Below are 57,671 nucleotides of genomic sequence, written 5' to 3' on the forward strand. Positions count from 1 at the left end.
AGATCCTGCCGACACAACACTCAACTGCCAAGCCTCACAACGAACTTCATTCTGAAACGATCAGTAAGTCGGTCTCACGCGTACAGACCGGCGCGGCGCGGAAAACTCATCGGTGTCGGCGAGCAGCGCCAGGTCGGGCTGCTCGCGCTGCTGGTAAGCGCGGAAGAGGTCCACCGCGTTCGATGAGTTCGTCCCGCAAGGCGACGGGCCGCAGGTCGTGTGGGATGACCCGCTGGGCGATCTTCGCCTGCGGTGAGCGGCGCCGCGCAGGTGCGGAGCGGGGAGCCGGAACTGGTCGGCGGCGACTTGGTGGTCGGAGAGCTGCAGCGCGCCCCCGCCTGTGGCCGTGTCTGTGGGTGCCGGGCGGTCGGTGGGCTGCGGTCCGGGCGGCTGGGAGGTGGCCGCGGTCTTCGCTCCAGGGGTGGCGGCCGCGCACCGCGAGCAGCACTCCATGGTCTGCCACCAGCGTCCTTCCCGGTCGGTGGTCACGGCCAGGACGACCGGTCCGCCGCACCGCCAGGGCTGAGCACGCGCATGCCGCTCGTCGGGACGGAGGTGTGTGCGGCAGCTCTCCATCCGACACGCGCAGTATGCCTCAGCACAAGATTCGGTGACGGCGCTCGTAGGTGGCCCTTGAGGTGGGCGACCGCAGCCGCACGGCCGGGGCCGCGGACGGCAGACGCTGTTCGGCAAGGGGTTGTCCCGTAACTACTGGCCAGGGTTGGATGATCTTGGTTTGGCTGCTGTGCTCACGGCGTGCGAGCGGTCCTGGATGGTTCGCCGTCGCGACAGCTTGGCTTGATAACCTGTGTCGATGGACGAAGCGTTGGACGAGGGGCCGTTCTTCCACGGCACAAAGGCCGAGCTGCAGGTCGGTGATCACCTCACCGCAGGTTTCCGTTCTAACTACCGGCCCGAAATCGTGATGAACCACGTCTACTTCACTGCGTTGCGCGACGGCGCGGGACTCGCCGCTGAACTCGCCGCCGGCGACGGGACCCCCCGAGTGTATGTCGTCGATCCGACCGGGGAGTTCGAGAACGATCCCAACGTCACCGACAAGAAGTTCCCTGGCAATCCCACCCGCTCCATCGCAGCAGGGAACCGCTCCGGATCATTGGCGAGGTCACGGACTGGACCCGACAGACACCTGAAGCTCTCCAGGTGTGGCGAGACCGGCTGGCCGCAATCCGTCTGGACGACCGCGCCGAAATCATCAACTGAAGGTTGCCCGGTAACCGCTGGTCACGGTGACATGATCATGGTGGGGCTGGTGTGGTCACGGCTTCGGAGCCGTCCTGGATAGCTCCGTTCACCGGGCCGAGCCCGCGCTGCTTCGGCAAGCTGGTGACCGTACGCGCAGCGAGGGCGCGGACACAGACACGGCGGGGACGGCCGTGGGGCCGCGCGCTGACGGCCGCGCTCGACAACCTCGACGGCGGCGCCCTCCGCCGCCAGGCCGCCCGCGCCGTAGAGGCTCACGGACGAGGGCCGGTAGGCCGAAGACTATGCCCGGGGCATGCGCATCCAGCTAATCGTGGACGCGGCCGCCGCCCTGCTGGCGCTCCTGACGGCGGCCGCACTGTCGGGGTTCAAGCCGCGCGGGGGTAACCCGCTACGGGCGCCGCTGCCAGGAGCACCAGCAGGTCCCACAGCCACGCTGCGCCCAACGGGTGCCGGCCCGCGCGGGGCAGTACGGGCGCTGACAGGGCCGCATCAGCTTGGCAGCGGACCGCGGTCACCGGCGGGTCAGGCACTCGAGCCGCGCTCCCTCGGCCTGCCGGGTTTCACTCTGTCTGTCTTCTGGCGGCGGGAGCAGGCTGGCTCAGTGCTGGTGGCCGTCGTCGTGCCCGGGCTCCTTGCTGGGGTGGGTGTCTTCCGGAGCCCCGGCGGGCTGGGAGGGAGGACTGGTGGGGTTGCTGCCGTGGTGGTCCTCGGGGCCTTCGTCGCCTCTCTTCTCGGTCACGGCGTCGCTGTGGCTGTGTCCGCCCCCGGACTCGGCCATGGTGGGGGCGATGTGGCGCAGGCCGAGGAAGGTGAGGGCCGCCACGACGAGGATGGCCAGGCCCGTGAGGCTGAGGATGCGCCGCCAGGGTCGCTTGGCCTCCTTCAGGAAGAAGGCGACGAAGGACAGGACGATGCCCAGGGGTATCAGTACGGCACAGCGTTCTGGGAGGTCTGCGAAGTGCTGCATACCGCCGCTGAGCATGCCCAGGCCGAACGAGAGCATCGTCGAGGTACCGAGCACGCGCAGGATGCGTGACAGGGGCTGCCTCTCGGTCGCCAGGATGATGTCGTTGAGGACGGTCGCGAGCAGGAAGACCAGTACGCCGGACGCGGCGATCAACGAATAGCGGGTGGGGGCCATGGGGTGGTGGACCACCGCGCCGCTGATGAGGCCGGCACCGACGTAGTAGCCGACGTAGCCGAGATAGCGCCAGGGCAGCAAGGCGCCTTCCCGTTTGCTCCTGGAGCGGCGCTGGCTACGAGTCGGCTGCGCCGGGCTCGAGGGCGGGGGCGTCGTGGCGTAAGTGGGCGAGGAGGACAAAGCGGACCCTTCAGGAAAAGTGCAGTGAGGCCTGGGGCTCTCAACGAGACAGGCGGGCGGGACGGGGCCGGCGATCGGACTCGCCGGGCCGTGCAGCGCCCTCTTCGCGGCATGGCAGCCAAGGCGGCATCGCAGGGCATGCTCGAGCCACCGCTGGTGCACTGGCGGAGACGGCGAAGGGTATGCCCGACAGGTACGTCGACCGTTTGGCTGGCGTGAGGTCTAGATTCGCAGGACCACTGAATCGGGCACGGGGGCAGCGGCCAAGAGGGCCGTGACAGGCCGAGCCGCGCGCGATGTATACGCGTACGGAGGGCGGTGAAGGGCCACGGTCTCGCACGGGCCGGGCAGCGCAGCGCCCTGTTGAGGCTGGCCGGATACACACTGGTGAGCCGCGTGCTCGGGCTCCGGAACGTCCTGGTGGCCGGTGTTCCTCTGGCCGGAGTGCGGGGCGGGCGTCCCGTGGCTGTGCCCGGCGGTATGCGGGTCCTGAGCGTTCAGGGCTACCGCAGTGGTCGGCGCCCCGAGATGGGCGTGGCCTGCGGCGCTCTCCGCACTGACACCGTGGGTGTACATCAGGGTCAGGAAAAGCGCGGCCAGCACCCACGTTCGCCACGGGCCCGCTGCACGAAAGCGGAACCGTGGCGCGCTACGGGTCGCCCGGGCCACAACCATGCCCGGGAGCATAGCGGCACGTTGGCCGTCGATCTCCTGTGAGCCGTGTCTCCCCAGGACGCGTGGGACCGGGCTTCCCACCCTGCCGTCCGGGGCTTCGACTTACGGCGGGGACGGACGAGTGGGCGAGCGTCAGCCGAGCGCGCCGAGGAGTTGGTTGCACGCTTGCTCGCAGCAGCGGCAGACTTCGGCGCAGACGTGGCAGTGCTCGCGCATGTCCGCGTGCCGTTCACATTCATCGCCGCACGCCTTGCAGACCATGGCGCACGCCCGAAGGATCGCGCCGGTGATGTTGGCGTCGCAGCCGGTGTGCCGCGAGAGGACCGAGTCTGTGGCGGCGCAGATGTCGGTGCCGTCCATGTCGGTGCGGACGCACTTGGCCAGATCGACCACCACGCCCTCGGACGGGCAGTCGTCCGCACATGCCGAACACGCCGGCACGCGGGCGATGCGCTCCTCCATGCAGCGGTGAGCTTGGCCTGGTCGATGTCGCCGAGGTCGGCCGGGTAGGTGGCGAGCATGTCCTTCACGGTGCTGGACATCGTGCCGCCCTCTCCGCGCGGGGGGGAACCGGGACGGCCGCCTTTCCAGCCCGGGCACATCCCCAGCTCATGCCCCTGACCACGAACGCGCCCAGCCGCCCCGTGAAAATCGGCCGGGCGCGGTGCCGAGCGGGCTGTGGTCAGGGGCAGGCGCGGACGACGGCGTGGCCCTTGCCGCGGCCGATCATCCACTTGTCCACCGAAGTCGTGATCACGAAGGCCACGGCGAAGCCCCCAGCAGGGCCGACCGGAACAGTCCGCCGGACGGGTGCTCGTCCATCGCGCCCGGCGTGAGAGCGATGATCGCGTTGTCGGCGAACCCATCACCGCGATCGACACGGTGTCCGCGGCGAGTGCGGCCTTGATCCGTCGGTCGTCGCGAAGCTCTCGACGCTCGACCGCGCTCTTGAAGTCCAGGCCGGCCGCGGACCGCGAACAGCGTGAATGAGTAGCCGAAGATGAACGCCAGGGTGATCGCCAGGATCATGGTGGGCACGTTGCCCCACAGCAGGGCCGTGCCGATGACCATGCCCAGTTTCTCGCCGATGGCGCACCCGGTCAGGCAGTGCAGGGTCGCCTTGACCGCGGTCGACCACGATGCCCCTGCCTGCCCGTGCTCATGGGCGGCGAGTGCTGGCCTGAGCGTGGCCGGCCTAGTGAGCGTCGTGGTCGTGCGCGGCGGATGTGTGGTGAGTGCTGCGGTCCATGACCTTCATCCTCATTCCCGTCCAGTGTCCCGCTGCCGAGCTCCACACCCACAGAACCGCGTACCCCGGGGGGTATTTTTCTAGGGGTGTTGTGTCTTCGGGGACGGCTGGTGGAGGACAGTCCAGGTGCGGCCGGCGTCGGTGGACCGGTAGACGGTGTCGGTGCTGTCGGCAGCCAGCAGGTCCCGGGCGGTCACGGCCGTGAGCACGGTCGGCTCACCGCCCCTGGGGAGGCGGCCATGCTCGCTCCACACCCCACCGTCACGGCTGCGAAGCACGCGACCGTCGGCGGCGAGGGCGACGAGCGCGCCGGACCGGGGTTCCTCGACGGCGACCAGAGCGGGCGCGCCGACTACGGGCCGGAAGGTGCGGGCGCCGTCGGTACTGCGCTCAAGGCCCTCTCCGGTTGCGGCCCACACGATCTGCGGGCTGTCGGCGTGGGCGGCGAGGTCGAGCAGCGGCAGCTCGGCCCGCTGGTCCCAGGAGCGACCGTCGTCGGTACTGGCCCACACCTTGGCGCTCTGACTGTCGAAACCGTACAGGACCGGGCCGGCCGACTGGAGGGAGTGGAAATCGGCCTGCCCTTCGGCCGACAGCGTCGTCCAGGTCCGGCCGGCGTCCGTGCTGCGGACCAGGCCGAGGTGCGGGGAGCGGGCCCGGGGGTCGGTCGGGGAGGGGTGGCCGCTGGCCAGGAATGTGGACGGACCGGTGACGGTGAAGCCCATCGTGTCCTGGTAGCGGTCGGCCACGCGGTGAGCTGTGCCGTCGTTGAGACGGAAGACGCCGTGGTGGCCGGCGGCGTAGACCGTGTCGTCGGCCGGGTCGACGCCCAGCCCGTGCAGATGGCCGGTCCCCGGGTCCGGTGCTACGGACCGGTCACCGGTGTCGGGGGCGGAGCAGGCGGCGAGCAGTAGGCCGGCCACCGCCAGGAGGGATGCGGCGCTAGAACGGCGGCGGGGTATGCGGGCAGGGATGATCACGCTAGGTCCAAGCTGTTGTATGGGAGAGGGACGGCAGCTGGGTGCGCCAGGGGCGGGGCGGGCACTCTCGAGCGCCCGCCCCTCGCGGCTCAAAAAGGGGGTCAGTTCTTGCCGAGCAGCTTGTTCATCTGCTCGATCTCCGCACTCTGCGACGTGATGATCCGCCCGGCCATCTCCTTGGCCGGCGCGTAGACGCCGTCGGTCTGCTCGGCCTCCGCCATCTCGACCGCGCCTTCGTGATGCTTGATCATCATCTCCATGAAGGCGGTGTCGAACGCCTTCCCAGAGGACTCCTTGAGCTGCCGCATCTCCTCGGCGGTCATCATCCCGCCCCCGCCGTGCATCGAGTGGTCCGTGGCGCCCTCGGCGGGCACCTCCTCGCCCCAGGACGTCAGCCAGCCGGACAGCGTCTTGATCTCCGGGTCCTGGGCCTTCTTGATATCTCCGGCGAGCTTCTTCACCTCAACCGACTCAGCCCGGGACAGCGCGAGGTCAGCCATCTCGATCGCCTGGCGGTGATGGGGAATCATCCCCTTGGCGAAGGTGACGTCGGCGGCATTGTGCTGCCCCTGAGAGGCCGACGCGGAGGCCGAGGGGGACTTCATGCTGTGGCCGTCGTGCCCGGCCGAGCTGTCGCCGCCTCCGCCGCACGCGGCCAGGACAAGCGCGGCCGCACCGGCGGCAGCGACAGCGGCGGTACGACCGATGAGGGAACGCTTGCTGTTCATGGTGGTGCAACTCCTTCACGCTGCCCCGACCCGGGACGCGCAAGTGGTGGAAATGAGGGCGTGCACAGGCACGGCACCGCTCACCGGAGAACGAGGGCAGGGGTGCCGTGCGGGGCGCTCTATATCCGCAGGAGTTGCAGCTCGGACAGGTCGGGCGGGGCTCGCCCGCTCGCGGCCGAAGCCGGTGCCGTCTTCATCAGGCCGTCACTGGCGGGGACGTCCATGAGGGCCGCGGCCAGCGCCGGGGGTGCGTAAGGGGAGCCGATACCAGCGGCCGCACACGTGCCGTCCGCGTGATCCAAGTGATCGGATCCGCCCGCAGTGTGAGAGCAGGGTTCGCTCACGTGGTGCTCGGGGGCGTGGGCCACCACCATGGTGTGCCCGGCGTCGGTGTGCGCCGCAGGCGCCCCGCTGGGAGGCAGGGCGTGCATGCCCAGCACGCCGGTGAGCACAGCCAGTACCAGCAGCACGAGCAGGCGCCCGGCGGGGCGCCTGTCCGTGACGATCTGCGTACCGGCCATGCCGCCATCGTACGGGCCGCGCACGCGGCCGCCGGCCGTACACCACCTACCTGGGGCAGCTTGGCGGTGCGTTCGGGGTGGGCGGCGGTGAGGTAGCGCATGGCAGCGCCGTCGCTGAGTCCGAACAGTCGCATGAGGTGAAGCGGGTCGGCCCGCTCTCGGGCCTCGACCAGGATCCGGGCCCTGACGAACCTGCTGCATGGTGAGTCCGGCGCGGGTGAAGGTGTCGTTGAACTTGCTGGCGGTGACGACTGGCTGGGGGGGGTGTCGAGCGCGGACTGCTGCGAGATGATCAAGTGCGGGTTGGCCGCGACCGGCCAGCGCCGGTGCCGTTCGGCCAGCCAGTCGATGCCTCAAGCCGACTCCGGACCACGCCGATGGGGCGATCATCGCCACCGCCGCACCCGACCGGTGGATCGGCGAGCCGGTTCGCATCCACGGCCCGACGTCCTGACTCCGGGACCGGGTTACCCGTCTGGGGTGCGTACTGGCAGTGCGCAGCCGCCCAGGTGTTCCGCCGTGCCCGGGCGGGTCCGATCGGCTTCGACGAGCGGGCACGCGGGGACGTCACCGGATCGGACAGAAGAGCTTGAACACGGCCAAGGGACGTTGGTGGAGAAGTACGGCGAGCTGCTCGCCGAGGTGATCGTGCCGAAGCTGACGGCGGGCGCGGTGACGCAAAAGCACCCGGTAGCGGTGTCCGTGTCCGGGCATGCCCCCCGCCCGCCTGCCGCCCTCCCGGGCGGCAGGCCGTCACCGGTCTCCGCGTCCTTCAGGACGCCGATCCAGCCGACTCGGAAGACCTGCGGCCACGGGCACACCGCAGAAGGTGCCTCGCCAGCAACACCACCCAGGCCACCAGCGTCAACGCCGCGGCAACCCTCACCCAGGGCGCGGTACCGCTACTGGCTGCCGTCCACCCACAGAACACGATGCTCAAGCACGCCCAACCCGGGCCATCGAAGAACGCACTCCTCGGGGTTCGTGGCACCCCCACCCTCCTTCAACGCTCACTGGTCTCCGATCGGCCACTCCAGCCGAGACGAAGCTGTCCGCTACAGCATGAGGATCGAGGCAAGGACGGGACATAAACCACCGCTCGTGAGCTTGGCCCCCTCAAAAGCCGTCCCATACTCTCAGACGCTTGAACCTGCGCTGCCGCAGCCGCTCTGATACCGCTGTCAGACCAAGGATGAGCCCCATGAACAGCCCGAAGAGCGCGGCGGGGACGCCCAGGTACCCAACAGCTTTCATCGGGTGCTGACCCGCCCACTTCTGGAACCGAGTCGGACGCCGCTGCCCGCGGAGAGCCGCTGTGCGCGGCCTGCGACGCGAGGGCCACCGCCGTCGGCGCCTCGTCCGCTTTCTCGCCTCCGGAGCGGACAACGACACCTCCCGCGCCAAGGTGGGAGCTGACCTGATCCCGGGCTTTCAGACGGAAGTCATGGGCGCGTACGGGTACGTGCGCGTCGACAATCCCGCTCCAGCAGCGGAGTTTCCGCTGCACACCGGCATGCCGCCCAAGGGTGTGCGCTGACACAGCCGCCTTGGCATGCGTCAAGGAGACGGGCACCCCGCGTTGGCTGACTGGGAGCCGGCCGCGCGGGGCACGGGGGGGGGGAAGGCGCGGCAACAACTCCACAGGACCAGCCGGCAGATGACGCCGCTCAAGAGCAACTGATGCTGGCCCTGCAGCGCGGGATGGATCAGTTGCGGCGGACCCTGGACCTCAGGAGTACGAGGCGGTTGACGAGGTCCGCCCGTGCGTCCACGCTGCATGCGGCTGCCGCCGCCTGCTGGACCCGGTCGACAAGATCACGGTCCGTATGGCGACAGAAGCAGCCAACCGGGGAGTCCATTGGTCACGATGACCACGATGTCGGCGCCGTGGATCTGGCGGGCGGTGCCGTTGAGGACCTGGAGGCCCGGGGTGCTTATCGGCGGAGCCGGCGAGGCCCTGGCGGCGGTGTTTGCACTGGGCAGCGGCTCGACGCTCCAGGGCAGCTTCCGACACAGCGTGCCCAGCTCGGTAGTCGCCTGAGGGAGACGGGTCTGCGCAGCTCGGAGATCATCCGGAAGTCGGTTCCGGCCATGGCGTGAATAAGCGCACGTTCGATTCGGTTTGGCGGGCCTCACCGCAGGATGTCCGCGTCGCTGCGGTCGGGATGGCAGCGGAGATCCCAGGGCCCACTTCTCCGTAGAAGGATGGCGCTGCCGGGCAGGGAAGCCGGTATTCGGTCGAGGGTCTGCCTCGACCGACGCGCACGCCGGAGTGCCAAGAAAGCATCCGGTTCGGCTGAGCCCGGTGGATCAGGCGGGTGGCGAGAAGTCGCGCTGGCCGCCGAGGCCATAGCGGGGTGTGCACTGCGTCGCTCAACGGCCAGTCAGAGAATGGCCGGATGTGGCTGATGGGGCAGTTTGCAGCTCTGAGCAGCCAAGATGCCCTCCGTTCGGCGAGTGTTTGCCTTCGTTTGCTCCTCAACGTCACGAAACGTGACGCGCGCCATATTGCATGCATCTGGCATATGTTCCGATGGGGCGGCGGTGAGCCCCCGTCACCTACCCAGTGACGCGGGGCGACTGCCGCACTGTCGGGCTGCCGGACCAGACACCCAGCACGGTCCCGTCGGCCTGCGCGCTTTGCCCTCGGCCAAGGGCAAAGCGTCATGTCCCGTTCAGCGACCCTGAAAGGACAGGTCCTCCTGTCATGGCCGGAGCCAAGAACGGCGTCTTCGCCGAGAAGATATCCCCCTACTTACGTAAGAAGATCGAGGAAGCCGGTAAGCCACTCCCCTTCCTCGACCTGCAATACGTCGTCGATCCGTCTGAGGGGCTGGAGCAGACCTTCGAGGTGTCACGTCACTACCAGTCGGAAATGCGTACCGAGTTCGAGGGACGTGAACTGCGCGGCGTCGAGAAGCTGTACCGGCGCACGCTGCTGGTCGAGCCAACCACGATCTGTGCCGCCCACTGCCGCTGGTGCATCCGCGGGCAGTACGACACCGCGACGCTCTCCCGTGAGGACCTGGAACTCATCGCCCGCTACTGCGGCACGGATCCGGCGAACAAGGATGTGCGTGAGGTGCTGGTCACCGGCGGCGACCCGCTCATCCTGGTCGACCGGATCGAGTGGCTGCTGGACGCGCTGGAAGAACACGCCCCGCAAATCCAGATCGTGCGCATCGCTACACGGGTACCGCTCCAGGATCCACGCCGGGTCGACGCCCGTATGCAGCGTGCGCTGCGGCGCCGCTCGACGTTCCGGGTCGAGGTCGCCACACACATCAACCACAAGGGCGAGCTGTTTCCCGAGGTGAGGGAGGCATACGCGGCACTTCAGGAGGCCGGGGCACGAATCTACGACCAGACGGTGCTCCTGCGCGGGCTCAACGACAACCTCGACACCCTCGTCGAGCTCTTCGATGAACTGCGCTACATGGACATCGAGGCGCACTACCTGTTCCACTGCGTCCCGATCCGCGGCATGGACCACCATCGCACGTCCGTTCAGGAGGGCTTGGAGCTGCACCGCCGGCTGGGGGCCTCAGGCCTGACGTCCGGCCGTGCGCGCCCGCACTTCACGCTGATGACAGATGTCGGAAAAGTGCCGCTGTACGAGGGCGCGATGATCGAACGGGACGAGCACAACCGGATCCTGATCCAGACCGGCTACCGGTACGAGGAGAGGATGTCCTGGGTTCCCGGCTGGCAGCTTCCCGACAACGCCCGCGTCGACGACAACGGGTTCTTACAGGTCTGGTACCTGGACGCCATGGGCGGAAAGGCCGACCTCTGATGCCTCGTCTCTGGCTCGGCAACGCCTGCACCGAGCACATGGTCGACCGCATGGACCTGCTCGCCCAGGAAGACTTCGACGGCATCCTGTTCGCGATGAAGCGCCTGGTGTGGCTGATGCGGGACGGCGACGTCCTCGTCCTGCCCCGACCCGTGCCCGGTGCCTTTCTCGATCACGTCGCGCAGCACACGGGCATGTCCCCGGACCGCATTCATGTGATCGCGCCGGGTGCTGACCTCCTCACCCAGGACCTGCTGCACTCGGAGGAGATCCTCGGCCGTCTGAGGGGGCTGGTGACTCCGGACTGGGAATTCTGCCCCTACATCCACGACCGTGGCGCCGAGGTGTTCGCGCGTGAGCTCGGCCTCGCCACCGGATCACGATTCATGGCGGAAGGCGGCGCGGAACTGCTCAACAGCAAGGTCGTCTTCCGCGCCCTGGCAGCAGGGGCCGGGTTTTCGATTCCAGACGGTATACCGTGCCGCACCAGCGAGGATCTGACCCACACCCTGCATCAGCTCCTGGCCGCACATCGGGCTGTCATCCTCAAACGCGACCGCGCGGTCGGCGGCCACGGCAACATCGTGGTCACCACCGACCCTGACCTGGAAGGCGTAGGAGCCCTGCACACAATCGTCCTGGACGACCCAACCGATCACGAACAGGTACTCAAAGAAGCCGGCCTGACCGCCACCCACGCCCCCCACGGAGAGGTCGTCCTCGAGGCGTTCCACCCCGGCTGCACGTCCGTGTACGTCGAGGTCGACTGCCCAGAGCGTGGCGAGCCCGTCCTCCTCAACGGAGGACAGCTCCGTACCGCCCAGCACCCCCCGATCCTCGCCGGACTCGCGCTGCCCCCCAGGAACGTGCCCAGCCCGGCCTGGGAGCGCTTTACCGATGAAGCTCTGCGTATGGCCCGCTTCATGCAGAGCCTCGGCTATCGCGGCTTGGCCAGCATCGACGCAGTGATCGACCAGGCCGGCAATACCTGGTTCAACGAGGTCAACGCGCGCCTGGGCGGCAGCACCCACCTGCACCACATCGCCAAGAGCCTCGTCGGCCCGCGCTGGACGGACAGCCACGTCCTGATCAGCAGGTTCAACGTCCGGGCTCCCGCGCTCGACCGACTTCTGCACACCATCCAGGAACACGGGCTCGCCTGGGATCCCCCACACCAGCGCGGCATCGTCATCGCCTCCGACGACACCGCCGCCACCGGCAACCTCGAGTACGTGATCCTCGCCCACAATCACGAGGAAGCCGACGTCCTCGAAGAACAGCTGACCACTCTCCTCAACCAGCACGACAAGTAAGGGACCACCACCCGTGGCGTACCGCGGCCTGTTCACCAAGCACGTCTCGATCTGGGCCGCAGTCGTGACGGCCAGCCGCCTGCCAGTGGCGATGGCGCCACTCGCGTTCCTCTTCTACGGGCGCGGTACAGACGCCGGATACAGCGGCGGCGCCGCCATGGCCGCCGCGTACGCCATCGCGGAAGCCATAGGCGCCCCACTTCTCAGTACTCGCCTGCGCACCCGCCCATACCGTCGCGAGATCGCCGCCGGGCTCGGCGTGTCCGCCGCAGCCTTCGCTCTCCTCGCCCTCCTTCCAGCCCCCGGCACCGTGCTCGTGGTGACCCTGGCCGCAATCGCCGGCGCCGCCGCGGCCGCCGCACCCGGTGCACTCCGCACCATGGCCGAGGACCTCGCCCCGACGAAGCACCTCCACACCGCCCTCAGCCTCGAATCCACGCTCAACATGGCCGTCTGGGCCGCCTCACCCGCCCTGGTCTCCGTGCTCGCGCTCGCAGCCGCCCCCCAAACCCCCTTCATCCTCGCCACACTCGCCACGCTCGCCGCCACCGCCTTGCTGTGGCTGCTGCCCGACAAAACCGGCGCCACCGACGACCAACAACGCGCCCCTCTCAAACAAGCCCTGACCGCCTGGCCCGTCTACCTCACCAGCATCGCCGCCATGTACCTGCTGGCCAGCATCGAACTCACGCTGCCCGCACTGCTCGAACACCGAAATCTGCCCGTCGCCTACAGCGGCCCAATCCTCACCGGCTTCGCCCTCGCGAGCATCCTCGGCGGCCTCATCTACGGCGCCCGCACCTGGCCCGGCACCGTGGAACGCCAGAGCACCCTCCTGCTCATCCTCATGATCGCCGGAGTCACCGCCACCGCACTCGCCCCCACCTCGGCCATGATCGCCAGCCTCCTCGCACTCACCGGCCTCCTGCAGGCAGCCGTACTGATCACCCGCAACCTCACCCTCCGCGAACAACTCCCCGCCGACCTTCACCCCGTCGGCTACTCCGCCCTGTACGCCGGCAGCGGCATCGGCTACGGCCTCAGCGCCGCCGTCACCGGGCTCCTCCTCACCGCCACCACACCCGACACCGCCGTCCTCATCGCCACCGGCACCACGCTCCTGCTGACCGCGGCAACGTGGCTCAGGCACAGGCCTCCGGCGGGCAAGGAACGCATCCCGAGATAACCGCCCGTTATGCAACGCCAAGTGCCGCGAATGGCATCAGGTGCGACGACCGACCCCTCGTTGGTGGCGCGACTGAACAGGCAGGCATCGCCTGGTCGCAGCCCGGAGACATTCCGACGATCCGCCCTGCCCGAACGGCCTACGTGGGCCACGCAGCCTGCGAAGTCCCCGGGGACCCCGAAGACGCTTGAAGCTAGTGCCTCCAGATCAGGAGGTGGCCCCGGCTTCAGCACGTCAGGCCGGCAGTTCCTCGTCCTGCCACTCCTCGACGGTCCTCCGCCAAGGATGCGAGGGGGGTGCGATCGGCGACTTCTCCCCTGAGGACTGTGACGACCGCTTTGCCCGCCGGCTGCCCCGTGACGGCGAACCGCTCATCAGCGAGGAGATCCGACAGGTCATCAACGGCCGCTCCCACGGCCCGCCGATCTACCTCGATCTGCCGGTGATGCGCTGCCTGGAGGTCGCCGCACCAGCCGCACGCCACAGCTGGCCGACTTCCACTGCGGCTCCCCCGGCGCTGATCGCCCGCCCCCTGTCCGACCTCACCACCGACGAACGGCACGTCCTGCGCTCCGTGGCCCTTCTTGACGCCTTCGACCTGCAACTGGCCACCGCGACCGCCCGACTGCCGCACGAAGCACCGGCCCTGCGGCTGATCGAACGGCCCTTCGTCCGCGAGAACGCCTACGGGCTATGGCCATACCACTTGCACGGGCTGACCCTGCTCCATCGTCCGCGGCACCGACGACCAGGCCGACGACCGCTGGTCGGCGCGCGACCGGGAGCAGACAGCCCAGCGTGCGCCGGCCGCCCTCGGAGCGCAGTTCAGTGCGCACACCGGCCAACCCCGGCTCGGCACCACCGAAGCCGACGCCCGTCCACGCCTCCACCGCTGCGAGTACCGCTGCTGGCCAGGGCCGAGTGCGGGCCGCCGGCGTCGTTGGGGATGCCGCCCCTCGTCGGCGGCGTGGTGCGCTGCGGGCTCGGGCTCAGGAGGCGTCGACAAGTTCCGTCTCGGAAGCGAGCACCTCCAAGGATTCATCCAGCACTGCCAGCCATGTTGCATTCGTCTCGTCCCGCAGCCCGGCCTGCACCGCCTCCATCGCCCGAGCCACGCTCAGAACGTGGACAGCTCCACCCTGGCACTCGACGTGCCCGCGAACTTGAAGTCGAAGTTGGTGCGCTCACCCTTCCCGCAAGCAGTCCTGGAGAAGCTGTTGCTGGAGTTGGACGGCTTCGCCGTCACCTTCGCGCACTTTCCGTCCCGGCGTGTGTCCTCCACCCAGCCGTAGACGGAGAGGGTTCCACCAGAACACGCCAGCGTCCACTTCGCCTTACCGCCGGGGACCACTGGCTCCGCCCCCGAAGGACAGGTGGCCGCGGAGGCCGGTGACCCTGCCACGAGGAGGAGACCTCCAGCCATGACACCACCAAGCAGAGCGGAGAAAGCCTTCTTCTTTAGGTCACGCATAGGGATATCCCTTACGAAGAGTGTCACGAACGGCAGAGAGCAGGACGACTTTTTGGCACACACCCTGTCGCCTAAGCTCAGGCAGCAGTTTGCAGAGCCTCCGGCCCAGGTTGTACCTACAATGTTTCAGGTTGCGCATTCGCTGAGAAGACGATCACCAGCCAACCGGCACCACTGAGGAGCAGCGGTCGCAGGACGCTGCCGCGCGAGCGTGGCGGTCGCCAGACATCGCGTAGTGGCGGGCGGCGAGGCCGCGCTCGAGGTCCTCGCCGATCGCCTCGCACAGCGACGCTGGGACATCGGCGGCGTCGGTCATCGGGACGACGGCGGCGACGCGGCACCGGGGCGGCACCCGAACAGCGGCGGCCCGACGACCGTTGCCGCCGGACTCACCGGGAAACCGACTCACCAGTCCGCGCGCTCCAGCACGGAAACCGAACAACAAGCCAGAAGGCGCCGACGACGCGACGCCGGCGAAAGGCGGGACAGCGGCGGGCGCGTTCGCCACCAGCGGACCAGCCCGACACTGCGGTTATCGGTTTTACTGATCGTTTCAGAATGAGCTGAGTCGACGGGTGGGCGCCATGCGAAGCTCCTGGCAGTCACGGGCGGTCTCGGCCGGGAACCCGTCTGCCAGGAGTCTCGTTGTTGCGCAGGCAGGGCCCAGCTCGCGGTCAGCACCACGAGCCCGGAAAGGGCTAGTGGGCCGTGCGCCGCAGGGCACTCGCCACCCCTGAATCCCGGCCCCTCAGCGTGACATCCAGCGTCTCCTGGGGCCGTGCGCATCGCCTCGGCGTACTTCGGCTCGAGCATACGCTCCCAGACTTGGTCCGGTGCGACGTCCTCGATCCGGCTCACCACCCACCAGATGTTGCCGAACGGGTCCCACATCCGGCCGCCGCGATCCCCCCACGCGCTGTCTGCGACCTCGGTGACCACCTGCGCCCCGTGCGAACAGCAGCGGCTATGGCAGCGTCCGCACCCGGGACGTAGACCCGCAGCAGCGAGGGCATCACCGGCCAGTCGGCCCGTCGGGTCGAAGGCCAGCACTACCGTGTCGCCCATACGGTCTCACCGTGACCGATGGTGCCGTCCTCGACCGGCGCCCGTGCGAGTTCCTCGCCGTCGAACGCGGCGGCGAGGAAGTCGAGCAGCGCACCGGTGTCGTCGGTGACCACCCACAGCGCAACGCTGGTGTAACCCTCGGGCGCGGTGTGCCTCTGTTCCACAAGGCCGGCCACAGGTAGTGAGTTCCGTCCGGCACCGGATTCGCTTGCACCCAGGCTGGGTCCAACCGCTGGTTCAGGCGGAGGTCGCACGCCCGCTCCTCCAGCTTGAGCAGCGAAGCCGAATCGATGACCTTCACCTCGCGAGGCAGCGGCTGATCGAAGTGCCACGCTGCCTACCGCTCCGTTCGCCGCTGGGCTCGGCGGCGCGCACGCGACCGGGAACTCCAGTCGTACACCGACAAGCCTGGCGGCCACAGCACAGAAGCCCGGACCAAGACCGGGGTCCCCTCGGGTTCCGGATGGCCGGCACCCACCAGCTCACTCCAGGAGGGCTTTCATGCCGCTGGTGAACATGGGGCGGCGGCCGTGTCGGGCAATCTCCGGGGCGCTCAAGATGCCGCGCGAGTCTGCGTCGGACATCTGCTCGGCCATGAACACCGCAACGAACAGCGGCGCCGTCAGCAGCCCGGACCAACCCGCCGACCAGACCCCGCCCACCGGCACCCCGCCGGCCGCATGAGCCCGTTGCAAAACGTTCGACCGCGGGGCGTGGGCGGCGGCCGGGCAGCCGCACCGGCGGGGCGCGGGCAGTGGCCGGCGCAGGCGAACGGGCGGGGCCGACAGCGGAACCCGACGGACGCGCGGCACGGTGGACGGAACGCCAACGACGGCATGGCGGCAGCCGGGCGCAGCCCGACACCGCGGCAGCCGGACGGCACAAGCCCAGCGACGGGGAGCCGGAGACCAGACGGCGGGACAGCGGCGCACAACCGGACGGCCCGGTGGCCGCTCACGCGACGACCCGCCGGCCGGTCGGCAAGACGCCCGAGCGTACGGGCGACGGCCGGCCGGCGCACCGCCCACCGGCGGGACGGTGCCACGACGGCCGAACAACGGCCTTCGCGCAGGACGAGCCGGCGCAGGTTGTCCTGGCTGACGATCGCGAGGTTGCGGCCGAACGTCTCGCGCAGGCCCGCCGCGACGGACGACTTCCCCGAGGCGCTGTTGCCGCGGACCACGACCAGACGTGTGTCTTCAGTTCCCACCACGCCCGGCACGATATCGGCGGCCACTGACATGACCTGCTCCCGCTGGGCCGTGGGGCCGGGGCACGGCTGATCCCGGCCGGGAGAGGTCCTGACCTGACCGGAGCCGACGTGACCCGGCGGCGGACGGAAGGGCAGGCGGGCAAGAAGCGGGGCACGGCGTCAGGGGGTTGGCCATCCGTGCGGGTGAAATCAGGGTGCCGGGAGAGCCAGGGGCCGGGGGCGGGCGTTAGAGCGGCGAGGTCAGCTTGTTACGAGCTGAACACCGTCGCGAAGGAACTGGAGTGAACGATGCGAACTGACTCAAGCCGCAAGGTGCATCTGGCGGTGTTCAACGTGCCGATGCTCGGCCACGTCATTCCGACCCTGGCCGTCGTGGAGGAGTTGGTGGCCCGTGGATACCGGGTGTCCTACGCAGTGACGGCGGAGTTCTCCGACCACGTACGCGCGGTGGGTGCCGAGCCGGTGCTGTACGCAGTGCCGGCGGCGGGCGAGGCCCCGGAGGACATGGGGCAGGGGGTGGCGCGGGCGATCGAGGTCAATATGACCTCGCTGCCGCAGCTCGAGGCGGCGTTCGCGGACGACCGCCCCGACGCGGTGCTCTACGACGTCTACGCGTGGGCGGGCCCGCTGTTGGCGGCCCGGTGGGGGGTGCCGGTGGTGCAGCTGGCGCCGACGCATGTGCCCTACGACGGGTTGGTGGAGGAGTTCTTCGGTCTGGAGGACATCGCCCAGATCCCGCGGCTTGCCGAGCTGGCGCAGGCGCTGGAGGTGTTCGGCCTGCCCGGCGGGGTGCACGCCCTGACGCTGGCTCCACCACGGACCATCGCGTTCTTCCCCCGCTCCTTCCAGCGCCGCCCCGAGACGGTGCGGGCCGGGCAGGCGCACTGGGTGGGCCCGGCCATCTCCCCGCGCGCCTTCCAGGGCACCTGGACGGCGCCGAAGAACGGCCGGCCGGTGGTGTACGTGTCGCTGGGCTCGCAGTTCCACCGCCGCCCCGACTTCTACCGCGCCTGCGTCCAGGCCCTGGCCGGTACCGGCTTCCACGTCGTGATGAGCGTCGGGGCCGACGTCGCGAAGCAAGGCCTGGGCGAGCTCCCTGACGGGTTCGAGGTCCACGCCAGCGTCCCGCAGCTGGACGTCTTGAAGGCGGCCTCGGTGTTCGTCACGCATGGCGGCATGGGCAGCGCCATGGAAGCCTTGAGCCTGGGCGTGCCGTTGGTGGTGGTGCCGCAGATGGCCGAACAGCGCGTCAACGCCACCCTCGTGGAGAACCTGGGTCTCGGCGTGCACCTGCCTCGTGAACAGGCAACCGCGCAGACTCTGCGCGCAGCCGTGCAGAACGTTATCCGGAGCACGGAGATCCCCGACGCGCTGGCCCGCATGGGCCACGACATCGACGCCGCGGGAGGGGCCCGTGCGGCCGCCGACGTGGTGGAGAAACTGCTGACGGACCGCTGACCGCGGCACCCCGGCCGGTCGTGCTGACCTTGCGGAGCACCGACCGCTGCGGCACTGCTGCCACTACCGCTGTCCGACGACCGCCGGAACCGGATCTGACGCGTACCGGCGGAGCACGACCTGGCGCCGGTCGGGAGAAGGGATGAAGCACGCTCCCATCTCCGCCACGACACGGTGCCCTGCGGCGTCGGCCGTCTCCACGACGATGTCCCCCTGCGCGGCCGACGCTGCACCCTGCTTCCAGGTCCGGCCGGCTTCAAGCACGCCCACCTTCAGCCGCTGCAGGTAGTACGCATAGCCCTCCGGCGAGGGATGGAAGGCGTCCGGGCAGTACAGGCGCGCGGGATCGCGGCGGAAGACGTCCGTGGTCAGCGACACCACCACAGCCCCCGCGTCGAGAGCGGCTGCGGCCTGGCGGCGCGCCAGGCGGTGCGAGCGCCACGTCGCCACCGCTGCCACGCCGGGACGCACCGCCGGGGCGGCGCCGATATCGGCACAGGAGCCGACCACCACCTGCCAGCCTGCCTCCCGCAACTCGCGCACGTACCCGCCCAGCTGCCGCGCCGACCCGTGCAGCGAGGTGGGCATCATGACGTCGTTACCCCCGATGAGGATGAGAGCCACCCCCTGGTCGGTCCGCCCGGTCACGGCCCGCACTTGCCGTGCCATACCGGCAGTCGTCACTCCGGCCCTGGCCTGGACCCGTACGTTGACCGTGCAGGACAGCTCCGTCGCCAGTGCGTGGGCCAGGCCGGCGCCGAAGGTGTCCTTGGTGTCGAGAACTCCCACGGTCAACGCGGAGGAGTCACCCAGCAGCAGCAGAGGCAGCTCCGGTCCGGTGCTGGGGCCGTAACGGCCGCGAGGAGAGGGAACGTTACGGCCGTCCCACAACGGCGAACGGAACACCGATCGCACATAGGACTTCAGCACCGCACCGCGCACGCGCTTGCGCAGGGACCTTTGAGAGCGACCACCATTGAACGGCACCGTACGACCTCTTCTCAATGTCCGACGACGTGGAACAACGGGGGCAAGCGCCGGCACCTCGAACCGCCGCCTGGCCTCCCCTGGTGCCGGTTCGAAGGACGAGTCCGGCACCCGACCAAACGACCAAGATCGCCACAGGACACGCCTACGGAGCAGAGGCGGGCGGGAGGCACGCCTCGAGTGGCAGGCAGGAGCTCTTCCGACGGGCAGAGGCACGGTGTCCACGTTCTCGTCCAGATCCGCGCGCTGCTCCTGGGGGCCGCCCACGTGGACCGCTTCGCCCGCCGCGGGCGCGGCCTCGACCCGTGGTTCCACAGCCACCGCGCCACCCTCAGCCTGTGCCCCTGTAAGCGGCCGACGCCTTTGCCTCTCCCCGCGCGGCCCCGACCGGGGATTGCCGGCTACTCGGGGGCGTCCCAGCACCGGCGCCGGTATCGGTGGCGGCACCGCGCCCCGCACTCGTATCTGTCACCGGCGCCGTGCCTTGGCACCCGCATCCGCCATCACAGCACCAGACAGGACATCTTCGTCATGCAGCACGCCGTGCCGACTTCCGCTGTCCGCACTCCATCGGCCCCGGCCGCAAAGGGTCCTCGCCGCTGTGCGCCGCAACGAGCGACTCCCCTACGCCGTCACCCGCTCGCCCGGCTTGGAGCCGCGTCACGAGGAGGACCGGCGTCGCTCGTCAGCGGGTCGTGCCAGTGCGGCAGGTATCCGCTTCCGCAGCGGAAGCGGCGCAGCGCAGTACACCGTGCCCTGTCAACTGGCACGGAGGTACAGAACTTCTGACGTCCGAGCCCAGGAGGGCTTGCGCACAGCAGAAGCAGTGCCTCGCCGGGAGGTGCCCGGCGGCAGGGCCCGGCTGGTCCTCGGGTTCCAGTGGTTGCTGCCGCGCCCCCTCCCTAGGGAACCGGCAGCGGCCGGGGATCCGCACGGGCTTCGGGCGGCCCCTCGGCGAGCCGGACCAGGTCCACCTTCGGCCGCAGCATCGCGTTGACGGCTCCGGCTCTGTCAGGCGTTCACACGCCGGGCTTCATCGCCGTACCCCGGGCGAGGGATTCCGATGGCCTGGGCGGGGGACGGCAAGCGGTGCGGCGGTGTCCCAGAACCGCAGGAGGACTCGGGCGACTGCCTGGGGCTGATGCAGCTGTGCCAGATGCCCGGTCCCGGGAATGACCGCGTGAGGGATGCCGAGCCGCCGGGCTGCATCGGTGAAGCCAGACGCCGGGAACAGGTTGTCCTCGGAACCGCTGACCATCAGTGCGGGCACGGGGACGTTGCCGGGATGTTCGGCTTGCAGGGCCGATGCCAGGGCGCGGGTCAGCCCCAAGTAGTGCGCCGGCCGAGTTGTGGCCAGCCGGGCCTGCGTGATCTGGCGGAACGCCGGATCGACCCTGTCGTGCGGCCAGTACCGCTCCGCCCAGCCGCTCGCCATCGCGACGGTCCGGGCGCACCCGATGCGCTGTCCAACGGCGGCTGCCGCTCGCAGACGCCTGGCGACGGCTCGGTCACCGTTCAGATGCCAGCCCACTACGGCGAGGCTCCGCACAGGAGCGGCGGACTGCACAGCCGCACGGGCGACGAAACCGCCCATACAGAGCCCGACCAGGTGAACCCCCTCAGAGGGATTGATCTGAGTCAGCACGGCCAGCAGGTCCTGTGTGAGAGCTTCCAGGGTGTAGTCGGCCGGATCGTCGGTTCCGTCGGACTCGTGCTGGCCGCGGTGGTCGTAGGCGAAGACGCGGTACCCGGCGTCGGCCAGGTGCGGAAGCAATGCGTGAGAGTCCTCCTTGGAGCCGTACAGGCCGCTGACCACGACGACAGTGACGCCGCGTTCGGCGCCTTTCGCAGGAGCGCAGTACAGAGCGGCGAGCCGACCGGCGGGGCCGGTGAAGCAGTGTTGGCGAAGAGGGAGCGAGCTCACGGGCGTTCTGCTTTCCGAGTCTGGCCGTGTGGGGCGAGGGGCCGGCGGGCAGCCTGCCCGCCGGAGAGGGAAGGGACCGTTTCGGGCGGACGACCTGAACCGTGGAGATGACCGGACGCGCTGCCCGGTGTCCACCAGTTGGCCTTTCCGGCCAGTGCCATGACCGCCGGCACGAGCAGGCCGCGGATCACCGTGGCGTCCAGCACCACAGCGAGCGCGAGGCCGACACCGATGATCTTGAGAAGAACGACATCGGAAGTGGCGAGAGCGCTCATGACCACGGCGAAGATGACCGCTGCCCAGCTGAAGAGCCCGGCGGTCCGGTCCAGGCCACGGACCACGGCAGTCGCCGTGTCCCCCGTGCCTTCGTGTTCTTCGCAGATCCGGGCCAGGAGGAAGATCTCGTAGTCCATCGACAGCCCGAAGGCGATACAGAAGATCAGCACAGGCAACTGGATGTCGGTCGTGCCGGTCGGGGTGAAACCACCCAGCAGATGAGCGAAGTGGCCGTCCTGGAAGACGTAGACCAGCGCGCCGAACGTGGCGCTGAGGCTGAGAGCGTTGAGCAACAGGGCCTTGAGGGCCAGTACCGGCCGGCGAGTCAGCCACAGCACCAATGCCAGCATGGTGGCCGACACCAGGCACAGGGCCGGCCAAAGCCGGTCGGAGACCCGCTGCTGGACATCTGCCAGGACTGCTCCCGGACCGCCCACCAGAACCGGTCCGGGAGCCGGAAGAGCGCGAAGAGCCATGGCCACCCTTCGCGCTCGCGCGCCGAAGGGTTCACAGTCGGTGGTCACCGACAACCAGGTGCCCCGTCCGTTGGCGTATGTCGTCGCGGCCGCACCAGCCGGTCCGAGACGCCGTCCCTTCTCATAGACGCCACCGAAGGACTCCACGCGTCGCACGTCACGGACCCGGGCGACGCTGCGGGCGAACCGGTCCAGCTCCGCCGGGGAAGCCGCGGCGAGGAAGCCAGGCAGCACCACAGTCGTCGGGCTGGTCACACCGCCCTGGGCGAAGTCCTGGCGCAGGGCCTGGCCGCTCTTGCCGATCTCCGACGAGGCCGGGAACAGCCGGTCGTCGAACATGCCGAACTTCACGTGGGTGAAGGGACTGGCCATCACCACCAGGCACGCGGTGACCAGCAGACCGACAGTGAGGGGACGCTCCATCACTCGGACTGCTGTACGGCCCCACACTCCCAAGCGCGCTTGCGGCTGCGCGCCCGGCCTGCCGCGTCGCCATCGGGCGAAAACGTCCAGACGGTCAAGGCGCCTGCCCAGCAACGACAGCACCACTGGCAGAACCAGCAGACTGACCACCGCGTCGAGGACGACCACGGTGATCCCGCCGAAGGCGATCGAACGGAGGATGGGCAAAGGGAACAGGAACAGCGCCGACAGTGAGGCCGCGACCGTGGCAGCTGAGAACGCCACCGCCTTGCCGGCCGTGCGCAGCGTCACCCTCAACGCGGCATCCACCGACAGGCCCCTGGCGAGTTCCTCTCGGTACCGGCTGATGACGAACAGGCTGTAGTCCACCGCAAGGGCGAATCCCAGGGCGTAGCTGATGCTGCTCGCGTACACCGACACAGGCGCGAACCACGTCCCCAGCCGCAACACCGCGGCGGTGCCCGTGACCGCAAGCGCCCCGACGACGACCGGAAGGAGGGCCGCCGTCAGCGAGCGGTAGACGAACAGCAGAAGCACCGCCGTCACGGGAAGCGCCAGCAACTCCGCGAAGCGACGGTCCTTTTCCACCTGCCTGCCCACCTCGGACCGCAGGGTCGCCTCTCCTGTGGCCGCGACCGTCAGTTCTCCTTGCCTGCCGGTGACAGATGGCACCAGGAGGTCGGCCGCACGGCCAGCCTCGATGTCATCACCGCGCAGGCGTACCAGGAACATGGCACTGTTCCCGTTGACAGACCGCAGCGAAGGGGCGCGAGCGGACCAGTAGGAACGCACCCAGGAGACGGACGGATCGGCCTCGAGGCGTTGGGTCACCTTCAGCGCCCCGGCTTCGGCTCCGGGTCCGTCCACAGAACCACGGGCGCGGGCGACCAGCACCAGATTCGGAACGGCAGACCCGAAGTCGCTTTCGAGAACGCGCTTGGCTTGCATCGCCTCCGCCGTGGCCGGTGCCTCACCGCCGATCGCCAGATGCTCGTGTACCGAACTGCCGAAACCCAGTGCCACAAGCGAGACGAAGGCGGTGACCAAGAGGACCGCCACACGTCGGCCCGGCACCAACGCGGCGAGGGAACGCCCGTTTCGAAGATCGGGCTCAATCATCGCCGCCTCAGCTTCCTCATATCTCTGACACCGAAACCAGCCGACCGGCCGCCACGCCGTCCCGTCGGAACAGCTCACGCGCAGCAGCTGGTGGATCACCCGCTCACCGGCTCTTGATCAACGAGGTGACGCCAGCAAGGTGGCGGGGCCGGGGTGACCTGTAGCCGGGTGCCGAGCCACGGCGCGACGCGCTGCGGAGCACACGCGCCGGCCGCACCCGGTACGCGCGGACGATCACCGGACGCATCGCCCGTTCGCTGCACGCGCCCGCCAGAGGGAGCGCCGTGTCCGCGTCCGGGTGGCCCCACGGCCCGCGCCGAACCTCAGCACCGGTTCTGGAAGGCGATGGGCCTGCAGAAGCCGGCCCATTCCGAGAGCCACCTCGGCCGACCCGTGACCGGGGGCCCGCAGACGGGCGCTCACACGGGGGTGCCAGGACGTCCACTCCTCGCTCATGGCCTCTGTGCAAGGCGGCGATCCGCACCGAGCGACCCGGGCAGGCTCCGGGGTTCGACAGAGTCCGCGAGCTCGGGGTAGCGCGGACCCGGCGAGAGGGGGAGCAGCCGTAAGGTCGTGTCGTCGGACCGTAGGCTGCCGTACCTGTCTACGGGTCCGGCCACACCAGCGCGGTCGGCCGCGGCCAGCACGCCTGTTGCGATCACTCGTCCGGGCGGTCGCCTCGCCGCTGGCGAACCGCCGGCCGCGCCGGGACGTCGCGAGCGGCATGCACATCGGCGAGCAACTTACTGCCGACCCCGGGCTCGTGGTCCTGGACGTCGCCGCCGCCGACGGGAGCACCATCCGGGAGGTGATGGAGGGCCTCCAGCAGCAGTGGGCCACCTCCGGCATCCCCGGTCCGGCATACTCCGGGCGAGGCGGAGGTCAGGGCGCGGATGTGGGCAGACATCCGGCGCCTCGTCACCGCCGCGTAGACGGCGCAGAGGTGCCGATGCCGGGCAAGCCCCGCGTAAGCCACCCCGCGGGTCGGCTTGCCCAGGGTCGCCTTCGGATCGCCCGGTCGGGTCCGGCGGCGGAACACGAACGCGAGTCGCAAGAGTTGGCGTGACTCGTTCGCGCTCACCCAGGCGGCGCGGCACCCCTCGGCCGTCGCGCAGCCAGGTCGGCCTCGTTGCGGGCCACGGCCACCACGCTCCCCCGGCGCGGGTAAGGGCGCGGGTGATACCGGAACTGCAGTCGGTGATCATCGCGACCCGGGCCGTCCGGGGAGGACAGCTGGGAGAAATAGGCCCGCGTCGCCGCATTGGCCGGGATCGGCTGCGTCGTCATGGCGACGCGACTCCGGTCAGCGGAACATCATGATGGCAACCCCGGCCAGTGCGAAGATCACCCCGCCCCACGCCCAGTGCTGCATCGGCACGTTGAAGAACCGGTGGTGATCGTCCCACCGGTTCAGCCGCTGCCCCACGACGCGGATGAGCGCGGTGGCTACCAGGCAGCCCGTGACCATGCCGATGTCCTCGGCGAGCAGCGAACCGCCGAACAGTTGACCGAGCGCGATCCCGACGGCGAGGCCGGCGCCGGCCAGCGGTACGACGAGAATGCCCCACCCCGACCAGATCACGACGAACATCCCGAGCCTCCCCGTCACCCGACCCGGCCGTCGCCGTCCGCCGGAGGAGGAGATTATGCCCCCTTCCGTACGGCGGCTCACCGCATGAACGGGAATGAGGGCAAGGGGCCGCAGCCCGCCGCCCGAACGCCGAGGAGCGGTTCCCGGCCTCCCCCGACGGAGGGGTAGGCCGCGCGGAAGGGAGCGGGTTCGCTGGCGGTGCGTATCTTTCCTCCCCTTCGACGTCTTCCAGGCGTGCGGTCAGGAACCGCACTGAACCGTACGAGCGCGGCCTTGCGGTGCGGTGCGGTGGGAGACACCTAACAGGCCGCCGGGCGAGGGTGACGTCCCTCCACGAGTGGTGCCTGGCGCACTGCGAGCCGGAGGGTACGCAGGGAGGCGTGGCCCGTAGCCCGACATGACAGGACGGGGGCCACGGGCCACATCCCGCTTCCGTCAGGTCCCAACCGCGTCCGCTGTCGCCAATCAGTCAGCCGGTCGGTTCCTCGCGTTCTTCAATCCGCTCGCGCTGTACGGCCCATCGCCTCAGGGTTCGCCGTACGCCATCGGTCCCCTGGATGAGCTCGATGGTCGCGGTGTGCCGGCTGCGCTGCTTCTGTGCGCCCGCTATGCGCGGGGCGCACTCCTTCGTAGCTCCTGCGGGTGATCGCTGCGGCCTTGAAGCCACGGCAGGATCACTTTCGCAGATCTTGTCCAGTGACCTGCTTTGTCCGAGCAGGTCACGTTCCATCGGCGAGAAGACCCCGTGCGCCGCAGCCCCGCTGCACGGGCCGCCGCTTACTGGAGCAGAGGAGTACTGCTGTGCCGTTGACTACTGCGGATGCCGTGGCCGAGATGGAGGCCGCGAGCAAGGTGGGCGACCCCACGGCCGACACGCTGGTGTCGGATCTGATCGACAACCGGGAAATCGACGGGGTCAACGCCCTGTTCCGCACCATCGGGACACTCAAGCCCGGTCAGGATCTCTCCACGCTGCCACCGCGACTGGCCGAGTTCCTGCAGGAGGCCGCGGCCCCGCCGCCGGACTGGAGCGAGGCGGACGTCAAGGCCGCAGAGAGCTTCTTCGCCCACCACCACGGCGAGGTGTCGATGCTCCTGGGCACCGTGGGCCTGATCGGCACCTACCTCTCCCCCACCGGTGCGTTCACGCTCCGCTCCACCGGCCGCCTCGGCGGCGTCGAGGGGCCGGGCAGGCGGCTGTCGCAGTCCTCACGCCTGTTCATCGACATGGGCAACAAGAACGCCATGCGCGACGGCAGCCTGGCCGCGAACGTCACCAAGGTGCGCCTGGTCCATGCCTCGGTACGCCAGTTGCACAAGAAGAGCGGTGAGTGGGACTACGCCAAGTGGGGCGAGCCGGTCTCACAGAAGTACACCACCGGCGCTGCCTGCGTGTTCTCCACCCAGATCCTGCAGGCCATGAAGAACCTGGGCATCGATGTCTCGAAGGACGACGCGCACGGTTTCATGTGCGCCTGGCATTACGTCAACCACTACCTCGGCACGCCGGAAAAGTGGCTGCTGCCCAAGAGCGCCGACGAGGTCGAGGCGGTCTGGAACGCCCAGCGCGACAAGGAGTGGAAGAAGACCGACGACGGCGTCTACATGACCAAGCAGGCCGTGGACTTCTACAAGAAGTTCCTGCCCCCTGGCATGCACGACGCCTACATCGCCATGGTCCGCGTCGCACTCACCGACAAGTACGCCGACATGGCCGGCCTGCCCAAAAACCTCCTCGACGAGACGGGCAAACCCTTGGCCGCCGGCCACAAGGTCGTCAGCGGCATCGGTGGCGGCCTGCTGGGCGGCGGCGCGAAGAAGACTGTCGGCGTCAACCCGTACAAGGAGGTCCTCGGGGCGGCCTCCAAGGCGTACAACGAGGTCGAGAAGTACGCCCTTACGCATGACCAGGACGACCAGCCCCAGATGCACCAGGAACTCGACGACAACCGCTGATCGCCCACCCGGCAACTGCCGCCGGCCCCCTGGCCGCCTCACACACGGCACCGGTCGCCGCGTGCCGCGACCGGTGCCCGAGCTGGAGGCCCAGGCGACCAGCAGGACCCCAGCTCGGCGGGCACGACCGGCCATTGGCCGGCTCCTCTGCGTGGCGAGGCCCTTGATGCCGAAGTCGGCGACGTACACGGGGACGGGCTCCGAACACGCCACAGGCACCCTGCTGCCTGCCGACTACACCGTCGGAGAAGCAGCGGAAGGGCGCACAGTGGCCCGCTACCCTCGCGACCTGGCACGGCCACCGGTCATGGACGCGGTCGTGCCATACGGCATGCGGGGCCCCTCCCCTCCCATTCGGAGGCAGGTGCTCCGTATGAGTCGAGTGGCCTCGGCCGATGGTCGATGGGCAGAAGTGGCGCCGGTGTAGTCCGTCGCACCCTGCAGCCCCAGCTCGATACAGCCGACGAACGGGCGACCGAGACAGCCGACATGCCGGGCGTGGGCGGGGCCGACGCACCAGCACCGGGGCCAGCGCACCAGTCTGCGGAACACCGTGGAGCGTCCGGATCGGCGGCGCGGCGGTGGGGCCAGTGGACGGCTGGCGAACGGCTGCGGCATGACGCCTGCCTCGTGAACCCGGTGGGCGGTGGAGCGACCGCACCGTTCGGGGCACGTGCCGCATCCACGACGTCCCGTTCAGGCCCGACGCCGTCGCCTCACGATGATGCAGGCTATGCCGCCGGCGGCGCCGCACGTGAGGGCGACACCCGTGCCTGTTTCCAGGCTGCCGCCACCGGCTGTACCGCCCACCCCGCCTTGGGCTCCGCGGGTGGGCATCACGGTCGGGGTGACGGGCGCGGGTGTGGGGACGGTGACGGTGGTGCCTCTGCTGGGCAGCGCCTCGCAGGCGATGCCGTCGTCCGGTCCCTGGTCCTCGTCGAGCCGATGCGGGTCGCTGCGGTCGGTGTTGAAGAAGCCCTGGGCGTCTTCCTGGAAGCGGAAGTCACGGCAGTCGAGATCCGTCTGGGCATGTGCCGCCTCGGAGGACAGAGCGAGGGAAACGAAACCCAGGACGATGCACGCTGCGACAGAACGGCGATCCATATGGGCCTCCTCGTGTTCCCCGAGAGGTCGGTTCGACTCTAGGAGGGGCGTCTGGGGAGCGCGCCGGGAGTGGGCCAAACGGGGTACGTCTTCGGGGTTCTGCACCGAGTGAGCGTGGTGGTCTTGGCCATGCCCCGACAGAGGTGGGAGGCGCGGAGCCCGGCGGCACCGCGGCCGTGCGTGGTGAGTGAATGGACGGGCGGCCGTCCCTCCGCCGTCACCGCGGTGGGTGGCGTCATTGGCAGCCGGCAGCGGAGCACTGGAAGACCCGCTATGGATGGGTACGGCGAGGCCGGGCCGCGGGACCGCCCCGGCCTCCCGCACCCCTCACCTACGCAGGCCCCGCCCGACGTCGTCGACAGGCTCTGGTTCCGGGCCCGCCCCGGAGAGGCGGTCCGGGACCGGCCCCAGCGCCGGTGGATCGGTGGTTGGCCGCCGGGAAGTGCGGTGAGTCGTCAGGCGCGGCAGCGCAGCATTTCCAGTGGGGGGTTGGCGTAGAGGTCCGCCCAGAGGTCCGCGCCGAACTCTCGTACGCCGGCCTCGGACACCCGGACCGGGGCCCAGGTCAGCTCACTGAATCCGGCCGCCTTCAGGCAGTCCTCGTAGATCCGGCGGCGCGGGCGGTTGGCGACGAACGATACGGGCGGGTCGAGCAGCGCCGTGGTCCGGACTTGCGGTCCGGTCTCGGCCTCCTCGCCGGTGAGCTCGCTACGGAAGCCGTACTTCTCCGGGGTCGGCCCGTCGAAGCGGAAGTCGGGCGACTGGTTGAGCAGGAACAGCTCGGCACCGGGCTTCAGGCTCCGGCGCATGTTGCGGCACATCAGCTCAGTGGTGGCGATGTCCGGTGCGTAGTTGAGCAGTTGGACCGCCAGGCCCACGTCGAAGGGCTGCTCGAAGGTCCGCAGCGTGGACACGTCGCCGACCTCGTAGCGCACGCCCAGCGGGTCGTGCTTCTCCAGCTTCTGCGCCACGGCGACCATCTCGCCGGAGATGTCGATGCCGAGCACATCCGTGGCCCCGCGTCGCTTGAACTCCCGGCTGTAGAAGCCGGTGCCGCAGGCCAGGTCGAGAACCGACTTGCCGCTCACATCCCCGACCAGGGCCAGAAAGCTGGGCACTACCGCGTACTGCTCCAGAGGCAGAGCCTTGAATCCCTCGTACGCCTCACCGATCTCGTCGTACTGTTCCTGCGCACTCATCGCGTCATCCTCCCCGTGTGTTTCACCATGTCATCGGCCCCGGCCGCCCGCGATCGGGACGGCCGCTACCTCTGGCTGGCAGTCTCTCCCAACCTGCCAGGCCATCAGGCCTGGCGGAAACCACAAAAATGTGGTCGCCGCCCCGGACTCCCGCACAGGCCGTCCTGCGAGTTCGAGCAGATGGACACGGCCTAGCTGGATTGCTCACGAGCCTCATTGACAGTCCCGGGTCGCGGACATGGCGAAGACCTCCGGTGTGGTGGAGACGTCTGGGACTGCACCACACGGAGGCCTTCGTGCCGCACCGTTATGCCCGGCTGACCGTCTTCGGCAGGCGGTTGCTCGTTCAACGCGTCTGCTCGGGCCGTCCCATCGCGCATGTGGCTGCCGAAATAGGTATTTCGCGCGCGACCGCCCATAAGTGGATGCGACGGTGGCAGGCCGGCGGCGAGGCCGGGCTCGTGGATCGCTCCTGCCGGCCGCTCACCACCCCGCACCGCACCCCGGCCGCCACGGAGGCCCGCGTCTGCGATCTACGGCAGGCCCGCAAACTCGGACCGCCCGCATCGGGCCGGTCCTGGGGCTGTCCACCTCGACTGTGCACCACGTCCTGGCCCGCCACGGCCTGTTCGCCGGCACATTGTCGTCGGGGTGTGCCGAGGTGCCGCTGAAGCGAGCGGACGAGCGGCGGGAGCGGCGCGGTTCAGTGGTACGGAGTGGTCACTGTCCCTACGCGTCGCCTACCGCTGGGTTTTATCGGTGCGCAGCAAGATCCGCAGCGGTTGCCAGTCGGTGAGGGGTGAGGGCTGCTGGAGCCGCCCTCTGGCGGAACTGCCAGCGGCGACTTCGATCTCGATGTACTGGCTGCCGGAGAACACCCAGTAGCGGTCGTCGTGCCCGGGCACGGGCATGGCGGCGTCGATTCGGCTGGTGAAGGCGGGCAGCCCGCCGAAGGACTTCTTCCAGTCCGCCAGCGAGCCCGGCCCGCTGACCCGGCGCGCAGCCGCCGGGCTCTCCCCGGCCTCCACCACAACGTACCGGCCGCCCGAGAACACCCAGAAACGGCCCTCCGCTCCCGGTACCGCCATCACCGCGTCGACACGTTCGTCGAAGCCGGGAAGGCCGCTGAAGCTGGTGGCCCAGTCGGTGAGGGGTGAGGGCTGCTGGAGCCGCCCTCTGGCGGAACTGCCAGCGGCGACTTCGATCTCGATGTACTGGCTGCCGGAGAACACCCAGTAGCGGTCGTCGTACCCGGGCACGGGCATGGCGGCGTCGATTCGGCTGGTGAAGGCGGGCAGCCCGCCGAAGGACTTCTTCCAGTCCGCCAGCGAGCCCGGCCCGCTGACCCGGCGCGCAGCCGCCGGGCTCTCCCCGGCCTCCACCACAACGTACCGGCCGCCCGAGAACACCCAGAAACGGCCCTCCGCTCCCGGTACCGCCATCACCGCGTCGATCTGCTGCGGGGTGGCTTTCGTCTCGGTGCCGACTATCGGCGCACGTGAGCTGTCGGCCCACCAGTACAGGCCGGCACCGGCTCCGCCCACCAGCAGCGCTCCCGCCAGGACGGCAACCTTCCACGGCCGTACGCGAACACGGCGACGCCGAGCGGTGATCGGGTCATGGCGCCGAGTGGGCTGCAGAGGCCGGTCCTCCTGGGCGATGACTGCTTGCAGCGCATGAGTGATCATGGCGGGGGTCGGCCGCCGGGTGGGCTCCTTGTGGAGCAGCTCTTCGATGATGCCGCGCAGGGCGCCCGCGCTCGGTGCGATCTCGGGCGGCTCGTAGACGACGGCGTGCATGACCGCCGTCGGCTCCGGTCGGACGAAGGGTGGTGTGCCTGTTGCCAGCGAGCACAGCGTCGCACCGAGGGAGAAGAGGTCGCTGGAAGGATCAGCGGGCAGCCCCCGCATCCTCTCGGGGGCCATGAACTCGACCGAGCCGACGACTCCGCCGGTCGCGGTGTGCGCTTCGTCGGCGAGCGCGGCGATTCCGAAGTCGGTGAGCACGGCGCTGCCGTCGGCCCGGAGCAGCACGTTGGCCGGCTTCACGTCACGGTGCAGCGCTCCGGTGGCATGTACGGCATCCAGAGCGGACAGCAGTTGGAGCCCGAGTCGGGCGACCTCGGTCGCCGGCAGGGGGCCTCCCGCCTTGAGGTGATCGGCGAGGGAGCCGCCGGAGACGAGCTCCATCACGATCCACAGCCGGTCGTCGTACTCGACCAGGTCGTAGATGTCGATCACATGAGGATGAGAGACCCGTGCGATGGCGCGCGCCTCCGTCAGCACCCGGCGCATCCGTGCCCGCAGCTCCTCGCCGTGGGACACGATGTGCAGTTCCTTCACGGCGACCGCGCGCTGCAGCAGGTGGTCCCAGGCACTCCAAACGGTGCCCATCCCGCCGCTGCCCAGCCGCTCGGTCAGTACGTACCGCTCGGCGACGATCATGTGCCCATTACTGTCGATCACGGGTCACAACTTACAGGTGCGCGTGAACATGCCAGCTGGGGCGGGGTATGCGCACCGGGTGCCTCGGCTCCACGGGCAAGCCTCGGCGCCGCCGTGATTCCGGCCTGGTTCAGCCGAGGTCGTTCTCGGGCTGCGCGGGCTCCCACGGCGCACCCGGCTTCCGCCTCCCCGAGCTCTCGTACTACCGCTGCCAGGGCCCTCAGCGGGGAACCCGGTAGTAGTGTTCCGGCGGCAGGCTCAGCGCGAACACCGTGCCGTGCCGGCGGCGGATACCGTTCACGCTCATCATCGGCGGCTCGCGGTCGAACCGGTGGGCGCCGGCTGGGCGTTCGGGCTCCGGAACCCGCGAGCCCGGCTGATCCCAGGTCAGGGTGTGCTCGGCCTGCGTCATTTCACCTGGTGCGTCCTCGTGGGCGTCGCCGTGGGTGAAGGGGATGCCGGACAGTGCCTGCTCCCCTGCGGCGAGGATCCGGGTGATGGTCTCAGCCGATGGCAGCGGGGAACTGTAGTAGGCCTGCAAGCGCATCTCGCAGGACACCCGGTAGGCAGGCTTCACGGGGGTGAACAGATCCCAGCCGACCGTTCCGGGGGTGCAGCCGTCCTCCACGACCACGAGACGCAGGACCAGGGGCGTACTGCTCGCGTAGGTCTGGGCGATGGCACGCAGCCGTGCCTCAGCAGCCTGCCGCGCCTGCTGCGCGGCGTCACTGTCTGCGAGTCGGTGGGCTCGGTAGCGGCTGGTCGAGCCAAGAAGCGTCCACATGCGGGCGACGATGTCGAACGTGACGAGGGCGGGCCAGGTCGCAGCACGGAGCATGCGCGTCTTCACCTGACGCCGGGTCAGCACGACCGTTCCTCGGGCTGTGTGCCGGCCGGCACGATCATGGCCTGCGGGAGCGAGGCCCCTGTCACGGCGGTGGACTGGATGGCCACCCACTGGACGGCCTCCCACGGGCTCGGGGTGGTGTCCACGAGGTGGCCGGCGGTCATCGTGGCCCACACGTAGGTGCTCATGACGATCGCCAGATGGTTGCCACGGACTCCGGCCGGTCTGGCGCCGGCCCACAGAGCCAAGGGCCGGCACAGGATGCCTGCCGCGTTGGCGGGCCAGTAGTAGGGGATCCCCGCGAGGGGGTTGCGCGCGCTGTCGGCTTCGGTTGCGTGGTCGATCAGCGTGTACAGACTGCGTATCAGCCGCCACGCGATGAGCGTGGCCGCAGCAGCCATGGCGGCTGCTTTCGCAGCCCGCGCCACATACTCCATGAGCACGATCGTCCGCCTGCCGACTGGTGAGCCGCTATCCGTACAGCTACTCAACTCGGGCAGGTGTTCTGAGGCGCCGCGTCGTACGGTGTCCCGCAACCCGTAGCCGGCTGTCGGCACGCGAGTGCGTCGCGAACGCCTTCGCGTGGTGAGCCCTCGGGAGTCCGGCGAACGCAACCCGTGGACCGGCGAGAGCCACGTACGAATCGGCGTCCCTGACGGCTCCCTTCACCCGGTGGCGGCGATGTCACCCATCTCGTCCCGCCACGGCGCCTCCCCGGTACCCATGCCGAGCACGCACGAGCAGCGCTTCGCAAGGAGGCTGGACAGCCCATGAGTGCGATCTTCGCAGGGGGCGCCTCGTCGTGAGGTGCCGCGCGGGGATGGTCAGCCGGCGCTCGTACGACGCCACGCCACGCCACGCCACCGACCGACCGGACCGCCTCCGGACGGCGGCACCATCTCGGATGCCGTCCCAACCCGTAGCAGGCGATGGGGTCACCGCCATGGCGCGGCCTCAGGACCATGCCCCGTCCGGTCCAGCGCGCGGGTAGCGGGCACGAGGCGCTCGGGCAGGCGCGGGTGGTGGCGCCCCTTGCGCCCGATGCGTACGGCGCTGCGCCGACAGGTGGGATGCGGGTGTGCCTGCCGCATGGCGGTCGCCTCCGCCGGTCGCACCCTCCCAGGGCCGTACCCCTGTGTGGATACGAGCCGGGCGGTTCCCCGTGCGAGCGGGGCGCGCCCTCACCCCTCCGGGACGGCCGATTGGGCCGAGTGCCGTACCGGCGTGGTGGGCGCGCCCGATCCACCCGAGCGTGGAGGAGAAGAGCCGGAGGGACCCCGTCACCCGAACACTCCCGAGCGAGGCCGGGCCATGCAGGAATCTGTCATCGTCGGCATCCGCGGCCGTGTGCCGCATGTGGTGCTTCAGGAAAGCCGGGACCCGCGCGCCGGGGCGGGCGGATGCCTGTGGCTCGCGGCCGTCGCCGCCGCCTTCACCGTCGCGCATCTCACCCTGATCGCTCCGGGCATGGGGCTCGGCTGGGACGAGACGGTCTACGTCAGCCAGGTCAGTCCGCAAGCACCGGCCGCGTTCTTCAGCGCGCCGCGCGCCCGGGGCGTCACGTTCCTCGTTGCACCGGTCGCCGCGGTGACCACCTCCGTGGCGGCGCTGCGCGTGTACCTCGCCGTACTCGCCGGCTGCGGGCTGTTCCTCGCGCTGTGGGCGTGGCGCCGGCTGCTCCCCCCTGCCCCACTGGCGCTCGCGGGGGTGCTGTTCGCGAGTTTGTGGGTCTCGCTCTTCTACGCCGGGCAGGCGATGCCGAACCTGTGGGTGGCGTACGGGGCGCTGGCGGCGACGGGCTGTTTCCTGCGCGCCGCGCGCGACCCCGGCGACCGGTGGGCGGTGGTGGGCATGGTCGCCGCGGTGGCGTTCGCCGGGCTGATGCGCCCGTACGACGCGCTGTGGCTGGCACTGCCGCTCGCCGCGGCGGCCGTGGGGATGCGGGCCTGGCGGTGGCCGCTGCTGCTGGTGGCGCTCGGCGCTGGCCTCGCGCTCGGCTGGGCGGAGTGGGTGGTCGAGGCGTACGCACGGTACGGCGGCGTGTGGGCGCGACTGGAGCGGGCGAGCGAGATCCAGGGCCGGCTGGGCTGGTACCTCGCGGTCGACGACCACGTCCGGGCGCTGGGCGGGCGGACGCTGTGCCGCCCGTGCGACGTGCCCTGGCGCGCTCCGGGCGCCGCGCTCTGGTTCCTCGCGCTGCCCCTGCTGGTGGCGGCCGGGGTGCGGGCGGCGCTGCGGGCCGGCCGCCACCGTACGGAGATGGTGGTCGCGACGGGGGTGGGGGTGTCGCTGGCCCTGCCGTACCTGTTCGCCGTCGGCTATGCGGCGCCGCGCTTCCTGCTGCCCGCGTACGCCCTGCTGGCACTGCCCGTGGCCGGCCTGCTCCTGTGGGCGTGCCGTCCGAGACCCCGCCGGGGACGGCGGCGCGCCGTGGCCGCGCTGATCGCCCTGGTCGTCGCCGGGCACGTGTTCGTCCAGTACCGGGTGGCCGACTCCGTGGCGGACCGGGTGCGCCGCGACACCCGGGAGCTGACGCGGATCGCCGCCGCGCTGCGCGCCCACGGGGTGCGCCCGCCGTGCGTGGTCAGCGGTGAGGACGCGATCCGTGTCGCGTTCCGCGCCGGCTGCGTCTCCCGGCAGCCGGGCGGCCATGACGGCAGCATCACCCCGCAGGGCCTCGTCGCCCTGTCCCGGCAGCGGCCGGTCGCGGTGCTGGTCTCCGGCACGGCGCGTCCCCCGGCGTACGCGCGCGGCTGGCGGGTGCACCCGCTGCCGGACCTGGGGCGCCTGACCGGCTACCGCGCCTACGTGTCCGGTGCGCGGCCGGTGGACGCCGGTTCCGTCCAGGACGTCAGCCGCTCCTGGGCGACGGACGTGTCGCCGTCATCCGGCACGGCGTCCACGGCGGCTTCAGGTCCTGCCCGGTCAACAGGCTTTCCGGGGCGGCGCGTCGGCGCTCGTGCGGTCCGGTGAACAGCCCCTGACCGGTAGCTCTGAAGGATGCCGACGGCTGTGAAGGACGGGGACGAGGGTGCGTGAGCGGCGTGGCCGGGCCGCGCTGGCGGGCGCGCGGGCGCCCCTTCCGCCAGTGCCTGGACGGTGCGGCCGCCGGGACAGGCGCCGCGTCGCAGCGTCTCGAAGGAGAGCCGGTCTGCCGGCCGCACGGTGACTTCGCCGTCGACGACCGGGCCGTACGGAACTTGCGGGCGGCCGCCACGAGGCCGGGGAAGTACCGGATCAGCCGGCCTCGGCGCGACTGCGGCCGCGTCGGCCGGCCCGGGCCCGGCCGGGTGGAGGCAAGCACTGGTAGCGGGCGGCCTTCACCTCGAATGCCGGGCAGGACGCCCGGTGCCGACACCGTCTGTTGGGGCTTGGGCGGCGGACAACGGCTCCACGGGTGGCTTCAGCACCGTCGCGCCGCGTTGATCAGCCGAGGTGGTTCTCCGAATGCGGCGGCTTCCGCGTGTGGACGGCGGAGCAGTGGACGTTGTCAGACACAGTCGGCGCGTACGCATACCTGAATGACGGTCAGCGTGTCGTTCCACAGCGCACCTTCGAAGGACTGCCATTCCAGTTTCTGAACCAACCGGTGCGCGGAACCTTGTCACTCCAGGAGGCGACCCCTATTCTCGCGGCCAGAAAGCGCTTTCCCGAGTCATCCGCCGTCGCCCGGCCGAGCCGACGGTGGCGAGCGGTGCCGCCATCGCGGCGCCGCCGGCAGGTGAAGACGAAAGGGCAGCCACCATGAGACGAACGGTCGGAATACGACTCTGTACGGCGCTGGCCACCGTGGCCATCGCGGGCGCCGCGGGCGCGTTCTTGCCGATACCGGAAGCGTCGGCGGCAGCCGCCGGCGCCACCGGCTACGCGAGTCAGAACGGCGGGACCACCGGCGGGGCGGGTGGGCAGACGGTACGGGCGACCACGGGAACCGCGATCCACGCGGCACTGTGCAGCCGGGCCAGCAGCAGCACCCCCATCACCATCCAGGTGGAGGGAAGGATCAACCACGCCAACACCAGCAAGGTGTCGGGCGGCAGTTGCAGCACCGCCGACGGTGTGATCGAACTCAAGCAGATCAGCAACGTCACCATCGTCGGGGTCGGAAGCGGAGCCGTCTTCGACCAACTGGGCATCCACATCCGCGACTCCCGCAACATCATCATCCAGAACGTGACCGTGCGGAACGTCAAGAAGTCGGGCTCCCCCATATCCAACGGCGGTGACGCCATCGGCATGGAGAGCAACGTACGCAATGTCTGGGTCGACCACGTCACCCTGGAGGCTTCGGGCGGCGAGGCGGAGGGCTACGACGGCCTCTTCGACATGAAGAACAACACGCAGTACGTCACGCTGTCCTACAGCACCCTCCGCAACTCCGGCCGGGGTGGCCTCATCGGCTCCAGCGAGACCGACACCTCCAACGGTTACGTCACGTTCCACCACAACCTGTACGAGAACATCGACTCCCGTGCGCCGCTGCTGCGCGGGGGCATCGCCCACATCTACAACAACCACTACAAGAACCTCAACGACTCGGGCATCAACTCACGGGCCGGGGCCCGCGCCAAGGTGGACAACAACTACTTCGAGGACTCCAAGGACGTCCTCGGAACCTTCTACACCGACGCGGCGGGATACTGGCAGGTCAGCGGTAACATCTTCGACAACGTGACCTGGTCGCCCCGCGACGGCGAGCACAATCCCGCCGGGCCCAACCCGCAGTCCAACACCACCGTCAGCATCCCGTACGCCTACGGCCTGGACGCCGCCGGCTGCGTACCGGACGTCGTGAGCCGTACGGCAGGCGCCAACAACGGACTGCGGGTGTCGGACGGCAACTGCTCGCCCCAGACGCCGGACCCGACCCCGACTCCGACGCCCACCCCGACGCCCACCCCGACCCCGACGCCTACGCCCACCCCCACACCCACCCCGCCCAGCGGCACCAACCTCAGCATCGGGGCCGGCTCCGACGGTTCCAGCAAGGCTGACGGCACCAGCTACGGCAACGTGCGGGACGGCAACCTGAACACCTACTGGTCGCCGACCGGCTCGACCGGTTCCGTCTCGATCAAGTGGGGCTCCCCCACAGCGGTCTCGAGTGTCAACATACGGGAGGCGGCCGGCTCCGCGGGCAGCATCGGTTCGTGGAGGCTCATCAACGCCGACACCGGCGCCGTCCTGACCTCCGGCAGTGGCGCGGGCGTCATCTCCTTCGCGCGGACGTCACTGCAGAAGATCACCTTTGAGATCACCAGCTCCACCGGTACGCCGAAGGTCGCCGAGTACGAGACCTACGCCGGGTAACGGGTAACGGCCTCCCCGCCACCCGCCACCCGCCCGTCCGGGTCCGTCACCGCCGGACCCGGACACGGGCGTTCCCGCTGCGGGGCAGGGCCGGGCTCCCGTCCGGCACGACGGTTCCCGGAAGCCCTCGCCGACGTGCTGCATGCACGGCAGCGCGCTGCTGTCCATACGCACTTCTCCCCATGGCCCGGATGCCCCGGCCCGCGTCATGATCGGTCACCGACGGACCAACGACCTGAGGTCCGCCGGCCACGGGGAAAACCACATACGTTCTGGGGGACAGCGTCCGGAAAGCTGTGCCCGGCGGCACCACATCGTCGCATCGCCGTCGCGACGGTGCGGGAGTCGCCGGTGCACTCGCCGCCACCGGTTGCCTCAGTAGTCGTCGCGCCTGCCGCGACGGCCGCGGAGCAGCAGGGGGCGCGCTCACTGTGTCACCGTGCTGAACGGGGTCGAGCACGGCGACCAGGAGTCGACGGTCCGCTCGCGTACCTGCCCCACGGGGCAGGACGCGGGCGACCGTGCCGAGCGGGCGGAGCCGTCCGCCGCCACCCCGTTTCACGATCTGGTCCGAGCACCGCGACCGGGGTGCGCGCGACCGCATCCACGCCTACGACGGCTCGTACGACTCCACCGACCGCACCGTCGACCCGCATACGCGGTGGTCGAACAATCCGACGTCTCTCCAAGTAACGGACGGTCGCACCAAGCCCTCCCCGAACGGTCGGCGCGGCACCGGCTTCCCGACCGGGGACCCGTGCGGTACGTCGGCGACACGCTCATCGGCGCCGCGCCCACCCGCGTCAAGGGCCGGCGGCGCGGCTGACTCCGTTCCCGTCAACCACCGGAAAAGGTTATCGACATGCGTCCACTGCGTTCCGCACTCGCGTCCCTCACGGCGGTCTGCGCCCTCGCGACCGGTGTCACCGTGGTCGGCACCGCCGGGCCCGCCCAGGCCGCCGCGTCGGACTGCACGGGCGGTGTCCGCGGATTCCACGACCACCCCGACAACGCCTCCGGCGACACGCACAAGCCCCGCCGCATCGACATGGGCGGCGGTATCGTCATCACCCTGGAGAAGGGGGTCAACGGGGGGCAGCAGATCGCCTTCGGGAAGATCAGCGGTCCCACGTTCCCGGGTGACAAGGTCTGGATGGACTGGAAGGCCGACGGCTGGGACCAGGGTGGCCCTCCCGGCACGCCGATCCGGCCCTGGCTGCAGTGCGGACCGTTCACCGTCCAGCACATCGGGCAGAGCCTGACGACCCCGTTCAAGCGCACCAGCACCGATCCGGCCTACCAGTTCCGGGTGTGCGGTTCGCTGAACTCCAACAACGTCATCCGCTGCTCCGACTGGTGGTGACCGGACCACTGCCGTAGCGAACGGCACTCCGTACCGGGGCCATCGCGGGCCGTGGGCCGATGGATTCGGTAGGTGATCCGTGGTGGCCGTCACGGGTTTGCCCGCACACAGGAAGACACCGCCGCGACACCGTCAGGCCCACGCTCGATTCCCTGTGGGCGCCTGGCGCCGGGGGTGGCCACGCACCTCAGCCGGCGCGAGGCGCAGCGGACCGATGTGGCCATGGAAGCCGGCGGTACAAGGCGGCCGGCTCGACGGATCGCCCGGTGCGGGCGGGGCCGCGCGGCGCGCAGGTCGTCGGGAGTTCAGTTCCGTGCAGCGGCACGTCGAACCCGTTACGGACACTCCGTCGTGTCGGCAGGCAAAGCGTGCGCGACTTGGAGTGGGTTGCAACGGATGCCGTGGCGGAGCCCCGCCCCGCGTGAAGGTGACGGCGGATGGCGAGTCGGCAGGGGCACCAGATTGCCACCCGCGGCAGTACGGAGCCGCGAGCGGCGCCACCAGGAAGAGGCCGAGGTGGAGTTCAGGGCCCCGTGGCCACATGGTCGGTGTACGGACAGACCGCGTACGACGTGATGCGCCCGGCTGAGAAATCTCAGCCGGGCGCTTGTCCGGGTCCCCGCACTTCACTGAATGTTCGTCAGCGACCGGTGTGCATGGGGGGCTATGCCCCGGTCCGGTGCTCCCCGTCCTGCCGCGGCGAACCGCTCAGCAGACGTGTTCAGCAGGGGAGAGTGGTCTTGCCGGCAGCCCCGGTGGCGCCGGTGGTGCCGTCTCCGAACATCGTGGCATCGGTGCCGTTGCCACCGGGCTTGCCCGGGCACACCGGACTGGCCGCGCCGCCGGCGCCACCCGTGCCGCCGGTGTAACCGCTCCCGGCCTTGGAGGCGCCGCCGTTGCCGCCCTTGCCGCCGGCGATACCGGCACCGGCGTTGCCGGCACCGCCCACGCCACCCTTGCCGCCGGTGCCGCCGAGCGCGGCGTCTCCGCCGAACCCGCCATTGCCGCCGTTGCCGTTGGCGCCACCGGCGCCGCCCGTACCCCCGGCGCCGCCGACGCTCGCGAAGCCGGTGGCGTTGCCGCCGGCGCCGCCGTTGCCGCCGCTGCCGTTGGCACCCGCGGCGCCACCGGTGCCGCCGAGGCCATCCATACCGCCGAGGATCCCGACGCCGTTGGCGCCGTTGGCGCCGGGGGCCCCGACGCCGTTGTGGGTCCGGGCACTGCCCGTACCGGGCTGGGCGGAGGCGAGTGCGGGAGTGACGGTCAGTCCGGCTACGGCGATCGCAGCGATCATGAAGGTCCGGGCAGTGGCCGTGGTGCGCATGGAGCGCATGAGGTACTTCCTTCGGTTTGTGCAGGAGGAGAGATTCTCCGCCTGACAGCACCCAGCCTAAGGAAATACGACGTATGGCGCGCACCTAAGAATGATCAAATGTCCTTAAGCAGACTAAATCACTAAACTTTGGCTTTAAATCTACTTTTTTGGATTCATTATGATATTGGCTCACCTTCCGGTGCAGCTGAATACGGATCGCGACGATGCACGGCGGCTCGGCGCCCGGGGTGGGGGCCGACGGAAAAGCAGACCGGTCCATCCGGGGTGGGGCGCGCCCGGGTCCGGGGTCGCTGCCACCCTTGGCCGGGAAGCACCGAGCGAGGAGGACGGACTCCGAGAGGTCCAGGTAGCGGCGGCACGCGACCTCGGCGGCACGACGGACGGCGGTACGGCAACGGGGCACGGCGTGGCGCGGCTTCACCCGGACGAGAGCCGGCGGCGCCTCGGGCGGTTAGGCGACGAAGAGGCAGAACGGGTGGCCTGAGGGGTCCGCCATCACGTACAGCGGCTCTGCGGCGTCGTCGTGCCGGTCGAGCAGAAGACGGGCACCCAGTGATTCGGCTCGCGCGCGCTGCCGGTGGAGTTCGTCCACGTCCGACACCGTGCAGTCCAGGTGGGCCTGCATGGGAATGTCATGGCGAGGCCAGGTCGTGCGAGAGAGCTCGGGAACCTGCTGGAATGCGAGCCTGGCCGTGCCGTCGGCATCACGCAGCACGAGCCAATCCTTGTCGTCGCTGCCACCGTCCCCGGGCGGTTCGTCGCCAGGACGGTACGAGAACCCGAGCAGCCGCCGGTAGAACTCGGCCAGCTCCCTCGGCCGTGTGGTGTCCAGCACCGTCTGCAACAGCTGCGGATACTCAGCCATAAGGCCTCCATCGTTCTCCTCGACGCTCCCGTGTCCCCCGGTCGTGCCGGACGAGGAACGACCGAGCGCCGGGGCTCGGGTAATAGCTGGGTTCACCTGCTGTCCGAGGCGACCCGGGCTGACGCTCTTCCGGCTGACGCCGGACTCGTGCGTCGAGACCATCTCGTACCCGTGACTCGTCACTCGTCACTCGCCCCAGGGGACGGATCCCACCGCCGGTCGATCACCCGAACGTGTGCGGCAGGGGCAGAGGGCCGTGGTTCTCTCCCACCGCTGGGCCGGACCGGCTTCGGCCTCGTCGGCTAGGCCGAAGGCGCCTTCTCCACTCCTTGTACCGGCTCGGACTTCAGCGCCCGAAGGGCGACCAACAGCAACCCGATGTCGTCGAGGAAGATCGGATCGGGAAGAAGGTCCACCGGGCAGAGCGTGTAGATGACCGCACCCCAAAAGAGGGCCTTGTTCTCCAGCGGAACGCCGGCCGAGCGCAGGCTGCGACGGGCTGCTGCCAGTTTGACCAGCAGAACGATCGCCAGCGCACACGTCACTGCGGCTACGGCTCCTGCGACGACCAGGAGGGTCTTCAGTTCCGAGCTCATCAGCTGCCCCCAGCCTGTAGCGTTCCCGGATTTCCCTTTCCGCCTACCCTGTCGGCCCTCTGACGTATCGGGAGGGGCCCTTGTCGAAGGTCGAAGCAGCCCTGGGAAACGGCTGACGCAACGAGGCGGCCGACCATATGCACGCGACGGAGCGGGAGCTCTCCGGCAGGATGACAGCGACTCGGCCGACCGCAGGCGGAACGTACCGGCTCCCCCGCGCCGAGCATCACCCACCACCCTCGCCCTGCCGGGGCCCGGTGCTGAGAGCCTGTCAGGCGGCGGTCCTGCTCCACAGGCCACGAGTGGGACCGGGCGCGGTTCTCCGGCTTCACTGGGCCGGATTTCCCACGCTGGCCAACGGGTCATCAGTGACCCCCGCCCCGCTCCCCCGCCGACAGCTCACCGCGCTCGCCGAGCTGGGAATCGACGGGGCGCGGTGAGGCCGGGACTCTGCCGTTACTCGCCCACGACTCCCGAGGAAGCGATGACGATCTTCGCCCGGGGGGTGCCGGAACGCGAGCCCAGGGACTCGATCTTCGTCACCAGGTCCTGGCCCTCGACGACCTCGCCGAAGACCACGTGCTTGCCGTCCAGCCACGGCGTGACCACCGTGGTGATGAAGAACTGCGAGCCGTTGGTGTTCCGGCCGGCGTTCGCCATGGACAGCAGGAACGGCTTGTCGTGCTTGAGGTCGAAGTTCTCGTCGGCGAACTTCTCGCCGTAGATGCTCTTGCCGCCGGTCCCGTCTCCACGGGTGAAGTCACCGCCCTGGAGCATGAAGTCCGGGATGACGCGGTGGAAGCCCGAGCCCTCGTACCCGAAGCCGTGCTGGCCGGTGGCCAGCTCGCGGAAGTTCCGCGCCGTCTGGGGGACGACGTCGTCGTACAGCTTGAAGACGATTCGGCCGGCGGCGTCGCCGTCGATAGTGATGTCAAAGAAGACGTGGGTAGACATAAGGGAATCCTGCCATGGCACTGGCATTGCCCTGAAACCGGCCTCCCGGCTCCGCCCCTAACGGCGAGGGCGGACGGCACCACGACGGACCGGCCGCTCCCCCAGGGACGGGCCGGTGGCAGAGCCGGGACGGGTCGGGGCGGCAGTGCTGGGACGGCGGCCCGGCGTCGCATGGCCCCGGCTGATCTATGACACGGACGAGGTCGTCGGGTTCCTCATGGCGTTCTTCCGCATCGACTGGACCGGCGACGGAACCGACTTCCGCTCCGGGCTCTGGCGCCTCAACATCTCCGGCGCCGCGGCGGCACACGCCTGACGACCACCTGGCACCCCGGGACGGGTGGCCCGGCAGGTTTCTCCCTGGCGCTCGGGTTCCGACCGACCGGAGAACTCAGCGGAGACCAGATAGTGGGGGCGCTGGAGCTGAACTGAACTCCGGTGTGCCGCACCCGCTCCCGCACCGGCCACGTACGTTCTGCCCGTGGGCCCCCACACATACAGCCGTGCCGACATCGTCGGCCCGAACACCGGCACGGGTTGAGCCCGAGGCCTTCGAGTAGAGGTGACGGTCCCCTACCGAGTAGGGGTGATTGCTCCCGACGCCCGTGGACACCGCTCGCCGTACGGCAACGCGCGGGCCAGGGGCGCCGGGCTGACAAGGGCCGACAGACCATCGGGCGCCGTCAGGCCGTCAGGCCGTCAGGCCACCGGGCGCCGTCAGGAGGCGGGCCGGTTCCACAGGTCGCACTTGTGGTCCTGAGGGAAGGTCGATGTCCCCGCGATCCCCTCGGGGGCCAGGACCTGCACCTTGGGGAAGAGGTTCCACCGCGGAGCGTCCGCTGCGTACGGGACGCCGGTCTTCGCGAAGTTGGTCCAGTAGCCGAGCATTCTGTCCGACAGGATGTTCTGGGCGGGGGTGCCCGAGCCGCTGCCGAAGACGTACCTGATCTCCGAACCGTGCGGGGCGCCGATGGGGAAGCTGAGGGGCAGGTTCAGGTAGTCCATGGCGTGGCGGTCGGCGAACTCGTACTGGTAGGACCGGGTGTGCGCGGCCATAAGGCTCGCCGTCCGCGATTGGGAGCAGGCGAACTGGGAGTCCGTGAGGACGGCGCCCAGCGCCTCCGCGGGCGTGCCGTGGTCCGACAGCGGGTAGCGGGCCAGGATCTCGTCGGTCCGTTCGCCGTGGAGTGCCCGGACCGCGGCCGGGTAGTCCGCCGCGGTGAGTCGCCTGCCGGCCAGGTCGTAGGTGGTCGCGACGGTGAGCCGGCCCTCGTCGGCGGTGGTGCCCTGGAGGACGGGGACCCGGTGGAACCGGCCGCGCTCCAGCGCTTCCGGCACCTGGAGCGGCAGGACCTTGCCGTCGACGTTGGGGGTCCAGCGGGCGGTGGGGCTCAGGGAGGCGCCGAGCACCTGGTCGGCGGGCCGGGTACGCAGGCAGGCCACGTCAGCGCACCCCAAGGAGTTCGCCCAGGTCGCGCCCCTGCCCTGTTGTGACTCCTGGGTGGGCAGCGGGAAGCCGCAGCCGGACTGGGCGACGGCCCGGTGGAACAGGCCGAACGCGCGGGGCGAGACCAGGTTCTGGCAGACGCTGCCGCCGCCCGCCGATTCACCGAAGACCGTCACGTTTCCGGGGTCGCCGCCGAACGCGGCGATGTTGTCCCGTACCCAGCGCAGGGCGGCCTGCTGGTCGAGCAGACCGTAGTTGCCGGACATCCCCTGCGACGACTCCTCGGCCAGGCCGGGGTGGGCCAGGTAACCGAATGCGCCGAGGCGGTAGTTGAAGGTGACGTTGACCACGTCACCCTTGGCCGCCAGGTTGCTGCCGTCGTAGAACGTGCCGGAGCCGACCGTGAAGCCACCGCCGTGGATCCAGACCATCACCGGTCGTTTATGGAGGGAGCGTTGCGCGGGCGTGTGCACGTTCAGGTACAGGCAGTCCTCGCTGGGCGTGCCGGGTCCCGCGAGGTTCCCCCAGGGGCTGGGCTGGACGGCCTGCATACAGGGGTTGCCCGGCGTGGTGGCGTCCCGTACACCGGGCCAGCGCTCGGGCGCGGACGGCGGCCTCCACCGCTGCGACCCGACCGGCGGTGCGGCGTACGGGATGCCGAGGTAGGAGTTCGCCGTCGGCCCCGCTGCGCCTCGCACCTGCCCGTGCCGGGTGGTGACGGTCGGGCCTTCGGCCGCGGTGGCGCCGGTGGGTACGAAGGCCGTCGCGACGATCGACAGCACGAGAGCGCCGGACAGCGTTCCGATTTTTCGCGTACCTGGTAATGGTCGGCGATTTCTCGTCAACAGCTTGGAGAGCAAGGCGGACATCGTGCACCTCCGGACGGAAGGGGGCGGAAACTGCCCGGGCAGTCTCGCCGGAGCCCGCACGCCCCTGCATCGTGCAAATCACCGGTCTCCGCCGCGGCGTGGGCTCCCGTCATACGGAGCCGTCCGGTGTGCGATCGTCACGTCCCGGCGCCCTCGGTACGGGTCAGAACATGAGCGAAGGGCGCGCTGTCGTTCGCGCTGGGCAGCACGGCCGGGGCCGGCGGCCCGCAGAAGGGACCGGGCGCACGTGGCGGGCCACCTGGGCGTGGCGGCGCCCGACGACGTATACGAGTCCGGGGCACTGCACCGCGGGTGCCGTGCGCCCGTGGGCCGCGCAGGCGCGCAGGACGCGCAGCGGCCCGGGAACGACCCGCAGGTGCCGGCGCGGCGGCGTGCCCGCGAGGCGTACCACTGCCCCTGTCGCCTTGGCCTCCTGCTGTCACCGCGGGGCCGCCCGGGTGCGTCGGTCGCAGCACCTGTCCTGTGAATCAGGCCGGATCCGGCGGGGGGTGTGCGGTGACGACCAGGTTGGCCCGGTAGGCCTCGGCTCTGTTGTCCCAGTCGGCACAGGTGATGAGCGTCAGCTGCGGGTCGGCAGTGGGACCGTAGACGGCCTGTGAGGGAAACGCGTCCTTGGCGTACACGTTCATCGCGGTGACGGTGAAGACCGCCTCACGGCCGTCCCGGCGCCGGACAGTGATGCGATCGCCTTTGCGCAGAGCTCCCAGGCCGTAGAAGGCCGCGGGACCGCTGGTGGAGTCCAGGTGGGCGGCCAGGATCGCGTTGCCCCTCTCACCCGGTGTGACGGAGCCGGTGTACCAGCCGGCCCGGTCGGGATCTGTGGGCATGGCCACGGAACCGTCCTTCGCCACACCCACCGCTTCCACGGCTGTGGCCAGGCCGATGCGCTGGGAGATGACCTGTACGGGTTCGGAGGCGGGCAGCACCGTAGCCTGCCGACCGGGACCGGAGCCGGTCGTGGCGGCCTGCGCCTGGGCACGCGCCGACGGCGGGGGGGCCGGCGGGGGCGGCTGGTAGGACAGGAGCGCGATGGTCAGCAGGGCCAGCCCGGCGATGGCGCACGCGGTGGCCGCCGCGGCGCAAACACCGCGGCGGCCCCTGGGGGAGAGAACCGACATGCCTGTGCCGGGTCAGTCCTGCCGGGCGGTACGACGACGCAGACCGTAAGCGGCCGCGGCACCGAGGAGGAGCGTGCCGCCGGCGGCTGCCGCGGCGGTGTTCACGGTGCTCTGCGTTCCTCCCTGGCCACCGTGGACGGCGCCCTTGGCGGCCATCTTCAGCGGTCCGCACAGGGCGGGGTTGGTGGCCTCGGAGGGCAGCTTGGGGTCGAGGTCGCTGGGGCCGAGGTTGTCGTCGTACTTGCCGTTTCCGTTGAAGTCGATGCCGTGCACGACGACGACGCCGGTCCCCTCGCGCAGGCTCTTGGCGGCCTCGTCGCTGAGGTGGATGGTGCGCTCGTAGTGGACCTTGGAGCCGACGGGGAAGCGGTCCACGGCCAGCCCGGAAGCGGGGCTGGTGTCTCCGGTGGTGGTCAGCGAGGTGCCGATGCCACCGTAGAACGGGGCGCCGTCGGTGGTGTTCAGGAACACCTTGCCGTTGCGCTTCATGGCGGCCGAATCGGGCGGGCACACACCCTTGGCGCCGATGTGGAAGTGCTGGGCGTGCGGAGCGCCGGCCAGCAAGCCCCTGTGCTTGACCGTCACGTGGGCCTTGTTGCCCTCGAGGTGCACCATGGCGGTGCCCGACCCGGTCACCTTGTTGACCTTGAACGGGTTGAGCGTCGCGTGCAGCGTGATCGCGTGATCACGGCTGGAGGTGTCGTCGGCTATCGCAGCCGGGGCGAACGCCACTGCGGGCGCGACGGTGGCCAGTGCGGCCAGCGCACAGGCGATCTTCTTCGTCATTCAGGTCTCCACTACAGAGAAGAGGGACGGCTCGTCCAGCCGTACGGGCACACACCCGGCTTGTCGGCGGACGACCGCTGCTACCAAGCAACGAATCTGCGTCCCCTCCCGGCCAACCGCCACCGAAGCAAGCCGCCCGCGGCAAGCCATCGGGCGTCACCGCCGCGGGTTCCGGCAGCCGACAACCGCTGTGACCCCCGCGAGTTGGGGCAACACGCCCGTGATCGAGAGGGGCTGCGACCGCGCGACAGCGCGATGGCGCCTGTCCGGCAAACGGGTGTATCCGCCTACGGTCCGCCACCGGTCCCCCGCTCCAGCACTGGCCCGCCACCCAGTCCGTGGACACGTCCCCCGTAACGGCCCGCCCCCCCGTACGAACCGGTCACCGGCGGGGAGTGCTCCGTGCACCCGGTCGCCGCAATCGCTCCGCCTCATGCGTGCGGGGCTCCTTTTCCGGCGGCTTCCGGCGTTGCCGGGCCCTTCCACCGGAGTGGAGACGAATGCGGCGCCCTCCCACGTGGCACCCGGCGGCGGGGCCCGGTCGTGCGGTGCGACGGTGCGTCGACGGTCCCGGGGCGCGGCCGGGGCATACCCCGGCGACACCTCGCCCGGTCCTGCGCTCTGTCCGGTGAGCGTCGACGCGAGGCCAGGGGGGTGTCCGGGTAGCTCCCCGTAGCGGGCGAGTGGACCCGTCGGGGAACCCCGCGCCTCCGCCTCCATCGGACGGGCGACCCTCGGAAGCCCACGGCGCGCCACTGACATTTCCTCAGGCTTTCATCTGCGGATACTGGATCTGGCGTTACATGCGGTCATTGATGGTCGGCCAGTCCAGTCGCCCTGCGGCCCCTGTCTCAAGCAGTAGGACGAGGCGGCGCGTTCAGCGGTGATATATGCCACAGGCGTAGTAGTTAAATCGTATACAAACGCAGGACGAGGACCCGGCGGGCGGACCTCATCCTGAGCCGGGCGACCGAATTTTTTCAGCCCCGGCGGGGAGCGCGAGAACGCCGCCGTGAGCGCCGATTCCCGGGGCGAGCGTCCGCGGAGGGATGCCATTCGGTCATCAAGCGCGCCACTGCCCCGCCCATCCGGACGGCCGTAGAGGCAACAAAAGCGACCTACCACCCACACAACCCAAGGAGACAAACTGCACATAAGGCACAAATATACCGATTGGCTGGGCCTTGCCCTCGCTGTATGTTTCGAGGTGCAACAAACCGAACGCTGTGCCAGCGAGAGGGAGAACCGCGATGAACGACGCCTCGCGTCAGCAGAGTTGGAAGATCCGGACGGAATTACCCGTCGAGTACGAGATAGTCGAATCCCATGGTCTGCTGAATCCCGACAACCCCGAACTTCTCACCATTCCCGGCGGCGGTCGCGGCTCGGGAACACGTCTCGTCATTCTCGACCATTCCGTCGACGAGTTGTACGGCGCCGCAGTCCGCGCCTATTTCTCCGAGAACGATGTGAAAGTCGACTACCTGACACTTCCGGGCTCGGAGGAGAACAAGTCCATCGAACGCGTCCTGGAAGTCGTCAACAAACTGAACGAGGTCGGCACCAATCGGCTCAGCTCACCGCCGATCGTCATCGGCGGCGGCGTCGTGGCCGATGTGGTGGGGCTCGCCGCCAGCCTCTACCGGCGCGGCATCCCGTTCGTCCGGGTGCCCACCACCCTGCTCGGTCAGGTCGACGTCAGCGTCGCCGCCAAGTCGGGCATCAATTACGGCGGATACCGCAACCGCCTCGGCGCCTATACGCCTCCGCCGAGGACCCTGATCGACCGCTCCTTCCTGGCCACCGTCCCGGACCGGCAGCTGCGCAACGGCATGGGCGAGATCTTCAAGATGGCTCTGATCAAGGACCTCCGGTTGTTCGAACTGCTGGAGGAATACGGCGCGGAGCTCATCGAGACGCGCTTCCAGGACCCCGAGCCGGGCGGCGAAGGCCTCCCGGGAACCGTGGCCGACGAGGTCATCGGCCGCGCCATCGCGGGGATGGCCGAGGAACTCCAGCCCAACCTGTGGGAGAAGGACCTCAAACGTTCCGTCGACTACGGACACTCGTTCTCGCCCCTCGTGGAGATGCGGGCCCTCCCCGAGCTGCTGCACGGCGAGGCCGTGGCCATGGACTGCGTCTTCTCCGCGCTCATCGCGGCGGGCCGGGGCCTGATCGACGGCGACCAGTTCGAGCGCATCGTCGCCGTCGCGCGGCGCATGGGGCTCGAACCGTCACACCCGCTCTTCTGCGACGTCGCACTCGTCCTCGAAGGCCTCGCGGACACCGTCCTGCACCGCGACGGCATGCAGAACCTGCCGATGCTCACCACGATCGGCGAGGTGTGCTTCCTCAACGATGTGACCGAAGCGGAGATCGAGCGCGCCTGCGACGGCATGGCCCGCCTGCTGGGTACGGACGCCGGCCTGCCGGGGCGGCCCGTCGGGGCCGACCGATGAGCGACGGTGCCACCGAACCGGCCCCGCCGGAGAAGGCGGTCGTGGTCGTCACCGGCGGCAGTACGGGCATCGGCCGCGCGTCCGCACTCGCGTTCGCCGAGGCGGGGATGCGCGTCGTCATCGCCGCCCGGAGCGAGGAGCGGGGCGCCGAGGCCGAGCGCGAGATCCGGGAGCAGGGAGGCGAGGCGCACTTCGTCCGCTGCGACGTCACCAGTCCCGCCGAGGTCCAGGCCCTCTTCACCCGGGCCGTCGAGCGGTACGGCCGGGTCGACTGCGCCTTCAACAACGCGGGGATCCCCGGCGACGGCCGTCTCACCGACCTGGCCCCCGAGGACTTCGACCACACCTTCGCCGTCAACACGCGCGGGTTGTGGCTGTGTATGCGGGAGGAACTGCGGATCATGTCCGCACAGGGCGGCGGCAGCATCGTCAACAACACGTCGGTGCACGGAATCCGGACCGTCTTCCCCGGCATCGGAGCGTACGTCGCCTCCAAGCACGCCGCCGTCGCCCTGACCCGCATGGCGGCCCTGGAGCACGCCCACGAGGGCATCCGTGTCAACGCCGTCGCCCCGGGCCCCATCGAGTCCGACATGCTGGCCGCCTCGGAGGCGGCCGTGGGCGGGGCGACCACCTGGCGCGGTCTGATCCCGTCCGGTGAGATCGGCACCCCGCGCCAGGTGGCCGACGTGGCGCTCTGGCTGTTCTCCGCCTCGTCCTCGTACGTCAACGGGCAGACCATCGGCGTCGACGGCGGATTCCTCGCGACCTGACAACCGGCCGTCTCCCCCTCTGCTCAGTGCAGTGAAGGACACCATGGATAGTTTCAGCACGTACGACTACATCGTGGTCGGCGCGGGCACGGCCGGCAGCGTCGTCGCCGCCCGGCTGAGTGAGGACCCCGGCCGCAGCGTCCTGCTCCTGGAGGCCGGGCCGGCGGACACCGACCCGCGCATCGCCCGGCCCGCCTCCTGGCCGTCGCTCCTCGGCGGCGAGCTGGACTGGGGCTACCGGACCGTCCCGCAGACCGCCCTCGACGGAAGACGGCTCGCCTGGCCCCGCGGCCGGGTCGTGGGCGGCTCCGGCGCCATCAACGCCATGGTGCACATCCGTGGCGCCGCCTCCGACTTCGACGCCTGGCAGCGCTGGGGCGGCGAGGCCTGGAACGCCCGCCACTTCCTCCCGTGCCTGGAGGCACTGGAAGGCCCCGCCCGGCAGACGCCGTACGGCACGCTGCCCGTGGCGGAGAACAACGAACCCCACCCGTTCGCCGCCGCCTTCGTCGAAGCCGCGCAGAAGTACGGACTGTTGGGCAACCCGGATTTCAACGCGGGCCGACAGGAGGGCGTGGGCCTCTACCGCACGACACGTACCGCCGCCGCGCCCGGCGCCCCGGCCCGCCGTGGCAACACCGCCCACACCCATCTGGGGCCCGCTCTCGAACGCCCCAATCTCACGCTCACCACGGGCGCGGCCGTGCACGGCCTCCTGCTGGAAGGTGACCGCGTCACGGGGGTCCGGGTCCGGCACGGCGGCACGGTGAGCTCCGTACGGTGCACCACCGAGGTCGTGGTGTGCGCGGGTGCCGTCGCCGCTCCGCAGCTGCTGCTGCTCAGCGGCATGGGTCCGGCCGACGACCTGGCGGCGCTGGACATTCCCGTGGCCGTGGACCTGCCGGGCGTCGGCGCCGGCCTCCATGACCACGTGCAGGTCTCGCTCGCCTACGACACCGCCGAGGGCCACCCCGTCGCCGACTTCTCCAACCTCGGCGAGGCCGGTGGCTTCGTCCGTCTCGACAACGAGTCGGAAGAGCCCGAGGTGCAGCTGTCCTTCGCTCCGATGAAGGACCTCAACAACGCGGCCCGCCTCGGTCACGGCTTCACCATCGGCCCGGGCGTCACCCGCCCTCTCAGCCGAGGCCGGCTCACCTTGGCCTCCGCCGATCCCGAGGCGCATCCCCTGATCGACCCCGCCTACCTCACCCACCCGGCCGACCTCGACGTCCTGGTGCGGGGGGTGCGCGTCGCCCGGGACATCGCCGCCACCGACCCGCTCGCCGGCCTGACCACCGGGCGCGCCCCGCTCGGCGCCACGGCCACCCGCCGCGAGGTGGAGGCGTTCGTGCGTGCCAACGCCCAGACACAGTTCCACCCGGTCGGCACCTGCCGGATGGGCCTCGACGGGGACGGCGGCGCGGTCGTCGACCCGAGACTGCGGGTGCGGGGAGCGAGCGGCCTGCGCGTGGCCGACGCCTCCGTCATCCCCAACATGATCACCGGCAACATCCACGCAGCCGTGGCCGCCGTCGCCGAACGGGCGGCCCGGTTCATCCAAGAGGACAACGCATGAGGCAGGACCACACATGACGGCACACCACCAGCCCAACGACACCCTGCGCTGGGGCGTACTCGGCGCCACCTCCTACATCGCCACCCATCTGATGCCGGCCATCGCGGCGACAGGCGGCTGCGCGCTCTCGGCCGTCGCCAGCCGCCCCGAACGGTCGGCCGCCGCGGCCGAGCTCGGCCGCCCGTTCGGCGCCGCCGTCCACCAGGACTACGCGGCGCTCCTGGCGGACCCCGCGATCGACGCCGTCTACATACCGCTGCCCAACACCGACCACGTCGAGTGGACCCTGCGGGCAGTGGCGGCCGGTAAGCACGTCCTGGTCGAAAAGCCCATGGCCATGGACGAGGACGGCTGCACGCGCATCGAGAAGGCGGCCGAGGCCGCGTCGCGGACCGTGATGGAGGCGTTCATGTACCGCTTCCACCCGCAGCAGCGGCGTGCCGCCGAGATCCTCGCCTCCGGCGAGATCGGCGAACTGCGCCTCGTACGGGCCTCCTTCGCGTTCCGCATCGAGAGCGGCAGCGGCAACATCCGGCTGGACCCCGCCCTGGGCGGTGGAGCGACCTGGGACGTCGGCTGCTACGCCGTCGACGCCCCGCTGCTGTTCTTCGGCCAGGCGCCCCAGCAGGTGACCGCCCGCTTCAGCAGCCGTCCGGGCCTCACGGTCGACACCAGCGCGGTCGCGACGATGGACTTCGGTCAGGGGCGTTCGGCGGTCGTCGACTACAGCATCGACTACGGCCCCCGCGCCGCGTACGAACTCCAGGGCACCCGTGGCACCCTCATGGTGCGCAACGCCTGGGCCATGACCGGTGAGGACGGGGCCATCACCGTCCTCACCCAGGACGGCGTCCGCGAGGAGACCGTCCCGGCGGCCAACCACTACCAGCTCCAGGTCGAAGCGTTCGCGCGGGCCGTACGCGACGGAGGGCCCGCACCGATGTCGCTCTCCGACTCCCGGCGCACCGCCCGGGTGGGCAGCGCGCTGGTGGCGTCCGCGGCCGCCGGCGGCGCCGCCGTGGACACCTCGGAAGACGTGCCGGGGGCCCGGTGACCCCGACGAGATCACCGGCGGCCACCCGCACCCTGACGGTGTGCGTCGCGTCCATCGGGGGGCTGCTCTTCGGTTACGGCACAGGCGTCATCGCCGGTGCCCTGCCGTTCGTCAGCGCCGACTACGCCCTGTCGTCCTGGGCCCAGGGCGCCGCCGTGTCCGCCGCCCTGCTGGGAGCCGCGCTGACGGCTCCCAGCAGCGGGCGGCTCGCGGACCGCTTCGGCCGGCTCCCCGTGATCGGTTCGGCGGCAGCGGTGTACGCCGTGGGCACTCTCGCTTCCGCGGCCGCCACCGGCACCGAGCTGCTCCTCGCCGGGCGCTTCCTCGTCGGTCTCTCCCTGGGCGCCACGTCGTTCGCGGTACCCCTGTACATCTCGGAGATCGCGCCACCGGCCCGCCGGGGCGCACTCGTGACGCTCAACCAGCTCATGATCACGATCGGGCTGCTGCTGTCCTATGTCGTCGCCTACGTCCTGGAACCGGCCGGGGCCTGGCGTTCGATGCTGGCCGTGGGCATCGTGCCGGCCCTGCTGCTGCTGGGCGGGATGTTCCTCGTCCCCGAGTCACCGGACTGGCTGCGCAGCAGGGGCCACGCTGCGCGGGCGGCGCATGCTGCGGCCCGGCTCGGCATCGAGGTGGGGAGCGCCCCGGCGGCGGAGGGCCGGACGGCGGAAGGCCCGGAAGCAGCAGGCCGGACGGCGGAGGGCGGGGTGCGCGGCACCGGACTGCGGTCGGCGTGCGCCCATGCCGGCCCGCGGTGGGTGGCGCTGGGCCTCGCCATCGCGATCCTGGTGCACCTCACGGGCCTGAACACGGCCATCTACTACGCGCCGACGATCCTCGCTTCCAGTGGTCTCACGTCGGCCGGAGGCATCATCGGCTCCATCCTGGTGGGGGCGTGCAACGTCGCGGCCACGGTGATCACCGTGATGTTCCTGGACCGCTGGGGACGGCGGCCACTGATGATCGGCGGCCTCGTCGTCATGGCGCTCACCGCGCTCGGGGTCACCTTCGCCGGGCTCCTCGGCCTCGAGGGCGCCGTCACCGCTCTGCTGCTGTGCGTCTTCATCACGGCCGGAGCGGTCGGTCCCGCCGCCGTGTTCTGGGTGTACATATCCGAGATCTATCCCTCGGAGGTACGGGGAGCTCTGATGAGCGTGGCCACGGCGGCCCACTGGGCGGCCGACTTCGTGGTCGCCACGACGTTCCTGCCGCTGGTCCAGCAGCTTTCGCTGGCCGGGACGTTCGCGCTGTACGCGGCCATCACGGGCGCGTCGGCGCTGGCGCTGGCCCGTTGGATGCCCGAGACCCGGGGTAAACCACTGGTGTCGACCGCCCGCCCTGCGGCCGCCGGGTACCACGCCGACTGAACGCCGCCCCTCCCCCCGCCGCCTCCGGTCGTTCCCCCCGAACCCCGACACCCGACACCCGACACCAACCCGACCCCACACAGATCCACACAGATCCGCACTCGGAACCAGAAAGCGTCTCTCGCATGCACCCCGACCTCGCCCCCCGCCACGCCAACTGCCTGCTGTTCGACTGGGACGGCACCCTGGTCGACAGCCAGTACGCCAACTACCGGGCCATGGCGGCTGTCCTGTCCCCGGAAGGCGTCGATCTGGAACAGGAGTGGTTCGACGCCCGAACGGGCCTGTCGTCGGCGGAGATGATCCGCACCCTGGTCGACGAGCGTGCCCTTGCTCTGTCCCGCCCCGTGGAAGACCTCGTCACCGATCGCGACCGGATGTTCCTCGAGAACGCCCACGCCGTACGACCGCACCCGGAAGTGTTGCGGATCGTCGAAGCCATGCACGGCCGGGTCCCCATGGCGGTGGCGTCCGGCGGAGCGCGCCACGTCATCGAGGCGACCCTGCGCCACCAGCCGTTCAGCGAGCATTTCGACGCCCTGGTGACCCGTGACGACGTCGACCGGGGGAAGCCGGCACCCGATATCTTCCTGCGCGCGGCCGAGCTCCTCGGAGCCCACCCGTCGCGCTGCACCGTCTACGAGGACAGCGACGAGGGCATCGAAGCGGCCCACGCGGCGGGCATGACGGTGATCGACGTACGCCCCTACACCGGCCTCGGCTCCCGGTCCGGCGCCTGAGCGCCGTTGCCGCCGCCGTCGGGCCGACGCCATGGGTCCGGCCCGGGGCTCCGTGTGCTGGACCGGCCTTCGGTGCGACGTCCGGGCCGTCCCCGTCCGAGCGGTGACCATGGCCCTTCTGATTGCGCTCGACGTAGGGGCTCGCCCCAGGCGTGCGGGCGCGCGTCCCCGGCACGTTTGCAGGCGCGGGCCTGGGCAAGGAGGGCCTGGACAGGTCGCGGCAGGGCAGTTGAGGAGCAACGGTGATTTCACAGGAGCAGCTCACAGGTCTGGCCCGGCAGCCGGTCTACACCGCGGACGGGGTGAAGATCGGGGATGTGGTCCATGTCCTGGTGGACGACACCACCGGCAGGGCGGAGTGGGCGCGGGTGCACAGTGACTCGTCGGGGCCGGGCGACGTCTTCGTGCCCTTGAGGGAGGCCGTTCGCGCCGACGACCGCGTACGGGTCCCGTTCTCAAGGGCGGTCATAGAGGCCGCAGCAAAGGTGGACGTCCAGGGACGTCAGATATTGTCCGTGGCCGACGAGGAGAAGCTCTTCGCGTGTTTCGGCCTGAGGGAGGTTCGGAATCAGGTGAACGCGGAGCAGGGCTCCGGGTGGTCGCGGATGGACCGGGCGGACGACATCCGGGCGGGTACTGACGGACATGAAGAGAACCGGACACGGCTGTGTCTCCTTCAGGACGACGGCGCCTGAGGACGGCGGTTGCGCGCGTGAAGCCGGGGCCTTATGGGCTCCGGCTTTCGACGTGTGCCCCGGCGTGGGTACCGCTCACCGCCCGACCACTCCTGCGGCCGCCGCAGCGGCTTCGGCGGGTCTTCGACCGCGGGCCAACGTCTTCTGCCTGACACCGGTCGCCCCGGGCGGCCGGTGTCAGGCACTCGACCGGAAGGCAGGCTGACCAGTGACCAGTGACCGGTGACCGGTGACCGGACAGCGGCAGGCGGCGGGGGCGCACTCGTGGTCGTACGGCCGCAGTCCCCGCGCTGCTCCGCCTTGACCGTACGAGGATGCCGGACCTGACGAGCCGGTGTCCTTTCCAAGGCGATCACCGTGTCGGACCATCGGTCGTATGGGGCTTTCTTCTCCGGTCAAACGATGGTTGCTTCCCAGTGTTGTTCTGCTCGCCACTCTGGTCGTTTGGGGCGCGATCCGCTACCCGCGCCTGCCGGGCCGGATACCGAGGCACATCGGGATCGACGGGGTGGACGCGTGGACGGATCGGACGATCGGGAGCGCGTTCATGCTGGTGTTCCTGTACGCGGGGGTGACGGTGGTGATGACAGCCTCCGCGGAGTTGACGCTGCGCGTGACCCCGCGCAGCGAGCTGCCGAGGCCGAGCGCCTCCCCGAGTTCTGGCCGCCCGATGTCTCCTTCGTTGCTCAACCGCCCTGTCAGCAGGGCTTCGGCGTGCCGCACGGCGAGGGCTCTGATGATGCTCAACGCTTGCATCGGGCTCTCGTTCCTCGTCGGGTGCGGGGTTCTGTGGCGCTCCCTGCCCGAGAGGGACGTACCGGGATGGATGTTCGCCGCGATGATGTCGCCCATCATCGCCGGGACGGTACTTGTGGTGGCGGCGGCCGTACGCGACCGGACGAGCGGCTGAAGCTGCCTGTACGGAGCGACGGCGGCCTGAGGCGTCGCCGGCCGGCAGACCCCCGTCGTGCCCCGCCCGGCGGTAAGGACAGGGCTCCGCCGCCCTCCCGGTAGGAGGGCGGCGGGGTCGTGTCGCGTCAGCGGTATCCCGACGGGGGGCCGCCCGGACGCCTCACGTGGTCGGCGTCTCACAGCAGGCGGCGCAGCAGCAGCCCGGGCACTCGGCGGAGCAGTCGGGCGCTGGCCAGTCCGATCAGGGCGCCGGCTGCCACGTCGCTGGGGTAGTGGGCTCCCGAGTGCACCCGTTCGGCCGCGACCGCCACCGCCGGGACCACGCACGCGGCGCCCCACCCGGGGCTGGTGATGAGGACGGCCGCGGTGAAACCGACGGCGGCAGCGGTATGACCGGAGGGAAAGGAAGAGCTGTCCGGCCGGTCGTGAACGTCCTCGTGGGGGATCAGCTCCTTGGGCGGTCTGCGCCGCTCGTAGAGCTGCTTGCACACCGCGTTGGACACCAGCTCCGCCACCCCCATACTGGCCAGCCCCGCGATCGCGGCCTTCCGCTCCCGGTAGCCGCCGGTGATGGCCATGGTCGCCGCCACGGCCCACCACAGCTTCGTTCGCTCGGCCGCCGACTCCACCGCGGGCAGGACCTGCCGTGCCAACGGTGAGGTCGAGTGGGCCATACGCCGGGTCAGGCGACGGTCGCCTTCCTTGAGATCTGCCAAGCCGCTCATGTGCGGCATGTTCCCGCCGCCACGTCGCTCATGCACGGATGGTCCGTCCTCACCAGCAGGCCTGGCGGTCGGGCAAGCACGATCATCTCAGTCGAGGCGGCGGTGGTCTTCCTCGGTCCACTTGGCGGTGTCACGCGGTTCGACGTACGGTTC

The 57,671-nt window shown here is 70.1% G+C and carries 44 protein-coding genes and 10 pseudogenes (1 of these 54 running past the window's edge); 25 read left to right on the plus strand and 29 right to left on the minus strand.

What is annotated here, in order from left to right; translation table 11 throughout:
• The first annotated feature begins 814 nt into the window (after positions 1-814).
• Together arr and ABD347_RS30670 are read left to right on the plus strand one after the other, a co-directional pair.
• Positions 815-1,224 (plus strand): annotated as a pseudogene (gene arr, locus ABD347_RS15375) (NAD(+)--rifampin ADP-ribosyltransferase).
• Positions 1,225-1,275: 51 nt separating this feature from the next.
• Positions 1,276-1,413 (plus strand): annotated as a pseudogene (locus ABD347_RS30670) (IS5/IS1182 family transposase); the annotation flags it as partial.
• A gap of 412 nt (positions 1,414-1,825) precedes the next feature.
• On the opposite strand, the gene ABD347_RS15385 reads toward ABD347_RS30670, so the two are convergent.
• The 6 genes and pseudogenes from ABD347_RS15385 to ABD347_RS15410 form a co-directional block, all read right to left on the minus strand.
• Positions 1,826-2,449: a hypothetical protein gene (locus ABD347_RS15385; protein ID WP_344361326.1), complete on the minus strand. Its 624-nt coding sequence runs from the start codon at positions 2,447-2,449 to the stop codon at positions 1,826-1,828.
• A gap of 906 nt (positions 2,450-3,355) precedes the next feature.
• Positions 3,356-3,765: pseudogene (locus ABD347_RS15390) on the minus strand (four-helix bundle copper-binding protein).
• A 140-nt stretch (positions 3,766-3,905) separates the two neighbouring features.
• Positions 3,906-4,472 (minus strand): annotated as a pseudogene (locus tag ABD347_RS15395) (DUF4396 domain-containing protein).
• An 80-nt stretch (positions 4,473-4,552) separates the two neighbouring features.
• Positions 4,553-5,395, minus strand: coding sequence for a F510_1955 family glycosylhydrolase (locus ABD347_RS15400; RefSeq protein WP_344361328.1), 843 nt, complete (start codon positions 5,393-5,395; stop codon positions 4,553-4,555).
• A gap of 158 nt (positions 5,396-5,553) precedes the next feature.
• A complete protein-coding gene (locus ABD347_RS15405; RefSeq protein ID WP_344361330.1) occupies positions 5,554-6,180 on the minus strand; it encodes a DUF305 domain-containing protein in 627 nt (208 codons plus the stop codon).
• A gap of 119 nt (positions 6,181-6,299) precedes the next feature.
• Positions 6,300-6,701: a DUF6153 family protein gene (locus tag ABD347_RS15410; RefSeq protein WP_344361332.1), complete on the minus strand. Its 402-nt coding sequence runs from the start codon at positions 6,699-6,701 to the stop codon at positions 6,300-6,302.
• A gap of 1,315 nt (positions 6,702-8,016) precedes the next feature.
• On the opposite strand from ABD347_RS15410, the gene ABD347_RS15415 reads away from it, so the two are divergent.
• Positions 8,017-8,238 (plus strand): hypothetical protein, encoded by a 222-nt coding sequence (locus tag ABD347_RS15415; RefSeq protein ID WP_344361334.1) that lies wholly within the window; start codon positions 8,017-8,019, stop codon positions 8,236-8,238.
• Between the two features lie 317 nt (positions 8,239-8,555).
• Here the strand turns inward: ABD347_RS15415 and ABD347_RS15420 are convergent.
• Positions 8,556-8,694, minus strand: a pseudogene (locus tag ABD347_RS15420) (restriction endonuclease); the annotation flags it as partial.
• A gap of 714 nt (positions 8,695-9,408) precedes the next feature.
• On the opposite strand from ABD347_RS15420, the gene ABD347_RS15425 reads away from it, so the two are divergent.
• The 3 genes from ABD347_RS15425 to ABD347_RS15435 are packed head-to-tail and all read left to right on the plus strand — an operon-like array spanning position 9,409 to position 12,996.
• A complete protein-coding gene (locus tag ABD347_RS15425; protein WP_344361336.1) occupies positions 9,409-10,497 on the plus strand; it encodes a radical SAM protein in 1,089 nt (362 codons plus the stop codon).
• Between the two features lie 50 nt (positions 10,498-10,547).
• Complete coding sequence (locus ABD347_RS15430) at positions 10,548-11,810, plus strand: preATP grasp domain-containing protein (protein ID WP_344361338.1); 1,263 nt, start codon at positions 10,548-10,550, stop codon at positions 11,808-11,810.
• A gap of 13 nt (positions 11,811-11,823) precedes the next feature.
• Entirely contained in the window at positions 11,824-12,996 is a 1,173-nt protein-coding gene (locus ABD347_RS15435; RefSeq protein ID WP_344361339.1) for an MFS transporter, read from the plus strand.
• Between the two features lie 989 nt (positions 12,997-13,985).
• Here the strand turns inward: ABD347_RS15435 and ABD347_RS15440 are convergent.
• A complete protein-coding gene (locus ABD347_RS15440) occupies positions 13,986-14,111 on the minus strand; it encodes a hypothetical protein (RefSeq protein WP_344361340.1) in 126 nt (41 codons plus the stop codon).
• A 9-nt stretch (positions 14,112-14,120) separates the two neighbouring features.
• Here ABD347_RS15440 and ABD347_RS15445 point away from each other — a divergent pair, with 9 nt between their 5' ends.
• Positions 14,121-14,288, plus strand: coding sequence for a hypothetical protein (locus ABD347_RS15445; RefSeq protein ID WP_344361342.1), 168 nt, complete (start codon positions 14,121-14,123; stop codon positions 14,286-14,288).
• Between the two features lie 877 nt (positions 14,289-15,165).
• Here ABD347_RS15445 and ABD347_RS15450 read toward each other — a convergent pair.
• Positions 15,166-15,696: pseudogene (locus ABD347_RS15450) on the minus strand (VOC family protein).
• Between the two features lie 337 nt (positions 15,697-16,033).
• Between ABD347_RS15450 and ABD347_RS15455 the strand changes: the two are divergent.
• On the plus strand, positions 16,034-16,216 hold the full coding sequence (locus ABD347_RS15455) for a hypothetical protein (protein WP_344362424.1): 183 nt from the start codon (positions 16,034-16,036) through the stop codon (positions 16,214-16,216).
• Positions 16,217-16,595: 379 nt separating this feature from the next.
• Here the strand turns inward: ABD347_RS15455 and ABD347_RS15460 are convergent.
• A pseudogene (locus tag ABD347_RS15460) lies at positions 16,596-16,775 on the minus strand (kinase); the annotation flags it as partial.
• Between the two features lie 258 nt (positions 16,776-17,033).
• Between ABD347_RS15460 and ABD347_RS15465 the strand changes: the two are divergent.
• On the plus strand, positions 17,034-18,203 hold the full coding sequence (locus ABD347_RS15465; protein ID WP_344361344.1) for a macrolide family glycosyltransferase: 1,170 nt from the start codon (positions 17,034-17,036) through the stop codon (positions 18,201-18,203).
• Positions 18,204-18,266: 63 nt separating this feature from the next.
• Here ABD347_RS15465 and ABD347_RS15470 read toward each other — a convergent pair whose 3' ends face one another.
• The 3 genes from ABD347_RS15470 to ABD347_RS15480 form a co-directional block, all read right to left on the minus strand.
• Positions 18,267-19,118 carry a GDSL-type esterase/lipase family protein gene (locus tag ABD347_RS15470; protein WP_344361346.1) on the minus strand — a complete coding sequence of 284 codons (852 nt, stop codon included), beginning with the start codon at positions 19,116-19,118 and terminating at the stop codon, positions 18,267-18,269.
• Between the two features lie 1,105 nt (positions 19,119-20,223).
• Complete coding sequence (locus ABD347_RS15475) at positions 20,224-21,114, minus strand: alpha/beta fold hydrolase (RefSeq protein ID WP_344361348.1); 891 nt, start codon at positions 21,112-21,114, stop codon at positions 20,224-20,226.
• Positions 21,111-23,507 (minus strand): MMPL family transporter, encoded by a 2,397-nt coding sequence (locus ABD347_RS15480; protein WP_344361350.1) that lies wholly within the window; start codon positions 23,505-23,507, stop codon positions 21,111-21,113. Before ABD347_RS15480 ends, ABD347_RS15475 begins: the two co-directional genes overlap by 4 nt.
• A 625-nt stretch (positions 23,508-24,132) precedes the next feature.
• On the opposite strand from ABD347_RS15480, the gene ABD347_RS15485 reads away from it, so the two are divergent.
• Positions 24,133-24,474: a DUF6207 family protein gene (locus tag ABD347_RS15485; protein WP_344361352.1), complete on the plus strand. Its 342-nt coding sequence runs from the start codon at positions 24,133-24,135 to the stop codon at positions 24,472-24,474.
• Positions 24,475-24,711: 237 nt separating this feature from the next.
• On the opposite strand, the gene ABD347_RS15490 is transcribed toward ABD347_RS15485, so the two are convergent.
• Positions 24,712-24,999 (minus strand): hypothetical protein, encoded by a 288-nt coding sequence (locus ABD347_RS15490; protein WP_344361354.1) that lies wholly within the window; start codon positions 24,997-24,999, stop codon positions 24,712-24,714.
• 807 nt (positions 25,000-25,806) lie between these two features.
• Here ABD347_RS15490 and ABD347_RS15495 point away from each other — a divergent pair.
• Positions 25,807-26,955, plus strand: coding sequence for an oxygenase MpaB family protein (locus ABD347_RS15495; protein WP_344361355.1), 1,149 nt, complete (start codon positions 25,807-25,809; stop codon positions 26,953-26,955).
• Positions 26,956-27,651: 696 nt separating this feature from the next.
• On the opposite strand, the gene ABD347_RS15500 is transcribed toward ABD347_RS15495, so the two are convergent.
• Both ABD347_RS15500 and ABD347_RS15505 read right to left on the minus strand, forming a co-directional pair.
• Complete coding sequence (locus ABD347_RS15500; protein ID WP_344361357.1) at positions 27,652-28,059, minus strand: excalibur calcium-binding protein; 408 nt, start codon at positions 28,057-28,059, stop codon at positions 27,652-27,654.
• A gap of 455 nt (positions 28,060-28,514) precedes the next feature.
• Complete coding sequence (locus ABD347_RS15505) at positions 28,515-29,258, minus strand: class I SAM-dependent methyltransferase (RefSeq protein ID WP_344361359.1); 744 nt, start codon at positions 29,256-29,258, stop codon at positions 28,515-28,517.
• A gap of 296 nt (positions 29,259-29,554) precedes the next feature.
• Between ABD347_RS15505 and ABD347_RS15510 the strand changes: the two are divergent.
• Positions 29,555-29,886, plus strand: a pseudogene (locus ABD347_RS15510) (helix-turn-helix domain-containing protein); the annotation flags it as partial.
• A 112-nt stretch (positions 29,887-29,998) separates the two neighbouring features.
• Here ABD347_RS15510 and ABD347_RS15515 read toward each other — a convergent pair.
• The 3 genes from ABD347_RS15515 to ABD347_RS15525 all read right to left on the minus strand — a co-directional run bounded on the left by ABD347_RS15515 (position 29,999) and on the right by ABD347_RS15525 (position 32,950).
• On the minus strand, positions 29,999-31,723 hold the full coding sequence (locus ABD347_RS15515; RefSeq protein ID WP_344361361.1) for a serine/threonine-protein kinase: 1,725 nt from the start codon (positions 31,721-31,723) through the stop codon (positions 29,999-30,001).
• 199 nt (positions 31,724-31,922) lie between these two features.
• Positions 31,923-32,570 (minus strand): hypothetical protein, encoded by a 648-nt coding sequence (locus tag ABD347_RS15520; protein WP_344361363.1) that lies wholly within the window; start codon positions 32,568-32,570, stop codon positions 31,923-31,925.
• Positions 32,564-32,950 (minus strand): hypothetical protein, encoded by a 387-nt coding sequence (locus ABD347_RS15525; RefSeq protein WP_344361365.1) that lies wholly within the window; start codon positions 32,948-32,950, stop codon positions 32,564-32,566. Before ABD347_RS15525 ends, ABD347_RS15520 begins: the two co-directional genes overlap by 7 nt.
• Before the next feature lie 910 nt (positions 32,951-33,860).
• Between ABD347_RS15525 and ABD347_RS15530 the strand changes: the two genes are divergently transcribed.
• The 3 genes from ABD347_RS15530 to ABD347_RS15540 all read left to right on the plus strand — a co-directional run bounded on the left by ABD347_RS15530 (position 33,861) and on the right by ABD347_RS15540 (position 39,222).
• Positions 33,861-35,522, plus strand: coding sequence for a hypothetical protein (locus tag ABD347_RS15530; RefSeq protein ID WP_344361368.1), 1,662 nt, complete (start codon positions 33,861-33,863; stop codon positions 35,520-35,522).
• Positions 35,523-36,293: 771 nt separating this feature from the next.
• Entirely contained in the window at positions 36,294-37,859 is a 1,566-nt protein-coding gene (locus ABD347_RS15535; RefSeq protein ID WP_344361370.1) for a pectate lyase family protein, read from the plus strand.
• An 862-nt stretch (positions 37,860-38,721) separates the two neighbouring features.
• Positions 38,722-39,222, plus strand: a complete 501-nt coding sequence (locus ABD347_RS15540) for a hypothetical protein (RefSeq protein ID WP_344361372.1) — start codon at positions 38,722-38,724, stop codon at positions 39,220-39,222.
• Positions 39,223-39,943: 721 nt separating this feature from the next.
• Here the strand turns inward: ABD347_RS15540 and ABD347_RS15545 are convergent.
• From ABD347_RS15545 to ABD347_RS15560, 4 genes are all read right to left on the minus strand, one after another.
• The gene (locus ABD347_RS15545; protein ID WP_344361375.1) at positions 39,944-40,555 is read right to left on the minus strand and encodes a hypothetical protein; all 612 of its coding nucleotides are present in this window, start codon (positions 40,553-40,555) and stop codon (positions 39,944-39,946) included.
• Positions 40,556-41,009: 454 nt separating this feature from the next.
• A complete protein-coding gene (locus ABD347_RS15550; protein ID WP_344361378.1) occupies positions 41,010-41,423 on the minus strand; it encodes a VOC family protein in 414 nt (137 codons plus the stop codon).
• A 302-nt stretch (positions 41,424-41,725) separates the two neighbouring features.
• Entirely contained in the window at positions 41,726-42,019 is a 294-nt protein-coding gene (locus ABD347_RS15555; RefSeq protein WP_344361380.1) for a YkvA family protein, read from the minus strand.
• Between the two features lie 456 nt (positions 42,020-42,475).
• The gene (locus ABD347_RS15560) at positions 42,476-42,973 is read right to left on the minus strand and encodes a peptidylprolyl isomerase (RefSeq protein WP_344361382.1); all 498 of its coding nucleotides are present in this window, start codon (positions 42,971-42,973) and stop codon (positions 42,476-42,478) included.
• Between the two features lie 115 nt (positions 42,974-43,088).
• Here ABD347_RS15560 and ABD347_RS15565 point away from each other — a divergent pair.
• Positions 43,089-43,405, plus strand: a pseudogene (locus ABD347_RS15565) (hypothetical protein).
• Between the two features lie 285 nt (positions 43,406-43,690).
• Here ABD347_RS15565 and ABD347_RS15570 read toward each other — a convergent pair.
• From ABD347_RS15570 to ABD347_RS15580, 3 genes are all read right to left on the minus strand, one after another.
• Positions 43,691-45,202 carry a carboxylesterase/lipase family protein gene (locus ABD347_RS15570; protein WP_344361384.1) on the minus strand — a complete coding sequence of 504 codons (1,512 nt, stop codon included), beginning with the start codon at positions 45,200-45,202 and terminating at the stop codon, positions 43,691-43,693.
• 575 nt (positions 45,203-45,777) lie between these two features.
• Entirely contained in the window at positions 45,778-46,428 is a 651-nt protein-coding gene (locus tag ABD347_RS15575) for a class F sortase (protein WP_344361386.1), read from the minus strand.
• A gap of 12 nt (positions 46,429-46,440) precedes the next feature.
• Entirely contained in the window at positions 46,441-47,214 is a 774-nt protein-coding gene (locus ABD347_RS15580) for a hypothetical protein (protein ID WP_344361388.1), read from the minus strand.
• Positions 47,215-48,464: 1,250 nt separating this feature from the next.
• Here ABD347_RS15580 and ABD347_RS15585 point away from each other — a divergent pair.
• The 8 genes and pseudogenes from ABD347_RS15585 to ABD347_RS15620 form a co-directional block, all read left to right on the plus strand.
• The gene (locus tag ABD347_RS15585; RefSeq protein ID WP_344361390.1) at positions 48,465-49,673 is read left to right on the plus strand and encodes a sedoheptulose 7-phosphate cyclase; all 1,209 of its coding nucleotides are present in this window, start codon (positions 48,465-48,467) and stop codon (positions 49,671-49,673) included.
• Positions 49,670-50,446, plus strand: a complete 777-nt coding sequence (locus ABD347_RS15590; protein ID WP_344361391.1) for an SDR family NAD(P)-dependent oxidoreductase — start codon at positions 49,670-49,672, stop codon at positions 50,444-50,446. The genes ABD347_RS15585 and ABD347_RS15590 overlap by 4 nt, the downstream gene beginning before the upstream one ends.
• Before the next feature lie 43 nt (positions 50,447-50,489).
• A complete protein-coding gene (locus ABD347_RS15595) occupies positions 50,490-52,022 on the plus strand; it encodes a GMC family oxidoreductase (protein ID WP_344361394.1) in 1,533 nt (510 codons plus the stop codon).
• Positions 52,023-52,035: 13 nt separating this feature from the next.
• On the plus strand, positions 52,036-53,076 hold the full coding sequence (locus tag ABD347_RS15600; protein ID WP_344361396.1) for a Gfo/Idh/MocA family protein: 1,041 nt from the start codon (positions 52,036-52,038) through the stop codon (positions 53,074-53,076).
• A complete protein-coding gene (locus tag ABD347_RS15605) occupies positions 53,073-54,446 on the plus strand; it encodes a sugar porter family MFS transporter (RefSeq protein ID WP_344361398.1) in 1,374 nt (457 codons plus the stop codon). Before ABD347_RS15600 ends, ABD347_RS15605 begins: the two co-directional genes overlap by 4 nt.
• A gap of 125 nt (positions 54,447-54,571) precedes the next feature.
• Positions 54,572-55,186 (plus strand): HAD family hydrolase, encoded by a 615-nt coding sequence (locus tag ABD347_RS15610; protein WP_344361400.1) that lies wholly within the window; start codon positions 54,572-54,574, stop codon positions 55,184-55,186.
• Positions 55,187-55,428: 242 nt separating this feature from the next.
• Entirely contained in the window at positions 55,429-55,881 is a 453-nt protein-coding gene (locus ABD347_RS15615; protein ID WP_344361403.1) for a PRC-barrel domain-containing protein, read from the plus strand.
• A 376-nt stretch (positions 55,882-56,257) separates the two neighbouring features.
• Positions 56,258-56,380, plus strand: a pseudogene (locus ABD347_RS15620) (DUF1648 domain-containing protein); the annotation flags it as partial.
• Here the strand turns inward: ABD347_RS15620 and ABD347_RS15625 are convergent.
• Positions 56,341-56,628 (minus strand): hypothetical protein, encoded by a 288-nt coding sequence (locus ABD347_RS15625; protein WP_344362426.1) that lies wholly within the window; start codon positions 56,626-56,628, stop codon positions 56,341-56,343. The pseudogene ABD347_RS15620 and the gene ABD347_RS15625 sit on opposite strands and share 40 nt — an antisense overlap.
• Between ABD347_RS15625 and ABD347_RS15630 the strand changes: the two genes are divergently transcribed.
• Positions 56,618-56,791, plus strand: a complete 174-nt coding sequence (locus tag ABD347_RS15630; RefSeq protein WP_344362429.1) for a hypothetical protein — start codon at positions 56,618-56,620, stop codon at positions 56,789-56,791. The two genes, ABD347_RS15625 and ABD347_RS15630, sit on opposite strands and share 11 nt — an antisense overlap.
• A 178-nt stretch (positions 56,792-56,969) precedes the next feature.
• Here the strand turns inward: ABD347_RS15630 and ABD347_RS15635 are convergent, their stop codons facing one another.
• Together ABD347_RS15635 and ABD347_RS15640 are read right to left on the minus strand one after the other, a co-directional pair.
• Positions 56,970-57,518 (minus strand): phosphatase PAP2 family protein, encoded by a 549-nt coding sequence (locus ABD347_RS15635; protein ID WP_344361404.1) that lies wholly within the window; start codon positions 57,516-57,518, stop codon positions 56,970-56,972.
• An 87-nt stretch (positions 57,519-57,605) separates the two neighbouring features.
• A protein-coding gene (locus ABD347_RS15640; protein ID WP_344361406.1) for a YihY/virulence factor BrkB family protein crosses the window boundary here: on the minus strand, positions 57,606-57,671 show its end. 1,023 nt of this gene lie beyond the right edge of the window; only the last 66 of its 1,089 coding nucleotides appear in the window; the start codon falls outside the window, past its right edge — the gene reads right to left on this strand; its stop codon occupies positions 57,606-57,608.

This window comes from Streptomyces gobitricini (genome assembly GCF_039532985.1).
Lineage (GTDB): Bacteria > Actinomycetota > Actinomycetes > Streptomycetales > Streptomycetaceae > Streptomyces > Streptomyces gobitricini.

Bases quoted from the DNA above. Each gene is read 5' to 3' on its own strand.
- ABD347_RS15405 (WP_344361330.1), bottom strand. From the start codon at position 6,180: ATGAACAGCAAGCGTTCCCTCATCGGTCGTACCGCCGCTGTCGCTGCC.
- ABD347_RS15410 (WP_344361332.1), bottom strand. From the start codon at position 6,701: ATGGCCGGTACGCAGATCGTCACGGACAGGCGCCCCGCCGGGCGCCTG.
- ABD347_RS15425 (WP_344361336.1), top strand. From the start codon at position 9,409: ATGGCCGGAGCCAAGAACGGCGTCTTCGCCGAGAAGATATCCCCCTAC.
- ABD347_RS15430 (WP_344361338.1), top strand. From the start codon at position 10,548: ATGGACCTGCTCGCCCAGGAAGACTTCGACGGCATCCTGTTCGCGATG.
- ABD347_RS15455 (WP_344362424.1), top strand. From the start codon at position 16,034: ATGCCGCTGGTGAACATGGGGCGGCGGCCGTGTCGGGCAATCTCCGGG.
- ABD347_RS15465 (WP_344361344.1), top strand. From the start codon at position 17,034: ATGCGAACTGACTCAAGCCGCAAGGTGCATCTGGCGGTGTTCAACGTG.
- ABD347_RS15485 (WP_344361352.1), top strand. From the start codon at position 24,133: ATGCACATCGGCGAGCAACTTACTGCCGACCCCGGGCTCGTGGTCCTG.
- ABD347_RS15490 (WP_344361354.1), bottom strand. From the start codon at position 24,999: ATGTTCGTCGTGATCTGGTCGGGGTGGGGCATTCTCGTCGTACCGCTG.
- ABD347_RS15500 (WP_344361357.1), bottom strand. From the start codon at position 28,059: ATGGATCGCCGTTCTGTCGCAGCGTGCATCGTCCTGGGTTTCGTTTCC.
- ABD347_RS15505 (WP_344361359.1), bottom strand. From the start codon at position 29,258: ATGAGTGCGCAGGAACAGTACGACGAGATCGGTGAGGCGTACGAGGGA.
- ABD347_RS15525 (WP_344361365.1), bottom strand. From the start codon at position 32,950: ATGGCTGCTGCGGCCACGCTCATCGCGTGGCGGCTGATACGCAGTCTG.
- ABD347_RS15530 (WP_344361368.1), top strand. From the start codon at position 33,861: ATGCAGGAATCTGTCATCGTCGGCATCCGCGGCCGTGTGCCGCATGTG.
- ABD347_RS15535 (WP_344361370.1), top strand. From the start codon at position 36,294: ATGAGACGAACGGTCGGAATACGACTCTGTACGGCGCTGGCCACCGTG.
- ABD347_RS15540 (WP_344361372.1), top strand. From the start codon at position 38,722: ATGCGTCCACTGCGTTCCGCACTCGCGTCCCTCACGGCGGTCTGCGCC.
- ABD347_RS15545 (WP_344361375.1), bottom strand. From the start codon at position 40,555: ATGCGCTCCATGCGCACCACGGCCACTGCCCGGACCTTCATGATCGCT.
- ABD347_RS15550 (WP_344361378.1), bottom strand. From the start codon at position 41,423: ATGGCTGAGTATCCGCAGCTGTTGCAGACGGTGCTGGACACCACACGG.
- ABD347_RS15555 (WP_344361380.1), bottom strand. From the start codon at position 42,019: ATGAGCTCGGAACTGAAGACCCTCCTGGTCGTCGCAGGAGCCGTAGCC.
- ABD347_RS15560 (WP_344361382.1), bottom strand. From the start codon at position 42,973: ATGTCTACCCACGTCTTCTTTGACATCACTATCGACGGCGACGCCGCC.
- ABD347_RS15575 (WP_344361386.1), bottom strand. From the start codon at position 46,428: ATGTCGGTTCTCTCCCCCAGGGGCCGCCGCGGTGTTTGCGCCGCGGCG.
- ABD347_RS15580 (WP_344361388.1), bottom strand. From the start codon at position 47,214: ATGACGAAGAAGATCGCCTGTGCGCTGGCCGCACTGGCCACCGTCGCG.
- ABD347_RS15585 (WP_344361390.1), top strand. From the start codon at position 48,465: ATGAACGACGCCTCGCGTCAGCAGAGTTGGAAGATCCGGACGGAATTA.
- ABD347_RS15590 (WP_344361391.1), top strand. From the start codon at position 49,670: ATGAGCGACGGTGCCACCGAACCGGCCCCGCCGGAGAAGGCGGTCGTG.
- ABD347_RS15595 (WP_344361394.1), top strand. From the start codon at position 50,490: ATGGATAGTTTCAGCACGTACGACTACATCGTGGTCGGCGCGGGCACG.
- ABD347_RS15600 (WP_344361396.1), top strand. From the start codon at position 52,036: ATGACGGCACACCACCAGCCCAACGACACCCTGCGCTGGGGCGTACTC.
- ABD347_RS15610 (WP_344361400.1), top strand. From the start codon at position 54,572: ATGCACCCCGACCTCGCCCCCCGCCACGCCAACTGCCTGCTGTTCGAC.
- ABD347_RS15630 (WP_344362429.1), top strand. From the start codon at position 56,618: ATGATGCTCAACGCTTGCATCGGGCTCTCGTTCCTCGTCGGGTGCGGG.
- ABD347_RS15635 (WP_344361404.1), bottom strand. From the start codon at position 57,518: ATGAGCGGCTTGGCAGATCTCAAGGAAGGCGACCGTCGCCTGACCCGG.